General features: G+C 55.0%; 41 protein-coding genes and 3 pseudogenes. 32 read left to right on the forward strand and 12 right to left on the reverse strand.

Annotated elements, in window-relative coordinates:
• From FEAC_RS15975 to FEAC_RS10085, 3 genes and pseudogenes are all read right to left on the reverse strand, one after another.
• Window positions 1-196, reverse strand: a pseudogene (locus FEAC_RS15975) (hypothetical protein); the annotation flags it as partial.
• Window positions 197-545: 349 nt separating this feature from the next.
• The gene (locus FEAC_RS14805) at window positions 546-707 is read right to left on the reverse strand and encodes a transposase (RefSeq protein ID WP_081901127.1); all 162 of its coding nucleotides are present in this window, start codon (window positions 705-707) and stop codon (window positions 546-548) included.
• A 313-nt stretch (window positions 708-1,020) separates the two neighbouring features.
• Window positions 1,021-2,193 (reverse strand): MFS transporter, encoded by a 1,173-nt coding sequence (locus FEAC_RS10085; protein ID WP_035390145.1) that lies wholly within the window; start codon window positions 2,191-2,193, stop codon window positions 1,021-1,023.
• A gap of 760 nt (window positions 2,194-2,953) precedes the next feature.
• Here FEAC_RS10085 and FEAC_RS10090 point away from each other — a divergent pair.
• From FEAC_RS10090 to FEAC_RS15270, 14 genes are all read left to right on the forward strand, one after another.
• Window positions 2,954-3,850, forward strand: a complete 897-nt coding sequence (locus tag FEAC_RS10090) for a hypothetical protein (protein ID WP_160290378.1) — start codon at window positions 2,954-2,956, stop codon at window positions 3,848-3,850.
• A 190-nt stretch (window positions 3,851-4,040) separates the two neighbouring features.
• The gene (locus FEAC_RS10095) at window positions 4,041-4,661 is read left to right on the forward strand and encodes a TetR/AcrR family transcriptional regulator (RefSeq protein WP_052566202.1); all 621 of its coding nucleotides are present in this window, start codon (window positions 4,041-4,043) and stop codon (window positions 4,659-4,661) included.
• The gene (locus tag FEAC_RS10100; protein ID WP_081901142.1) at window positions 4,658-6,460 is read left to right on the forward strand and encodes an MFS transporter; all 1,803 of its coding nucleotides are present in this window, start codon (window positions 4,658-4,660) and stop codon (window positions 6,458-6,460) included. The genes FEAC_RS10095 and FEAC_RS10100 overlap by 4 nt, the downstream gene beginning before the upstream one ends.
• 486 nt (window positions 6,461-6,946) lie before the next feature.
• On the forward strand, window positions 6,947-7,645 hold the full coding sequence (locus tag FEAC_RS10105) for an ArsR/SmtB family transcription factor (protein WP_035390194.1): 699 nt from the start codon (window positions 6,947-6,949) through the stop codon (window positions 7,643-7,645).
• A 76-nt stretch (window positions 7,646-7,721) separates the two neighbouring features.
• Window positions 7,722-8,042, forward strand: a complete 321-nt coding sequence (locus FEAC_RS10110) for a hypothetical protein (RefSeq protein WP_035390149.1) — start codon at window positions 7,722-7,724, stop codon at window positions 8,040-8,042.
• Window positions 8,039-9,382: an MFS transporter gene (locus FEAC_RS10115; RefSeq protein WP_052566204.1), complete on the forward strand. Its 1,344-nt coding sequence runs from the start codon at window positions 8,039-8,041 to the stop codon at window positions 9,380-9,382. Before FEAC_RS10110 ends, FEAC_RS10115 begins: the two co-directional genes overlap by 4 nt.
• A 1,125-nt stretch (window positions 9,383-10,507) precedes the next feature.
• On the forward strand, window positions 10,508-10,663 hold the full coding sequence (locus FEAC_RS15610; RefSeq protein WP_156099286.1) for a hypothetical protein: 156 nt from the start codon (window positions 10,508-10,510) through the stop codon (window positions 10,661-10,663).
• Window positions 10,664-11,794: 1,131 nt separating this feature from the next.
• Window positions 11,795-12,295 (forward strand): hypothetical protein, encoded by a 501-nt coding sequence (locus tag FEAC_RS10120; protein WP_035390151.1) that lies wholly within the window; start codon window positions 11,795-11,797, stop codon window positions 12,293-12,295.
• Window positions 12,296-12,297: 2 nt separating this feature from the next.
• Entirely contained in the window at window positions 12,298-13,116 is an 819-nt protein-coding gene (locus FEAC_RS10125; RefSeq protein WP_035390153.1) for a hypothetical protein, read from the forward strand.
• Window positions 13,117-13,852: 736 nt separating this feature from the next.
• A complete protein-coding gene (locus FEAC_RS10130; RefSeq protein ID WP_052566205.1) occupies window positions 13,853-15,409 on the forward strand; it encodes an APC family permease in 1,557 nt (518 codons plus the stop codon).
• A gap of 117 nt (window positions 15,410-15,526) precedes the next feature.
• Window positions 15,527-16,405 (forward strand): Stp1/IreP family PP2C-type Ser/Thr phosphatase, encoded by an 879-nt coding sequence (locus FEAC_RS10135; RefSeq protein ID WP_052566206.1) that lies wholly within the window; start codon window positions 15,527-15,529, stop codon window positions 16,403-16,405.
• Window positions 16,402-17,385: a serine/threonine-protein kinase gene (locus FEAC_RS10140; RefSeq protein WP_035390154.1), complete on the forward strand. Its 984-nt coding sequence runs from the start codon at window positions 16,402-16,404 to the stop codon at window positions 17,383-17,385. The genes FEAC_RS10135 and FEAC_RS10140 overlap by 4 nt, the downstream gene beginning before the upstream one ends.
• Before the next feature lie 17 nt (window positions 17,386-17,402).
• Complete coding sequence (locus tag FEAC_RS10145; RefSeq protein ID WP_052566207.1) at window positions 17,403-18,644, forward strand: glutamine synthetase family protein; 1,242 nt, start codon at window positions 17,403-17,405, stop codon at window positions 18,642-18,644.
• 84 nt (window positions 18,645-18,728) lie between these two features.
• The gene (locus FEAC_RS15270) at window positions 18,729-18,962 is read left to right on the forward strand and encodes a hypothetical protein (protein WP_152623189.1); all 234 of its coding nucleotides are present in this window, start codon (window positions 18,729-18,731) and stop codon (window positions 18,960-18,962) included.
• A 324-nt stretch (window positions 18,963-19,286) separates the two neighbouring features.
• On the opposite strand, the gene FEAC_RS10150 is transcribed toward FEAC_RS15270, so the two are convergent.
• From FEAC_RS10150 to FEAC_RS10160, 3 genes are all read right to left on the reverse strand, one after another.
• Window positions 19,287-19,745, reverse strand: a complete 459-nt coding sequence (locus FEAC_RS10150; protein ID WP_052566208.1) for a DUF6314 family protein — start codon at window positions 19,743-19,745, stop codon at window positions 19,287-19,289.
• A gap of 207 nt (window positions 19,746-19,952) precedes the next feature.
• On the reverse strand, window positions 19,953-20,657 hold the full coding sequence (locus tag FEAC_RS10155; RefSeq protein ID WP_052566209.1) for a response regulator transcription factor: 705 nt from the start codon (window positions 20,655-20,657) through the stop codon (window positions 19,953-19,955).
• Complete coding sequence (locus FEAC_RS10160; RefSeq protein WP_152623190.1) at window positions 20,635-22,251, reverse strand: sensor histidine kinase; 1,617 nt, start codon at window positions 22,249-22,251, stop codon at window positions 20,635-20,637. The genes FEAC_RS10155 and FEAC_RS10160 overlap by 23 nt, the downstream gene beginning before the upstream one ends.
• 550 nt (window positions 22,252-22,801) lie before the next feature.
• On the opposite strand from FEAC_RS10160, the gene FEAC_RS10165 reads away from it, so the two are divergent.
• The 5 genes from FEAC_RS10165 to FEAC_RS10185 all read left to right on the forward strand — a co-directional run bounded on the left by FEAC_RS10165 (window position 22,802) and on the right by FEAC_RS10185 (window position 27,561).
• Entirely contained in the window at window positions 22,802-23,677 is an 876-nt protein-coding gene (locus FEAC_RS10165) for a branched-chain amino acid ABC transporter permease (protein WP_035390156.1), read from the forward strand.
• A gap of 8 nt (window positions 23,678-23,685) precedes the next feature.
• Window positions 23,686-24,702 (forward strand): branched-chain amino acid ABC transporter permease, encoded by a 1,017-nt coding sequence (locus FEAC_RS10170; protein WP_035390158.1) that lies wholly within the window; start codon window positions 23,686-23,688, stop codon window positions 24,700-24,702.
• A 2-nt stretch (window positions 24,703-24,704) separates the two neighbouring features.
• Complete coding sequence (locus FEAC_RS10175) at window positions 24,705-25,502, forward strand: ABC transporter ATP-binding protein (RefSeq protein WP_035390160.1); 798 nt, start codon at window positions 24,705-24,707, stop codon at window positions 25,500-25,502.
• Window positions 25,483-26,202, forward strand: coding sequence for an ABC transporter ATP-binding protein (locus FEAC_RS10180; protein WP_035390162.1), 720 nt, complete (start codon window positions 25,483-25,485; stop codon window positions 26,200-26,202). The genes FEAC_RS10175 and FEAC_RS10180 overlap by 20 nt, the downstream gene beginning before the upstream one ends.
• Window positions 26,203-26,283: 81 nt before the next feature.
• Complete coding sequence (locus FEAC_RS10185) at window positions 26,284-27,561, forward strand: ABC transporter substrate-binding protein (RefSeq protein ID WP_035390164.1); 1,278 nt, start codon at window positions 26,284-26,286, stop codon at window positions 27,559-27,561.
• 320 nt (window positions 27,562-27,881) lie between these two features.
• On the opposite strand, the gene FEAC_RS10190 is transcribed toward FEAC_RS10185, so the two are convergent.
• Entirely contained in the window at window positions 27,882-28,409 is a 528-nt protein-coding gene (locus FEAC_RS10190) for a hypothetical protein (protein ID WP_035390165.1), read from the reverse strand.
• A 519-nt stretch (window positions 28,410-28,928) separates the two neighbouring features.
• On the opposite strand from FEAC_RS10190, the gene FEAC_RS10195 reads away from it, so the two are divergent.
• Both FEAC_RS10195 and FEAC_RS10200 read left to right on the forward strand, forming a co-directional pair.
• Window positions 28,929-30,242 carry an anaerobic sulfatase maturase gene (locus FEAC_RS10195; protein ID WP_052566212.1) on the forward strand — a complete coding sequence of 438 codons (1,314 nt, stop codon included), beginning with the start codon at window positions 28,929-28,931 and terminating at the stop codon, window positions 30,240-30,242.
• Window positions 30,243-30,588: 346 nt separating this feature from the next.
• On the forward strand, window positions 30,589-30,930 hold the full coding sequence (locus tag FEAC_RS10200) for a DsrE family protein (protein ID WP_035390166.1): 342 nt from the start codon (window positions 30,589-30,591) through the stop codon (window positions 30,928-30,930).
• 457 nt (window positions 30,931-31,387) lie between these two features.
• On the opposite strand, the gene FEAC_RS10205 is transcribed toward FEAC_RS10200, so the two are convergent.
• Together FEAC_RS10205 and FEAC_RS10210 are read right to left on the reverse strand one after the other, a co-directional pair.
• Complete coding sequence (locus FEAC_RS10205) at window positions 31,388-32,194, reverse strand: alpha/beta fold hydrolase (protein ID WP_052566213.1); 807 nt, start codon at window positions 32,192-32,194, stop codon at window positions 31,388-31,390.
• A gap of 5 nt (window positions 32,195-32,199) precedes the next feature.
• Window positions 32,200-32,610 (reverse strand): helix-turn-helix domain-containing protein, encoded by a 411-nt coding sequence (locus FEAC_RS10210; protein WP_035390168.1) that lies wholly within the window; start codon window positions 32,608-32,610, stop codon window positions 32,200-32,202.
• Between the two features lie 55 nt (window positions 32,611-32,665).
• Here FEAC_RS10210 and FEAC_RS10215 point away from each other — a divergent pair, with 55 nt between their 5' ends.
• Both FEAC_RS10215 and FEAC_RS10220 read left to right on the forward strand, forming a co-directional pair.
• On the forward strand, window positions 32,666-33,595 hold the full coding sequence (locus tag FEAC_RS10215) for a TIGR03621 family F420-dependent LLM class oxidoreductase (RefSeq protein WP_052566214.1): 930 nt from the start codon (window positions 32,666-32,668) through the stop codon (window positions 33,593-33,595).
• On the forward strand, window positions 33,592-34,344 hold the full coding sequence (locus FEAC_RS10220; protein WP_035390170.1) for an MBL fold metallo-hydrolase: 753 nt from the start codon (window positions 33,592-33,594) through the stop codon (window positions 34,342-34,344). The genes FEAC_RS10215 and FEAC_RS10220 overlap by 4 nt, the downstream gene beginning before the upstream one ends.
• 1,226 nt (window positions 34,345-35,570) lie before the next feature.
• Here the strand turns inward: FEAC_RS10220 and FEAC_RS10230 are convergent.
• Window positions 35,571-36,771, reverse strand: a pseudogene (locus tag FEAC_RS10230) (IS4 family transposase).
• A 718-nt stretch (window positions 36,772-37,489) separates the two neighbouring features.
• Window positions 37,490-37,897 (reverse strand): VOC family protein, encoded by a 408-nt coding sequence (locus FEAC_RS10235; RefSeq protein ID WP_035390172.1) that lies wholly within the window; start codon window positions 37,895-37,897, stop codon window positions 37,490-37,492.
• Between the two features lie 900 nt (window positions 37,898-38,797).
• On the opposite strand from FEAC_RS10235, the gene FEAC_RS10240 reads away from it, so the two are divergent.
• The 8 genes from FEAC_RS10240 to FEAC_RS10280 all read left to right on the forward strand — a co-directional run bounded on the left by FEAC_RS10240 (window position 38,798) and on the right by FEAC_RS10280 (window position 47,432).
• Window positions 38,798-39,193: an ArsR/SmtB family transcription factor gene (locus FEAC_RS10240; RefSeq protein ID WP_035390173.1), complete on the forward strand. Its 396-nt coding sequence runs from the start codon at window positions 38,798-38,800 to the stop codon at window positions 39,191-39,193.
• Window positions 39,194-39,196: 3 nt separating this feature from the next.
• The gene (locus FEAC_RS10245; RefSeq protein ID WP_035390175.1) at window positions 39,197-39,679 is read left to right on the forward strand and encodes an NADH-quinone oxidoreductase subunit B family protein; all 483 of its coding nucleotides are present in this window, start codon (window positions 39,197-39,199) and stop codon (window positions 39,677-39,679) included.
• Window positions 39,676-41,622 carry a proton-conducting transporter transmembrane domain-containing protein gene (locus FEAC_RS10250; protein ID WP_052566216.1) on the forward strand — a complete coding sequence of 649 codons (1,947 nt, stop codon included), beginning with the start codon at window positions 39,676-39,678 and terminating at the stop codon, window positions 41,620-41,622. Before FEAC_RS10245 ends, FEAC_RS10250 begins: the two co-directional genes overlap by 4 nt.
• Window positions 41,619-42,557 carry a respiratory chain complex I subunit 1 family protein gene (locus FEAC_RS10255; RefSeq protein ID WP_035390177.1) on the forward strand — a complete coding sequence of 313 codons (939 nt, stop codon included), beginning with the start codon at window positions 41,619-41,621 and terminating at the stop codon, window positions 42,555-42,557. Before FEAC_RS10250 ends, FEAC_RS10255 begins: the two co-directional genes overlap by 4 nt.
• 1 nt (window position 42,558) lies before the next feature.
• Window positions 42,559-43,206, forward strand: coding sequence for a hypothetical protein (locus FEAC_RS10260; RefSeq protein ID WP_035390179.1), 648 nt, complete (start codon window positions 42,559-42,561; stop codon window positions 43,204-43,206).
• The gene (locus FEAC_RS10265) at window positions 43,206-44,669 is read left to right on the forward strand and encodes a proton-conducting transporter transmembrane domain-containing protein (RefSeq protein WP_035390181.1); all 1,464 of its coding nucleotides are present in this window, start codon (window positions 43,206-43,208) and stop codon (window positions 44,667-44,669) included. Before FEAC_RS10260 ends, FEAC_RS10265 begins: the two co-directional genes overlap by 1 nt.
• A gap of 2 nt (window positions 44,670-44,671) precedes the next feature.
• The gene (locus FEAC_RS10270; protein WP_035390183.1) at window positions 44,672-46,210 is read left to right on the forward strand and encodes a hydrogenase large subunit; all 1,539 of its coding nucleotides are present in this window, start codon (window positions 44,672-44,674) and stop codon (window positions 46,208-46,210) included.
• Between the two features lie 538 nt (window positions 46,211-46,748).
• Complete coding sequence (locus tag FEAC_RS10280; RefSeq protein ID WP_035390185.1) at window positions 46,749-47,432, forward strand: lysophospholipid acyltransferase family protein; 684 nt, start codon at window positions 46,749-46,751, stop codon at window positions 47,430-47,432.
• A gap of 244 nt (window positions 47,433-47,676) precedes the next feature.
• Here FEAC_RS10280 and trhA read toward each other — a convergent pair whose 3' ends face one another.
• On the reverse strand, window positions 47,677-48,366 hold the full coding sequence (gene trhA / locus FEAC_RS10285; RefSeq protein ID WP_160290379.1) for a PAQR family membrane homeostasis protein TrhA: 690 nt from the start codon (window positions 48,364-48,366) through the stop codon (window positions 47,677-47,679).
• Window positions 48,367-48,708: 342 nt separating this feature from the next.
• Between trhA and FEAC_RS10295 the strand changes: the two are divergent.
• Window positions 48,709-49,695, forward strand: a pseudogene (locus FEAC_RS10295) (hypothetical protein); the annotation flags it as partial.

Here is a 49,695-nt window from a genome sequence, read left to right on the forward strand (position 1 = left end):
CTGAAGCGATTCCCCATCTTCTCCATGATGGCCGGAGAGGCAATTGGCATCTTTCGATGATCGCGCAGGAAGTAGACGACTGACCTGGCATTTGAAGCTTGGGCACATAGACGTTCAAGTAGATCCGGTCGAGACACTCAAGATCGAGAATCACATGGCTATCGAGGAGATCGTTCACGTTTGCAACGTCGCCCACACCCCACCCCAAACGGTCGGTCAGGTTTTGTCCTGATACCGGTCATGATAGAGAACCTGCATCATTATCCACTCACTCGGCGGTCCGAGGTTTGCCTCATTAGTAACCAGAGCGTGAGACCTTGCACACTTCACAGAGCACAGATACTGCAGAATTCGGCCGCAGTCGTATCGATGAACTGATAGATCAGCTCTCGCCGCATCTTCTTGACCCTGGAAGGTGCGAAAATCGTTTTAAGATTTCGCATCCCATACTGAGCTGTTCGTTCTCCTTGGGAAAGCCTACGGTTCTATGCAGCAAGATCTGGAGTTACCCCCACATCCCGTCTCTCCTTGCGGGCCTTGTCAACTCAGTTCGACAGCGTCGCCTTCGAGATGCCAAGATCTTTGGCTACCTGCCTTAGCGACGAGTTCCCACTCTCGAAAAGTCTGACTGCGTCTTTTTTGAATTCGTTGTCAAATTGTCGACGAGTCCTCTCTTTCCTAGTTTTCTGTCCTTCCGCTTCTCCCATACCTATATTCTCCTTGCCTTAAGGGAGAACCGTGTCCCGTATCGTGAGTAGTTTCATGGTTGACTCATCACCTGGAGAGAGCATGTAAGACCGGTAGCAATACTGGCCGTGCTCGGCGCGGCAAGAACAACTCTCGAAGGCGTGAGCAAGAAGTCCGAGACGAGAACCTTTTAAAGAGTGCATCATGATGAGTGGGCTCACTATTGATCACTCAGATGCAACGGCATAGCGACTTAGCCTAGACCTTTCTGATATCTTGTAATCGTGCCCCGTTTCTTGCGTGCCAGCTGGGGTCATGTTTTGTAGGCTGAGATTATGCTCCAAGGTCGCGACCGGCTAGCTCGGCCCGGAGGGCTCTTCTGCCGATCCACATTGCAATTGCGCCAATGACTGCAAAGACCGCATTGACCTGCCAAGCGACAGCGAAGCTGTAGTGGTCAACTAGGACTCCGAATAGCGAGGGGCCCAGGAGCGAGCCGCAATATAGACCGGCCTGGGTAATGCCGGTTGCATGTGCAATAGAGCCTGGGTGTGTCTTTGTGATGGCAAAATTGAAGACCCCATTCCATCCCCATCCAGCTGCATAGGCTAAGACTCCGGCAAAAACGACGAGTTCGGGATTGCCAAGCGATAGGAGAAGGTAGCCGACTGCGCCGATCATTAGCATCGCCGCAACGACGGTGAGGTGATTTCCACGTCTCCGGTCTGCAAAGAAACCGGACATAATGCGAGTTATAAATGAGCTTGCGCTTCCAATAGCCGCCAGATAACCTGCCGTGCCCGGAGAGAACCCACTGTGAACGTTCGAACTAACGAGGAATGCTCCCATGGCATTCGCGGCTCCGGCTCCGAATGCCATCCCCATAGCGAGGATGATGAGCGGTCCCAGCACAACCTTGGTTGCGGTTCGGTCTCCTTGCTCAGTGGAACCCTTGTTTGTGGTTGGAATCGCGACAAACGTAACTATACCGAAAATTGCGGCACCAAGATAACCGTACCGCCAGCCGATGGTGAGCGCCACGAGAGGTACGGCTAGTCCAGCCAACAGCGTCGCTAGTGGCACCGCTGCCTGCTTGATGCCGAACGCGAGCCCCTGTCCTTTGAGTTTGATGCGCCCAACCAGAAATTGATTTACTGTTGGTTGCATCACACCATTCGCAGCTCCAGCGAGGATGAGTGACACGAGAATACTAAGAAACGTGCTATCTAGGAGTGCAATGGTGAGCAGGCTGAGCACGGTGGAGGCTACTGCTATGCGCATTAGCCTCTCCACACCCAGCAGCTTGACCCGGGGTCCTATGAGCAAAGAAAAGGGGATTGCGGCAGCGAAAAACGTGGAGACGAGGAGCCCCAACTGGGTGGTGGTGAGATCGAGATGGTGCCGAATCACCACTGCAAGCGCGCCTGTGAGGAATGCTGGGAGCGTGGTGGTTGTAGCAGAGGCGATTGAAACTACGAGTGTGACAGTGCGCGATTCTCGATTCATAGGATGTGACCAGTCTAAACACCAAAAGTACAGGAGCTTTGCCCATGTCGTTCTTCTAATGCATCGAGCAGCAAAGTCGGCTGTTGCGCACATGGCGCGGTCCAATAGCTCGGGCGGCAGAGGCGATGTTTCATCGAGTCGCGTTAGTGAGCTTCTCACAAGTCGACCATAAGTCGCATGTGTTCGGTACTAGCCGAGCAGGATACTGGTTTTAGATGACAAGTTGCCCTAGCCATCGGGTGGCAACTATTCTGCCAGCGCAGTCATCACTCGTTCTCCAACTGCCGACCCTGGGAACTACTGGACGACACCTTGAGACCTGTAAATTCCCGAATTTCATGCATGCAATCTGCACTGCGGTGTTGAACACTGTTCTTCGTTCCTACGGGGCCAAGTAGTGCCAAGCTTGGAGTACCGCACGCAGTAATCGTGTGCTGGGATCAACTCTGTTGTAGTTGATTAGGCGTGGTCTCTGGGTATGCAAGCTTTGCGATCTATAGGTTGTGGGAGCTCAGCGTCGAGGCGATGGCATGTGTGATGGTTCGAGGCCGCTGATCGTAATTTGTTGGATAATGGTTTGCTGACAACGGGTGAATCGAGACGAGCCGGTTACTGTTTGCGGTTCGGATAACTTGGATCGATGAGGCATCATCGGATTAGACCGGGTGCACGGATTCACAAGAACAGTCTCGGGGTGTTGGCCACTGTGCTGCTCTTAGTTTGGCCCCGAACCGTAACCGGTGCTCCCGTAGCGGATGTAGTGAATACGTATCCGTGGGCAGCTTTCGCAAACCATGGCTTTATGCGCCCATCGTCACGACTCGGCTCCTACGAGCAGCTTTGGTATGCGCCGATTACTCTCAGTCCCATGGCCGCTGGAGCCCAGTCGGTACCATGGGTTCCAAAGGGTGACGAAGGCATCGGAGGGGCCGCACTCTTTACGACTACGATAGTGCCTCAAGCCGGAGCCCAACCAGTGGCGGTCGCGTGGATGAATCAGCAACAGGCAAGCACGCAGATCTACGCAGGCACCACCCAGCCTGGTGGCTCATGGCCATACCAAGCGCCGATACCCTCCTCGCGGTTCCCGACTCTGTTGGCCGCATTCGAAGGGGGTTTTCAGTTCAGCGCTACTTCAGGAGGTTTCTATCAGGCTGGACGCTATGGCTCTCCTCTCCATAACGGAGACGCCTCATTGGTTGAGTATGACAATGGGACGGTCAACATCGGTGCGTGGGGTAGTGAGGTGTCTATGACGTCATCGGTGCAGTCGGTCCGACAGAATCTCACACTCCTGGTCGATCATGGGGAGGTGACGCCGCAGGCGAGTATTGCTCCCCTTGTCACATGGGGTTACTCGCTTGGAAACTTGGTTAGCACTTGGCGTAGTGGCGTTGGAGTAACTGCAAATCACAACCTTGTCTGGGTAGGTGGACCTGGACTCTCCCCTGCAGAACTCGGAGCAGTTCTAGTCCACGCTGGAGCGATTGAAGGTATGCAGCTTGATATAAACCCAGATTGGGTTAATTTCGCAACCTACACCGATACCACCCCTAGTGGCATCGTTGGCACCAACCTCCTCTCCTCGATGATCTTTCCGCCGGTACATTACCTTGGCCCTTTCTGGCGTGACTTCGTGGCTGTCTTTTTGCGATAGGACCGGACGCTCGAGCGCGGTACTTCATAGCAGCACGCCAACGCTATAGGTCAATTGTCTTCACCAGACAGCGCGTCGGAGCGAGAACGCGTCAATATGTGGCTGTCTTGGCATATCGGTAGCTTCATTTTGGAGCAGGAATCCACTGATTATTGCGGCACAATGTGCAAAAGTGCATAGAGTGTAAGGAATGGATAAGATTACGATGAGACCATCGCTTCGAGAACGTAAGAAGCAAGCCACCCGCAAGACGTTTCGGAGGTCGGCTGTCTCACTGGTTACTCAGCATGGGTTGGGCGCAGTAACGGTCGAAGCTATTGCGGCAAATGCCGATCTGTCGCCGCGTACCTTCTTCAACTATTTTTCGTCTAAAGAGGATGCTCTCTGCGGTCTGGATCCGAACTTGGTGAGAGATATGCTCGCGGCGCTTGTTGCTCGGCCTTTAACAGAGACGCCAGCAGAGGCACTTCGCGCGATGTTGATAGATGTGTTGGCCGGGCTTGATGAAGATCATGCGGAACTGCTCGATCGTCTACGGATTATTCGCTCGAATCCTACACTTCTCGTTCGCCACGTCGCTAGCTGGGCAGAGGTAGAGCGCCAACTCGTCGTTCCATTGTCCGAGCGTGGTGGAGGTTCGATGTCGGGGTGGTACGCGCCGCTCGTGGTGGCTACCACGCTGGTCGCTGCCCGGTTGGCAATGATGTCGTGGAGTGAGCACGAGGGGAGTATCTCTCTTGTTGAGGAGCTTGCATCGCATCTGGATGTGCTGGCGGCTGGGTTGAAACAACCAGGCGAGGAGTGGAGATGAGTGGTGCAACGGCTCTGCTAACACACGGGAGTGGTGAATCGCCAAAGGACAACATAGATCCATACAAAGGTAAATGGTCTACGTTGTCGAATACCACTCTTGGCATGTTGATGGCCTCTATAGATGCGTCGATCGTGCTGATCGCCTTGCCGGACATATTCCGTGGGATTCATTTAAATCCATTGACGCCAGGCAATACTAGCTACTTTCTTTGGCTCTTGATGGGCTATATGCTTGTGACTGCAGTCCTAGTCGTTAGCTTTGGACGTCTTGGTGATATTTTCGGGCGAGTCCGTATGTACAACACCGGCTTTGCTATCTTTACCGTATTCTCGATCATGCTCTCGGTTACGTGGATGCATGGCCCTGATGCTGCCTTATACATGATCGTTATGCGGGTATTCCAAGGTGTGGGTGGAGCCTTCATCATGGCAAATTCGATGGCGATCTTGACGGATGCGTTCCCACCAAAGCAACGAGGTCTGGCGCTTGGTACCAACATGGTTGCCTTTACCGGTGGAACCTTCATTGGACTCATCCTCGGAGGAGTGCTGGGCCCTATCGATTGGAGACTTGTCTTCCTTGTCTCGGTTCCGGTTGGGATCATAGGGACGATTTGGGGTGTCATTAACCTCAAAGACAAGGGAGTGAGAGTTCGCTCCAAGATCGACTGGCTGGGCAACGCGACTTTTGCGATTGGGCTGGTGGCGTTGCTAGTCGGCATCGTTTACGGTATCGAACCTTATGGGAGTCATGCCATGGGTTGGTCGAACCCACGAGTGCTGACAGCGCTCATCGGTGGCGTCTTGGTACTTGCTCTTTTCGTCTGGATAGAGACCAAGGTGAAGTCGCCGATGTTTCGCATACCGCTGTTTCGTATTCGTTCCTTTGCTGCTGCTAACGTTGCTGGCTTTCTTGCCTCATTAGGACGAGGTGGCTTGATGTTTATTCTGATCATCTGGTTGCAGGGCATCTGGCTGCCCGAACATGGCTACAGCTTTGTTCAAACTCCGTTGTGGGCAGGTATCTTTATGCTGCCGCTTACGGCTGGTTTCCTGCTTGCTGGGCCAATATCAGGTTTCCTGTCAGATCGATATGGTCCTCGCCCGTTTGCTGTCGCAGGGATGCTAGTAGCGGCTCTTAGCTTTGCTCTGTTGGAGGTCTTGCCTATCGACTTCTCGTATGTATGGTTCGGTCTGTTGCTCCTCGCCGTAGGGCTATCAATGGGGCTGTTCACCTCTCCTAACAGAGCAGCGGTAATGAACTCGCTTCCACCAAACCAGCGAGGGCAGGGTGCAGGAATGGCCACCACTTCGATGAATGCCGCCATGGTGCTTTCCATCGGTATTTTCTTTACTCTGATCATCGTTGGCCTAGCGAGTCATCTACCGGCATCTCTCTATCACGGCCTGATTGCCCATGGAGTTCCCTCTGCTTCAGCTCACAAGGTGGCCAATCTACCGCCGACCTCCTCTGTGTTCGCAGCGTTTTTGGGATATAATCCGATCCAGAGTCTGTTGGGTCCGAGTGGCGTACTGGCGAAGTTGCCACACGCACAGTCGGTTTATCTAACGGGACGCTCCTTCTTTCCGAGTCTTATCGCGGCCCCCTTCAGTCACGGACTCCACGTAGCGTTAGATTTCGCGGTGGCGGCTTGTTTGGTGGCGGCGGGTGCATCTGCGCTAATGGGGCGCCAATACTTCGATCAGGCTCCTATTGATACCGCAGTTCTGGACGACTTGACCACGGCTTCTTCGGATGAAACCAAAGCTAGCGATCCTATCCGACTGGAGACTTGACTGCGGATGATGGTCGTCACTGCGACAGCTAGTCAATGGATATGCTTCTGCGGGAGATTGCAGGTGGTAACACAGCCTGCCGAACCGTGTGTCGATTGAGATCCGCAATCTGTGTGCATAGATGCACCCTTGGTAGGAGCTTCGCTGGATATTGCGAGGCGTCGATTTACCTCGACTGTGTCTGACATCGTTTCTTCGACATGGCGCCCTAGCCGGATGACCTGGAGGTAACTACTAGATCGACCTCTATCGTTATTGACCGATATTCTAGAAAAAGTCATGTACCTATCTCGTGGATAGGCGTCTCTGTCGGCTCTATAGATGATTTTGTCACAGAGACTTCGGCGCTAACTTCGTGCATGAATAGCTGGGATTTCTTGCCTGCTGGCACACCTGTGCTGCAACCACCGTAACGCGAAGTGCTTGGGGTATACTCCAGGAGGTATGCGATATGCTGAGGTTGGACCAGGCGAGCGGAGCTCGCGAGTGGCAAAAACCAAACTTTTTGATGCCTTGGGTGAGATCGCTAAGGCGTTGTCGACCGGACGGCGAGTAGAAATTATTGATCTATTGGCCCAAGGAGAGCGCTCAGTGTATGAGGTCGCAGCGGAAATCGACCAGAGTCTTGCCAATACATCCCACCACCTCCGATCGTTAGCCAACGCCGGACTTGTTCGCTCGCGCAGAGATGGTACCCACATTTACTATCGTTTGGCGGGTATTGAGGTGGAGGTGTTGTGGTCGGCTTTGCGTTCCACAGCCGAGTCGGAGCGCGCTGATTTTCCCCAGCTCGTCACCGCCTACGTGGGACCTGCCGGGCAGTATCCGATCGTCGATCACTCGGAGCTGCTTGGTCGACTCAAAGATGGATCAGTTACCCTCTTGGATGTTCGACCAGAGGCTGAATATCGGGCTGGACATATTTCTGGAGCGCGTTCGCTTCCGTATCGTGAGGTGGAGGCCAGACTAGCTAGCCTTCCAACCAAAGGCGAGATCATAGCCTATTGTCGAGGGCCGTATTGTGTTTTCGCACCCCAAGTGGTTCGCTTTCTTCGAAGCAAGGGAATAGCCGCGAGTCGGCTAAAGGGAGGATTTCCTGAGTGGCGTTTGGCGGGACTCCCTGTCACAGTCGGCTCAGACGTTGGCCTGATTCCAGCCGAGGATAGTTCTATCCGCGACCGCTGACTCGTAGCGTTGGTTTGTGTGGTTAAGTCGTAGCCCAGCTCTATACTCAAATATACAATTGAATATTGGAGGATCTATGACGATTGCGTCCTACTCGCCCAGCAATGCAGTCAAGGGTGCTAGCGTACCAATCTCTTGGCCAACGCAAGACCCGGATTGGCAGATGTTGGTTTTCGGCGTTCGTGTTGGTGCTAGTGATTATCTCGATAGATCATCCTCTACTACGACTCCAGCCCGATCTGCACCCGCGATCGAACTTGGGCCAACGGAACGAGCGATAGCGGCTCGATCTCCGCTGTTCAACACAGAGCTGCTCCAGCACTATGGTTGCTTTGAGGCCAAGGTTGTCTTTGATTGCTTGCGTGCCAAGCCTGGTCGGCTGCTGGTATCACCGTGAGTCAGGAGAACCCAGTATCGGGAAGTGGAGCTAATGACCCTCCTGTAGAGCGACAACATTTATCTTCCAGACTTGGGCTTCGCCAAAACTGGTGGCAGTTCACCCTCTTTACGTTTATCACGTTGTTGATCGGAATGACGATAGGAGTTGAACGGGTAGCGTTGCCTCCATTGGCCCGACACGCCTTTGGGGTAACTTCGGTGCTCTATACAGTCAGTTTCATAACCGCATTTGGTCTGGTAAAGTCAATTATGAACCTAGTAGCTGGACGGCTCTCTGATCGGAGGGGACGGAAGGCAATACTGCTCGCTGGTTGGGCATTCGCGGTCCCCTATGCGCTCATCATCATCTTTGCTACCGCTTGGTGGCAGGTGATCGTGGCGAATCTTTTCCTCGGCGTGAACCAAGCTCTCACCTGGACGATGTCCGTGACCGCCAAAATCGACCTTGTGGGACCGGTGAATCGTGGGCTTGCTGTAGGGGTTGATGAGTCTGCTGGTTACGTGGGTGTAGGAGTTGGTGGCTTCTTGGCCGGTCTCTTGGTTGCCAGCTATGGTTTGCGCCCCACTCCTTATCTTCTGGCACTTGGTGTCGTGGTTATTGGCGTCATCGTGACACTCGGGCCGGCGAAGGAGACGCTCCCGTTTGCACAATCTGAGGTTGTGAGTCGCCCAACAGGCAAGGAGAGGTTGGCGGCACCAAAGCTGACACGTCTCGGGGCTTATATGAGCTGGCATGATCGTTCGATGCTGGCGGTGTGTCAAGCTGGCTTTGTAAACAAGTTTGCTGATAGTCTGGTGGCTGCCTTTTTCCCGCTCTACCTGCTGGGAAAGGGGGTGCCGCTTGCTGAAGTCGGACTTTTGGTGGGATTATATGCCTGGGCGTGGGGGCTCGGGCAGGTCGCCTCTGGGGCGCTGGCCGATCGGGTGGGTCGTAAGCTCCCTATAACCCTCGGGACGTTTCTGATCGCCGTCGGTCTGGCGATTTTCGTAAGTTCTAACAACCATGGCGTCTGGATCGTCGCCGTGATTCTCATGGGTCTCGGAATGGCGCTCAGCTACCCCAATCTCATAACTACGGTTGGGGATACTGCAGATCCCAGGTGGCGTGGTGGAGCACTTGGCGTCTATCGTCTCTGGCGGGACGGTGGATACGCGATCGGTCCGCTACTCCTTGGCGTGGTTGCTGTGTTGGCAGGAGTTGCCACCGCCATCTGGGTTGGGGCGGGGCTTGTGGGGTTATCCGGACTGATCCTGTTGGCGATGTTCAAAGAGACCGAGCCAAAACGGCGCAAGACTGAACTTGCATGGAAGACGCATCCTGAATGGGTGGCACCATGAAGCCATCTCCGCGGTGAGCGCACCAAAGTGTTTTGCGAGTATCCCTAACATATAGGCTGCCCCATCCAAGTCTGGCTAGTTCACTACGCCGATTGGTCTAGATTCAACCGATTCCCAAGGGTGATGGCTTCCCGGTGTGTGCTGAATCTCGAGAGCGTTGTAGCTGCCTGTGGTAGCTGCGAGGCATTCAGCATGATCCACGTCTCGAGGCCTAACTCGTGGCAATTGATCTTCGCATGGACCGCCGTTCAAGATGGGCCTGCGAAGACATCGCTACTCTAGCGCGCTCTAGCTCTACTGGATGTTCCGTCCGTGTGTGACATCGTGTAAGCGCGAACTGAGGCTCCAGTCTTTAGTGAGAGCTGGAACTTGCCCCGATTGAGCAGGTCAGCAATTGGTCACGAAGAGAGCGAGCAGGCATCGTATTTCGGGAATACCCAGGTGCTCGGGTGTCGCTATCATCGATGATTACTGGAGTCGAGTTCGGAGGTTCAGTGACGCTGACGCCTTCCTGGAACCCGCATACGATTGCCAAAAGACAGATGTCGTATGGCTAGTTGTTGGCCACCTCTGGCTCGCTTGTTCATCGCATCTCATCACTGAGGTCAGAAGAGTCAATCTTTCTTGCGCACCTGCGCGATCGAGACTACGTATTGTTAACAACTGGCGTGGCTTCTGGCGCACTGAGATGATGCCTTATCCCATCGGGCCCTTCCTGACTAGCGGCCGCGTGCCGTCGGAGGAGTTAACCGTGTCGTTCTCGGTCGATGAGTCTTGGTTGGTTGCGTTCGCACCAAGCTAATTATCCAGAGCATATCCGGGAGCTTCTCCTGGGAAGACTGGTGGCGGCTGTCATCTAGATTTGGGAGCCACCAAAGCCTCTCGAACTTCTGAGCGTATAGAGCCTGCGAGAGGAGAACGAGATCTGCTGTTGCTTGCTAGCGCTGGCGCGTCTTAAACTTGTAACTCGCATCCCGATGTCGAGGCGATAAAACTTACAGTCAGCCCTAGCTGATATCTGCACAATCCTTGCTAGCTAGCCTGGAATAAATACTCCTTGAGGTTGCTATACTAAATGACGAAGTAGTAATAGGAAAGTCTCCTAAAGAATTGGAGGAATGAACAATGAAGTTCACTGAGTTTAATCTAGGGATTCGTGCGACTCGCCGAGGGTCGAGACAGCTCGAGGGTGTTGGACAGACTGCCCGGGGTCAGGGTCATCTATACCCGGAAGGATTGTCTAGCTATCTGATGTCCGAGCGCAACGCAAAGGGCTGCTGAACAGGAAGAATACCAGTGCCGAAGTGGAGTTTTCTGCATTGGCATGGATTGATGAGAAGCCGAATGGCGCCGTTAGTGCCGTTCGGCTTTCGTCTGTGGTGGGAACGGGTCGGCCAGTCCCGGACTGGAATCCGGGAGCCTCAGGAAATTCTTTTTTTACTCCATCTGTTTAGTAGATATGTGTGTTCAGAATTAGCGATGCAATACCTCATTCTTATCCGTGATGTGTGCTATCTGATATTGTGATGGGACGGTTATTGTTGTTGCCATCCAACACCATGGGTAGCTTGTAATGCCTATAGCTGTCAGGATGGACGGTCGCTATCGGCGTCGCTCCGGTAGTTCTGGATTGTTGTGTTAGTCTCAGCACCAGTGCGTGCGGGAACGTGTTGAAGAGATTTCCTACAACACCTAGACACACGAACCAGCTGAGCTTGGTTAGAAGTGGGACGGTTCGCTTCCACGACAAGCCCGGCATGACCCGGAATTCTTGATCGCGACGGCCTCGTGGTAAGATGCGGTCTCTGGCCATGTTGTACACGCAGGGCTCCAATCGCTTTGAATTGTCCGACATCGGCGAGGACGTAGCCATGACCCGTCGGCCGCGTGAGGAGTTCGCACAACTTTACTTCATCTCGGGAAGCTTTCTACTGACCAAACGGGAGCGCAAGCCGCGTCCGTAAGGACGTGGGGGATAACACGAACCTTCTCCTGCCACTCCCACCGCGAGGGCGCCGTGTGAGCAATTGTCTTTTTCGATAGCAGAGTGGATCTCGTATGGACATCCGATCAGCGAGCATCCCATTCTTGGTTAAGATCACAGCCAGAGGCCTGATTTAGAGAGCTCCTTCTACGTCTAGACCAATGGGTGGACGACCGCTTGAGCCCGCATGACAGGTGACAGGGTAGTTGAGTGATGCTAGGCCCAGTGAGCTAACCTGGACCATCGGGGCTTGCCTAGAGGGTAACCGGGCTAGCTCCTTGTCAACCAAAAAGAGGACACGTCCCGAAGAATCTTTGCGATAATAACCTGTTCTCTGTCGAGATAACTTACTATTGGGGTTGCGTACGGAAAGATCGGACGGAGGGGGGAATCATGGGACTGGGAACTGCCTTTCAGACGGAGTTGCTATGACGGCTTGTGGGCTGATGACCGCGCTCGGATCAACTGCCGCATTGTCGGCTAGTCAAAGTCCACTGATTGTGCGCAATCCGGGATTTAGCTGTTCGGTAACGGTTGCCAAGCCACATATATCGGCGTACTACCCAACGCTAGATCGTCACTTCGTGGATACCCATACCTACGTCGGGTGTAGTGAACCAGCAAGTACGCTTCAGGCAATTGCGACATTGTACGTGCTCACCGAAGTTCCCACTGCGGATGGAGGTGTCTCTGGAGAATTGGTGGCCCAAGCTCCAGGGGTGTCAAAGGTTGAGGAGAATGTGAGCAGCATTATGGCCCCTCAGTCTAACTTTGACTGCGAGAATGCTCCTCTCAATACGCTCCCTTACTACGATGCCAGTGGATATGCCTATGTCAACGGTGCTTACCAGGGGTCGTCGAATTCTTACCGTGGCACCTACGCGGCCTGCACGGGCACGACTCCGGCTGTTCATTTGGGAGGTGATTAGCGATGTCGACACCTTCTGAGCTTGAGCTGGTACGAGAACGGATGTTTCATGCATGGGACGGAGTCGACTCATTGGAGATCCATCTACTCACGAAGCACCGACGTGTGTGGCGTGTGAGAGTCGAGGAGCCATCGGCCGACTTTACGCAGACTGAACCCGATATTCCGGTATATCACTCGAGTGCGTGGTGGAGTGCTCCAGAGTCATGGCGCCTCGACGAGGAGTTACCCGAACACGGTGGGGAGCGATTTTATACAGCACCTCGCCACCCTCATTCTTTTGTGGTAAACGGTGACAGGTATGCGTTTCGAACCGATGGCGTAGTGGTCAACACAGGAACGCGTGCTGAGGCGTTGGCACGACAGGGCGAGTGGTTCGTCCGTGGGGTCGGGGCTGGACGCCCCTACCTTTCGGCACGAGAGAATGCACAGCTATGGTATTGGAGTGCCCCCCAGCTCTGGGTTTGCAACTTCAACCTGGTACTCAACAGCCATGGTCAATACGTCGATGGCATCCTTGGCGACCGCCGCTGGTTTGCACATGTGTTGGCCTCACAAGGGAACTGGATCCATGAAGTTCCTGACCAAGCTCGGCCGATGCTAGAACCCAGATGCCAACAGTGGTACACAGGAGCAGACTGGAATGGTGACCAGGAGGTGACCGATGACGCCACGTTTTTTCAACTATGGGTTGATATGGAGACTGGATTTATACGGAGGATCGCAAAGGAAGAGTTGGATGGGAGGACGTGGGATCTAGCGGTTACCTCGCTTCGTATCAATGCGGAGATTTCGGCAGACACTTTCGACCTTGGCATCTAACTACGGGTGTCATGAAAGCCAGGTTGGGCGGAACAGTGCTCTTCGTAATTCTGGCGGGCGGGCTCGGTGCTTGTAGCCGTGACCGGGTTCAACATCCAAGCCCAACTCTTTACTATCTCACCGGTATTCCAGAGGCAAAACCGGATCTCATAGTCAATGATCGTAGGGTTATTCCTGCACAGTCGTGGCGATGGCAGAGTTCAACTGGGCTTGAGGTGATGCCTTCGAGAACAACAGCTAGCAATCCTGACGGCGCTCCGCTTATACCTCACTGAGTGCGAAGCTCTCAATTGCTCTTTGAGGAGGTCTGGTAGTCACTTGATCGACACGTAACCGGATTCGCGCAAAACCTGATGTATCTCGCTACAAGGGTCAAGTCTGCTATCGTTGTCAATGGAGCGTTACACCTCCAATGCGGGTGAGAATGCGTCAAGAGTACACTTGCCGCAGGATTAGCGATCCCAGAACACAGAGGGACATCACGCGCCAAGAGCTACAGTGAGTCGGTGTAGCGTCAACCAGCCGAGGCAGCATGAGCAGCAAATGAAGCCCCGTTTTCACACGCGGGGTGGACGTCACTGTCTTTGTATCTGCATCCGGGGCAAGGGAACTAGTGCTAGTGTGCGGGACGGCAGTTTATGTCGCAAGCCTTCATAGAGCTGAAACAACGGTGTAACAACGATTGGATAGGCTCCCTACAAACCTCGATACCGCGTCGAGGAGAAAGGGAGGAATTATGGCTTCAGAACTAGGTCCACCAGGCTCACCGCCAGAGTTCAAGCGGTCACTTTCGTTGACCGGTGTTACTGTCAATGGGATGGCGCTTATTGCGCCCGGAGCATTTCTTTGGACTACATTTCAAGAACAGGCTGCCCAAACGAGCAATGGTGCTGCTACCGGATCGCAGATGTGGACAGGGCTCCTTTTCGCCTTCGTCTTGGCGATGTTTACCGCGTGGAGCTATTCTCAGTTGGCCAGAATTTATCCGAATGCCGGCACCGGCTCGACCTACTACTTCGCTGAAGCCGCATTCCTCGATAAGCGATCAGAGGGCCATCGGAGACTCGCACGCCCGGCCAAGCTTGCTTTCGGCTGGATTAGCCACCTCTATTATTGGATATACCCCGGCATCATGATCGCATTCATCGCCACCATCGTGGGCTACATCTGGGCTGAGTTCAACCACGGGAGCCAACTTGGATGGCCAATCCTGTCGATTATCGCGATTGCGGCAGCAGCCCTGGTGGGATATGTAGCCTATCGCGGGATTACTGGCTCCACTATGTTGGCTCTGGGGATTAACGTCGTGCAAATTGTCACCCTGGTCGCGATCAGCGTGATCTTCATCGTCTATCGAATCAACTATCCACATGCTGGTTATATTCAGCCAAACGCGGGTGGGGTGCTGATCCCTCATAATTTTTTGAACCTGCTCTATCAGTCGACGATCGCCATTTTGTTGCTCGTTGGTTTTGAGTCGATCACGTCGCTAGGGTCAGAGGCGTTGAAGCCCGAACGTGACATTCAGCGTGGAGTTCTGCTTGCCCTGGCGATCCAAGGCGGCTTCTGTTACCTACTTGAGTACTTTTCGAGCAACCTTGTGCTTGGTAAGGCGACGATGGCTGGTGTGCACGGTGCACCATTCGCCGCAGCAGGGAGTGACCCAGCACCGATAGGCACATTGGTGATTAACGTCGTCGACCGCCTATTTGGAGGAGGAGGGGTGGCGGTGGCTCTGGTCGTGGCATTCACGGTTCTCCTTGCCCTCCTTGGAACGACGTTGGCGTGCATGAACACTGCAGTCAGGCTCTCGTATTCGATGGCGAGAGATAAGGAGCTTCCTTCGTTGCTTGGTGTCCTGCATGGAAGGTTCGCTACACCAGCTGCGGGTGTGTGGATTCTGGCAGGCATCTCGGCGCTCATTGGTATCTATGGTGTTCATACGGTTGACAATCTCACCCAGATAACTCTGGCCTCGAATATTGGTACCTTCCTCGTCTACGGTTTTACCTGCGCGATTACTATGGTGGCCTTTGCTTCGCGTCATGATAAGCATCTGCTCAAGTCGAAGATCATTCCCGGCCTCGGGTTGTTGATGAACATTGTCGAACTGGTCGGTGTTGTCTACCTGGCGATTGCAGGTGGCGGTAGTGGAGCTACAGACGCGATCAAGGCGATTATCATCGTCGCGGTGTGGGTAATAGCAGGTCTTGTATGGGTACTCTTGAACCCTATGCGTACCCATGCTGAGAGTATCCACGAGGAGCGCTTGCGGTCAGCAATCGCAGAATAAAAGAGGTTCTTACTCCACGGCGCAGGTCGGCCAAATCATCCCCCTGGAAGTTTGGCCGACCCGCGATAGGCTCGGCGGTGAAGATATAAATTGGCTAGCGGTGAGTTGAGGAGTGGCATGGCCCAGGCATCAGATTGGTCCCAGGAACCTCGCTTGCGAGGTAATGGCCTGATGCTAGATTCGGGTGCGAATGCTGGTCTGACCTGGAGTTTTCGTTCAGATCGTGGCCTGGTGCGCGAATCTAATGAAGATTATGCGCTTGTGATCGAGGCGGATGAGGGTCGGAACGAATCACTGTTTCTGGTGGCCGACGGGCTCGGAGGTCATGCAGCAGGCGAGGTCGCGAGCCGATTGGCGGTAGAGACGGCGGCTGTTGCCTGGCGGTCATCCCTCGACAAGCCGACGAAGGCAAGGCTCCGTAACGCCTTCCGAATGGCGAATCAGGCGATCTTTGATGAGGCACTTAGCGCTCATCAAAATGGCATGGCGACCACGCTAACGGCATTGGCGATCTCGTCTGATATGGCGTTGGTGGCCCATGTAGGCGACTCCAGGTGTTACCACATTCGTGGGCGTAAAGTTGAACAACTCACAACCGATCATTCCCAGGTCGGTGAGATGATGCGTCGTGGCCTCATCTCACCGGCAGAGGCCGCTAGTCATCCTGCACGTTCGGTACTAACCCGTTGCTTAGGTCGAGAGTTCGCCATAACACCGGATATTACCCAGCGACCACTCCTCAAGGATGATGTTCTTCTACTTTGTTCCGATGGACTCTGGGACCTTGTCTCACCGCAGGAGATGGCGCTGGCGCTGCAAAATGAGGACGGTGACCCGGCGAATCAGGTGGCCAATGTGGTGGAGGAATTGAACAAGTTGGCCATCTATCGTGGCGCACCCGATAACGTAACGATCATGATTGTGCGAGTCGAGAGAGAGGTGGGTTCGATACAGTTGACCCCCTCCTCAAGCCGTTGGTTTAAGAGGTCGTCGTGAACCGTCATCAGACTGGCGATTCAGTAGACGGCTTCGTGCTTAAGGAGCTGCTCGGGGAGGGTGCTTATGCCACGGTTTGGCTAGCGCTTGATTTCCGTAGCGAGGGTGAAGTGGTGATCAAATTCCCGAACCCTGAGCTCCTCGCCGATCCGCAGCTCTATGCACGCTTCAACCGCGAGCGCACGCTTGCCTTGACACTCGATCATCCAAATGTTCAGAGGGCCTTGCCAGCACCAAGGCAGCCGAGTGAGCCCTACTTCGTCTATGAGTATGCGTCAGGTCGTAGCCTTCGTGCACTGATGTATGAGCGAGGGCAATTGAGTCTTGATGAAGCGCTCGCAGTTGGTGTGCAGATTGCCTCTGGGCTCGCCTACCTTCATGCACACGACATTGTGCATCGTGACCTCAAGCCCGAAAATCTCATCGTCTCTGCGGAAGAGGTCGTAAAGATCAGTGATTTTGGGAGTGCCGTGAGTCTTGGTGCCCGTCGCTTGACCTGGAAGCACTTCACGCCAGCCCAGGGGACTCCAGACTATATGAGTCCTGAGCAGATACGCGGCCTTCGTGGCGATGCCCGTAGCGATCTCTACAGCTGGGGAGTGATCATGTATGAGTTGCTAACTGGCGTAGTGCCTTTTGAAGGGGACAGTTGGCTGGCAGTGATGGCTGGCCATCTGCAAGAGACTCCCAGACCGATTCGCGAACTTAATGCTGCAATTCCAGCCGAGATCGAGGCTATCGTCATGCATAGCTTTCGCCGTTACTCGGAACATCGTTATCAGAGTGCCGAGGAGCTGCTTGGTGATCTTGCTAATCCTAACAAGGTGAGTCCAGAGATATTTGACCTTTCCGCAGAGGCGCCGATGGGGGAGGGTCAGCCCACTACCACCCGGAGCTATCTGCGCCAGGCTGGCCTCGTTGCTGCTGGCTTTGTCGCCGCCATCATAGTGGTGGTCGCGATCGCCTTGATTGTCAAGTAGGAAGGAAGGATGTCCGAGTGATTCAGGAGCTTGGAAACGGTGGCCATTTTGCGTGGGTGAAGTTGGTGTTTGCCGATCTCAGCGGCACCGCACGTGCCGTGCAGATCCCCGAGGCAGCCTTCGAAAGAGCGATGAGCGAAGGAGTGCGGGTCGATGGGTCTGCACTTGAGGGTCGTAATCGGATGATCGAGACCGATCTCGTACTCAGGCCGGATCCAACTACGCTGCTGCCAAGCGGTGATCATGCAGGGAGAGTCATCTGCGATCTATTTGATGATGAAGGGAGGCCATGGCCCCTCGATCCTCGTCACGCGCTCCGTCAGATGGTGGCCAGCACTGCGGTCGTCTCTGCCGACTGGATGGGAGCTGCTGAGCTCGAGTGGTATCTCCTGCGTCCAGACCTGAGTCCAGTAGATGGTGATGGATATTTCTCCTATACACGAGGCGAAGGTGAGCGATTGCTCGAGCGCACTGCACTTAAGCTTGGCGCGCTCGGGCTGTCGGTGACTGCGGCACACCACGAGGCGGGGCCAGGCCAATACGAGGTCAACCTGAAGGCAGCAACACCCATGCTGTTGGCGGACAGTTTAATGACTGCGCGGACCGTCGTCGCCGATATGGCACACGAGGAGGGTCTAATCGCTACTTTCATGGCCCGACCGCTTAACGACCTGCCTGGTTCCGGGATGCATGTTCATCAGATCCTGGCCGGCTCGAATCCCTCTGAGGTAGAGCATGTGGAGCGGGTTGTCGCTGGTGTCCTCGATCATGCCGGCGCTCTCTGTGCCTTTAGCGCGCCAACCATTAACTCCTATCGACGCCTTCACCGAGGAGCCGAGGCACCGAGCCATGCGACTTGGGCACATTCAAGTCGGTCTGCCTTGGTAAGGCTGAGCTTGACGGATGGAGATCACATCTCGGTTGAGTATCGAGGATCCGACTCATCGGCGAATCCATACCTCGTTCTGGCGGCGTTGTTGGCCGCCGGCGAGACTGGCGTTATCGGCGAGGCAAAGCTTCCAGCTCCCCTTGAGGAGAGCGTTGAGGGAGTGGGGCTCGCACAAGTTGAGACGGCACCCACACAGCTCCCGAGAAGTCTAGAGCAGGCGACTATTCAACTTCTTGGTGACGATCGACTGATCGATTGCTTTGACGATCGTCTTATTGCTCGTTACAGCGAGGACCTGATGGCCGAGGTGGAGGCATCGCAGGGGTACGTTAGTGACTGGGAACAGCGGCGTTATCTCGGCAATTTTTAGCTAGATGTTTCCAGAGTGTGAAAGCTCGGTAAACCAATAGTGTCCTTGACTCTGATCTTTGGCCAGACCAGTTAGCTTACCTGTATGACACCGTCGCACGCAAGACCAGATCTAGGTGGGCAATCTTATAGTGTTGGACGCCGTAACACCTCTCCGGCGTTTTTGATGGGACTCTCATTGATCTGGATACTAGCCGCGGCAGTGTGTGGGCTATATCTCCACACAAGCTGGCGGCTTATTCCGATAGTCGTAGCTTTTGGCATTGGTGCCCTCTATTTGCGGAGCGCGACTGGTGCCTATCTTCGCCGAACGAGGTAGCGCGATAACTCTGGCGTGAGCCTGATCGGAGGGTCCCTCCGATGAGTTCAACCCTTATGTTGGCTTGGATGCTGCTGTCGGGGAACCGATGACCGGCTGATGTGAACAGCCAAACCCGTCACCTCTATAGTTGAGTCTCTGTTCAGGCTCGAGATGTGGTCACTTAGCCAACTCTCCTTTTTCTGATGAGTGCAGGGGAGTTATGATGGTAACGTTAGGGTTGCAACTCATTGGTTGAGTGCAGACTATCGCTGCTCGCGGCGGCTTACCTTCACTTAGCTGGCCGAATATGGTTCGCCACAGCGCATGAGAGAACGCTTCTTGTCAGTCACATTTGTTCTGGCGCCAAAGCGTGGTAACGGCGACAAAGTTTTTCCTGGGGCCCATAGCCTGCCAGTGCTCATAGATTTCGTTGTCGGAGGTGACTGTAGTTGTGATCTGGTAGTAGTCCTCGCTGCACTGATGGATTGCGCGCCACGAACCGGTCCGCAGATCGAGGTCGGTGAAGAATCGTCCGTCTAGAAAGAATAGCTTTACGCTCCAATTGTTCTGCACACTGTAGTTAAGTCTTCTTCGAGTTGGGACGACCTGATCTCCTAAACGAAGCTCACCGTTTTCGTTGTAGTCGCCATGCCGGAGAGTGCCATCTGATAGTTCCGACTTGGTCTCGGTCAAACTGGCAATACCCACACAACTGCTCTGGTTGCCGGTGAGGTGATCGGTGATCGACCTTTCGAAAACCCACGTACCTATCAGGAAATTGAATGAGTCGATGACCTCCATGGAGTATCGATTCTATCGACTCAGCTTGAGACAGAAGACTACCACTAGAGGTGGGACCCAAGACACATGACGTCAAAGTCGAGATTGAGTCATTGCCAAGGGTTTGTCCAGACTACCCTGACCAATAAGGCCGATCGCCTTTTGTGTTGGGCCCAACCTGCCGTGCGCGATCTTCAATCAAGTGTCTCCAGCTGGCTCGCCGTGTGGTCATGAGGGCCATTCATAGAGGTGTTCAGGGCGCCCAGACCCATAGCGAAACTCGAGGCGAATCCGCCCGATGCGTGCAAGATGCGACAGATAGCGGTGAGCGGTAGGACGGCTGACACCTGCTCGGGACGCGACCTCTTCGGCTGTGAGTGCCTCGCCTGCGCTTCGCAGAGTCTCGACGATGAGCCCAAGTGTTTGTGGGGAATGCCCCTTCGGGAGCTGCCTACTTCCTCCTGTGCGTAGGATTGAGTAGATGGTGTCGACCTCTTCTTGGTCGGCTTCGGCCAGCGCCTCGATCCTCTGTTTCATTGACGCATACATAGTGAGTCGTTCCATCAGCACGTGTGAGCTAAATGGCTTAACGAGATAGTAGAGCGCTCCTCGACGCACCGCCTCCTGCACGCTGGCAGCATCCCTCGCAGCGGTTATTACGATGACATCGACGGTATCATCGGCTGATCCGGTTAGACGTCGCAGAACCTCAAGGCCCGGTATATCCGGAAGGTATAGGTCGAGGAGAACCAGGTCTGGTTCAACATCGTGGACTAGCTGCAAGGCTTCGGCTCCAGAGTGCGCTTCAGCGACGACCTCAAAACCGCTGACGTGCTCCACGACGGCGCGATGAAGGGCTGCCACTCGAAAGTCGTCATCGACGACAACGACTCTGAACACGGGCGCAGTGCTAGCGCTCTGAGTTCTGGGCATGTGCGGCCATCTCCTCCATTTCAGGTTCTTCCATTTCAGGTTCAAAGATGCCCGGTAAGGTGACGCGAAAGCAGGCCCCAACCTCCTGAGTGACTTCGACGTCACCATGGTAGCGTTCCACGAGTTGCCGTACCATGGCAAGGCCGAGGCCGCGCCTTAGCCCACCCCCAACCTTTTTGGTGGTGAAGCCGTCTACGAAGATGGCTTCTCGCTCCTCGATAAGCACTCCGGGGCCGGAGTCTGAGACCTCAACCACTAGCTCCGTCTGGTGGCGTTGTAGCCGCAGCGTTACCCAAGCGTTGGGAACTCCTTGGGTTGCCTCGATGGCGTTATCGAGAAGATTGCCTACCACTGTTACGAGATCGTTCGCATGCGGTAGCTCGGTGGGGAGAAGAACTGCACCGCCCAATCTGAACTCGACATTGCGTTCGGCGGCCACTGCACTTTTGGCGAGTAGAAGGGCCACTATGATCGGGTTTGCAATATCGCTGGTCAGACGATCCATTAGCTGTGTATCGCGCAAGGTGAGATCGGTGGCGAATTCGATGGCCTCGCGAGTCGCCCCCATCTCGATGAGTCCAACGACTGTATGCATTCGGTTCGAAAAGTCATGGGCCTGAGCTCGCAGCGCCTCTGTCAGTCCGAGCATGCCATCGATCTCTCGTAAAAGTGCCTCTGATTCGGTACGGTCGTTGATGGTGACGACATAACCAAGAGGCTTGCCGTGTGCCTCTACGTAACGCCTATTTACAACGAGAATTCTGTCTTTGTGCACGACTACCGTGTCTCGACCTTTTATCTCTCCAAGGATGGCAGCCTGCAGGCGACCATCGGGTATCAGTACTCGCACAGGACGCCGAAGATGACGCTGGGGAAGATCGAGCAGGTGAACCGCCCCTGAGTTGGCGAACTGGAAGCGACCATCATCATCAAGCCCAATGACGCCCTCGCGGATGCCGTGAAACATCGCCTCCTGCTCTTGAATCAGCTCCTTGAGCTCGTCAAGTTCGAGTCCAAATGTTTGGTTGCGGATCCATCGCCCGACTCCCCAGCTGAGGAAGAGCCCAACCGCCATCGCAACTACCAGTGCTTCAAGTAAGTGTACTACTAGCATAATTGTCTCGCTCCGTGGAATTCGGTAGACCAACTTGAGCGCGATGCGGTCGTGCGATACTGTGTCAACGAGGGGAGCAGTCGCCGATACGATCACCTCACTGCCAACGGTCTGGCTAAGGACACTTGCCTTGGTCGATGATGGGACGGATATAAGTTCTCCGGTCTTGAAATCTCCAGCGCCGTCCAAGGCGACGCCGTTGTTATTTACGATAGCGGCACCGGCGGCGTTAGTAGCGGCCAGTATGGTGGTCATGAGCGATGGCAATTGCTTGTGATTGTGAGTGAGTTTCACCAGCGATGAGTCGGTTGCGAGTGCCCTTACGGCGAGCTCAGCTGCCATTGTGTACCGGGATGTGTTTGGTTTTATCGATCCGCGGAACCAGACCACTCCTGTCAGGATGACCACCAGCAGGATCGCAGTTTGGATAAGAGCTAGACGCCTTTTCATGGTCATACGGCTCTGTCGGTATCTATCCACACCGCACTCCTCTACTTGCGAATGCCCCCAGATGGCCCGCCCACAACCCCCCGGTGGAATGATGAACTACGGGGTAACCAGTCTAATCACTCTACCGTACCTGGGTAGAGTGTGGCTAAAGTATCGACCATTTTCGTAGCCAGGCGCGGTGAGCGTGAGAGCCAAAAGTCGCTGGCTCTGACCCCTATACCTAGACACCCGGGACATGCATACTGCTATCTAGACACCCGGGACATGCATACTGCTATCTAGACACCCGGGACATCCATGCTGCCCGATGGGGTACAACCTCTTCCACTGCTTAACGTCTGTCGGGGTTTTGGAACAGACTCTTGACGGCACAAGGTGGTATCATCAGTCGCATCTAGGGGTATCAAGTGTAGGCGATGAATTTGGTTCTTTAGCATGTCTGCGTCGCACTGTTGCTGTTTGACGCAGTGAACACAATGAGCAGAACGACAATCAATGAACTCTAGGAGTACTTTGTGTACACAATGTGAAAACTTGTTTTCGTAGGAATAAAACATAGCTATCAAACAGAGGGGGGAAGGTGCATCTGTTCTTATTGACCTTTGGCTTCGGCATAGTGACTGCCGCTGTTCTGGCGCTCGCTTCGGTGGGATTGAGCCTTCAGTTTGGGGTTACTAACTATGTCAACTTTGCCTACGGTGCGTACCTGGCGGTTGGCATGTATGTGACCTACACCTGCACAGTCAGCTTTCACTTGCCCTTCCTTTTAGGGGCGCTCATAGGGGTGCTGATGTCGGGTGTTGTTGCAGTAGTCGTTGACGTGCTGGTTCTGGAGCGCTTTGTCAAGCGAGGTACGACAGGCTTCTTCCTGTTGATCGTCACCTTCGGACTTCAACTAATACTGCTCAATCTCGCACAGGCTATTTGGGGGGTCGGCTTCGATCGCTATTCGATAGCGCAAGGCAAGCCATTGACGATTGGACCCTTCAGCGTTACAGCGGCGCAGCTTGAGGTGATTGGCGTCGCCATCGTTGCCCTGGGTCTTGTTCACCTACTGCTGACCAGATCGCGGCTCGGGAAGGCCATGAGGGCAATGTCTGATAATAAGATGCTCGCGCAGACGAGCGGCATCGATATCAATGCTACGACTTTGTGGACATGGTTTTTGACCGGTTGTTTGGCTGGTCTTGGAGGCATTGCCCTCGCGCTCAACACCGTGGAGTTTCAGGTGTTTACGGGCAACACCTTTTTGTTCGTCATCTTTGCGGCTGTCATCTTAGGAGGCATCGGAAAGATATATGGTGCGATGCTCGGTGCACTCATCATTGGGGTTGTGGTGAGTCTCTCTAGCCTAGTGATCTCGTCGGCGTACAACGTGGATGTTGCCTTCGCTGTCCTCGTTATCGTGTTGCTGATTCGTCCGCAAGGTATCTTTGCAATAGCTGGAAAGGCGTAGGTAGAGGCGTGACAATACTTATCGGTTATCTTGCCACTCTTGGGGTCTATTTCTGTATCTACAATATTTTCAGCATCGGGCTGAACATTCAATTTGGGTACGCCGGGATCCTTGATTTTACGGTCATCACCTTCATGGCTGTAGGTGCTTATATGGCCGGTGTGGGGTCGTTGGCGCCAGCTCAACCAGGAACGCAAATTTACTATATTCTCGGCCTCTCACTTCCATGGCCATTAGCCTTCATAATGGGTGCAGCCAGTGCTGGAATTCTTGGCTACCTAGTGGGGTTGATTGCACTTCGCAGGCTGCGTTCTGACTATCTAGCGATTGTTACCCTAGCTGCCGGGTCGATCATCTATGGGCTGGTTGGAAACAACACCAAACTCTTCGATGGTTATGAGGGCCTTGTCGGAGTACCCCAGCCCTTCAATGGGGTTCTGAACCTCACTCCGAACACCTACGACCTGGTGTTCATGATCTTCGCCGCGATCATCATGGGCTTGTTGTGGTTCCTTGCTAATCGACTCTACAAGTCGCCGCTCGGCAGGGCTATGCGAGCAACGCGTGAAGATCTCGATGTTGCCGAGGCGTTTGGCAAGAATACCTATCGGATCAGGATGATGGCGATGGTTATTGGAGCGGTGTTTGTTGGAATTGGTGGCGTGCTTACCATTTGGTTCATCACCGCGTTGGCCCCTGCTGGTTGGGGACCAAGCGAGACCTTCGTGATTTGGGCTGCTCTGATCGTTGGCGGCATGGGCAACAACAAGGGAGCTGTTGTCGGTTCGTTCCTAGTGGCGGTGCTGTTCAACGAGGCTACGCGCTTCCTGCCTAGTATCAGCGGCTTTCCTAGCTTGATACCTGAGATCCGAAATATCTGTATAGGCGCCTTGGTGATCTTGACGTTGCGTTTCCGCCCTCAGGGAGTGCTTCCTGAACGGAAGGCCAAGTTCTTCGAGCTGCCGCTGAGTAACTCCAGAGCCTCGCTCGAAAGGGAGACTGTTGTTGCCGGAGGGGAGGAGTAATGATGGATCAGGTCGCACCGATCCTTTCGGTTGTCGCATTAGAGAAGAGCTTCGGCGGAGTACAGGCGGTGCGTGGGGCTGAGTTCGACGTACAAGAGGGTTCTATTACCGCACTTATCGGACCTAATGGGGCCGGTAAATCGACAGTGGTGAATCTCATCGCCGGGGCGCTGCATCCGGACGCGGGCCATGTCCATTTTCAGGGTGCCGAGATTACAGGGCGTAAGCCGTTCCAGGTCGCTCGACACGGTCTCATTCGCACCTTCCAGATCTCGCGTGAGTATCCTGCATTGACCGTGCTCGAGAATCTTATGGTCTCTCCTCTGAATCAAACGGGGGAGCACCTCTTTACCGCTCTCTTTCGACGTGGTCGCTACAAGCAGGAGGAGCGCGACCTGGTTGAGAAGGCAGTGCAGATTCTTGATGACTTTGGTCTCTATGCGATGCGTGATGAGTATGCGCGCAATTTGAGTGGAGGACAGAAGCGACTGCTGGAGCTGGCACGAGCGGTGATGGCTGATCCGAAGATGCTCATTCTTGATGAACCAATGGCGGGTATAAATCCTGCATTGATATCGCGTATTGGCGAGCACATGCTTCGTTTGAAGGAGGAGAGCGGCTACACGTTCCTCATGGTCGAGCACAACCTCGACGTCGTCGAGCGTATTTGCGATCATGTTGTCGTACTCGCTGTGGGCCGCACGCTTGCTCGAGGAACCATGGCTGAGCTGCGGATGGATACTGAAGTCGTGTCTGCTTACCTGACAGGAGGTACCGTTGGTGCAAGTACTAAAGGTTGATCAGCTCACCGCCGGGTACGGGAAAATCCCGATCGTCCAAGAGGTTTGCCTGGAGGTTGGCGTAGGGCAAGTTGTTACCATAGTTGGCCCCAACGGGGCAGGAAAGTCGACCTTTCTCAAAGCGGTGTTTGGCTTGTTACCAAGGATGGCTGGGACGATTCAACTCGATGGGGACGATATTACGAACGTGCCCACGCATCGGCTCGCGCGCGCTGGCGTTGCTTATGTTCCTCAAAATGAAAACGTGTTTCCCTCTATGTCTGTCGAGGAGAATCTTGAGCTCGGCAGCTTCGTGAGCTCGAAGAGCTTCCGCGCTCGGGTAAATGATGTTTGGGATATCTTTCCTGAGCTAAAGCCGGCAAAGGGGAAGAAGGCGGGGCTTTTGAGCGGTGGACAGCGAAACATGCTTGGCATGGCACGCGCACTTATGGCGGAACCAAAGGTTATCTTGCTCGACGAACCAACGGCTGGCTTATCGCCGGCCAACGTCGAGGTTGTTTGGTCTCAGATCGCGACCATAAGTGAGCTAGGAACCAGCGTTGTTGTAGTGGAACAGAACGTGGATCGTGCGCTTGACAGTTCGGACCATGTCTACATCATTGTCGCTGGTCGTAATCATGATCATGCGGCACCAGAGGTTCTTAGGAAGCTGGATCTGGCTGGCATATTCTTGGGCGCTTCTGCAGAGCAGAGAGCCTGACATAAGTCTCAACCTAGAACGGGTGAGAGTGGAAAGCAAAGGGGGATAAAGTACATGTGGCATAAGAAGTTGGTGCGGGGAATGAGGGTTCGAAGAGGCAAGTTCATTGGCACGAGCCTGCTCGCTCTCGGAGCTATGACGATGGCGGCGTGCGGTAGCACCAGCAGTAGTTCGAGCACTACAAGTAGTAAGAGTAAGGGCATTAGCGGAACTATCCAGGCCGGCATTCTTCTTCCGATGAGCGGTAAGGAGGCTTTCGTCGGTCAGTGGTTCGATCATGGTGTAGAGGCTGGCCTCTATGCGGTCAACCATGGTGGGGGTGTTCTCGGGGCGAAGATTAACGGGACATTGGCAGATACGGCAGGTGACCCGGTTGACGCGGTGACCGCATTCCACACTTTGCTGCTGCACAACCCGGCAGTCATTTTTGGACCGTCATCACTTGAGATAGAAGGCGTGATCCGCCAATTTGGCCCGGACCATGTGGTCGATCTCATGGAGGGAGGCACTACCCAGCTTGACTACATGAAGTATCCGTATGTATACCGTGTCTTCCCATCCGACTCTGAACTCCTCTCGGGTGAGGCATACTATGCCTACAAGGGCAAGGGTTGTCACTTTGCTGCAGAGGTCTATGATTCTGGGCCAAATGCACAGGCAGAGGTGGGACCGGTTACCAGGGCTTATCAGAAGCTAGGCGGCAAGATAGTGTCTAACACAACCATTGTTGCTGGCCAGAGTTCGTATCTGTCTTCGGTCGCGAAGATCTTCTCTGGGGCGCAGAAGCCACAGTGTGTCTTCTTCCACATGGATCCACAGACGGCAAGTACGTTCTTTGCCAACGTTAGTCAGTTGGGGCATCTAAATATTCCGTTCATAACCGGCGATACCGGAGCCTCTACGCAGATGGCAAAGGCGATGGGACTCAGTAATGCTTCGAAGTGGTTGTCCGGAATGGCAGCGCCACCAGCGTATGCACAGTCGAACGCGGCGTTCTTGAGTGCTTATCAGGCGGTTTGGCATACCAATAAGCCATTGCCTGCATCACCAGCAATGTATGACTCGGTTATCATCGCGGCTCTCGCCATGGATGCTGCACATTCGTCGAATCCAACCGTATGGCGCCCCTTCATCACGAAGGTGTCTAACCCGCCTGGAACGAAGTGCTATACCTATACGAGCTGTGCTGCGTTATTGAAAAAGGGAACAAAGATCAACTATCAAGGAGCTAGCGGAAACGAAAACTTCAACAAGTATCACAATGTGTTCTCGTCCTTCGAGGTAGTGAAGTTCACCTCCTCCGGTGGCTTGAAGACGGTATTCACTGAGCCAGCGAGTACTCTAGCCAAGCTGTATTAACCCTTCGAAATGATTGAGAGGCTCCGCCCAATGTCCGCGTGAGCGGATCGGGTTCGAGCCTCTTGGTCGTTGTCGGCGCTACCTCGGTTGATAGATCGTTGACTGGAGAACGCTTTGGGTGTGAAGGCTGTTTCCGGATGGGATTCCCACTTCACTCTTGACTAGCGGATGATACTTCTGGGTAAGAATGCAAGAGACCGGACCTTTCTGGTCCGGTCGGCTCATTGGGGAAAATATAGCTTGCCCAACTGGTAGACAGTTCGATGTAGATCACGAAGACCCATACACCGACTGTCTACCCGTTGGACCGCATGGGTGGGTTAAGGTCGATTCTTCAGCGCGATGCTCGCTGAAGAGTTATTAGAAGCGACTATGGGGTTATGCACCTTTACTGCATGGTGAGCGGTTGCGTTCGCGTGACCATTAGGTATCGCGGTCATCGAGACGCCGGCTTGGGCTGCGCAGAATGTAGTTACCGTCTCACTCTTCGCGGTAGCGAGGTCGGCCAGCTCTACGAATGCCTTCGAATGTGCCAGCTGAGTCATGACGCCGGCGCTCGCTCCACCACTTGCCATCATGTGTGCTTTGTAGGCAACACAGAGGCCGTGGATGCTTGCACCGCTGGCCAAGCCTTGATTGATGGTAGCGCTCGTAGTACCACTGGTGCTCTGATTGGTGGTCGATTGGTTCTGGGTGGAGCTCGCGGATTGTGAAGTATTCGCGGTTACATCGGTAGCCTCGATACGCGCATGTGCATTTGCATGTACAATTGCAACCGTGCCAAGACCTCCAGTGAGGAATAATGATGCGGCGACGAGGCTCTTTCCGGAGATAAAGCTTATTAACATAACGTTCTCCTTTCTGTCCTTGCGGACTTTGTCTGTGCCATTCGTCCCGCGCGGGAGTCTGTAGAGGGAAGCGTGCAAACGGGCCGATCCGTTACAGATAGTGGGAAGCTTTCTGATTTTACTTGCATCGGTAGTGGTCGGTGACATCCACAGTGCAACCGGAGGTCAGATTGCGGTGGGCGAGCGGTCTCGGGAATGTGTGAGCCATTGAGGTCGTGATCGGGCTCCATAGGAGGGTCAGCATCGCTTCGCTGTCTATTGAACTGCGCACTGATGTGTCATCCTGGGTTTCTTGTCCTGACAAGACCGGATGAGGCGATAGTCGGTGCAATAGGGAGTGTGGATGCTGGTGAATGACCAGAGCATTCGGTGGTCTTGCTGTAGCTCGGGCGGATGGGCACCACGCCCGAGCGCGGGTGAACTTATGTGCTAGATACTGACGGATATCGTTGCCCGACTCACCCCAACTCCTTCTGGTCTTGAATGGTTATCAGGAGTTGAAGCCGATATTGTTGCTACATGAGTCTCGATACCGAAGCTGTTGTCACTAGCGCCGCTAATGAGCCATTCGCTGTTATGGCCAAGCCCACCGGGCCAATTTGTAACCTCGGCTGCGACTACTGCTATTACCTCGAGAAGACTGAGTTGTTCGGCTCGCAAGAGCGCTTTCGAGCCTCTGAGTCGGTGATAGAGACCTATATTCGCACCAATATCGAAAGTAGTGTCGGTCCGTATGTTCAGTTTTCTTGGCATGGAGGTGAACCGACGTTAGCTGGAATCGATTTCTATAGGCGGATAGTAGCGCTCCAGCAGCGCTACCTGCCAGCAGGCTGGAGCGCACTCAACAATATTCAAACCAATGGAACTCTGCTCAATGACCGCTGGGCTGAGTTCTTGGCGGCTAACCAATTTACGGTGGGGATAAGTATTGACGGACCAGCTTATTTACACGATTCTCTTCGAAGGGATAAGTCTGGATGTGGTAGTCATGTGCGGGTGATGCGTGGCCTGCACGTCCTAAGGGCTCATGGCATAGAGCCGGATGTGTTATGTACGGTCAACTCGGCTACAGTACAGCATCCACTCGCGATCTACCGTTTCTTTCGTGAGCAAAATGTCAGCTGGTTACAGTTTTTGCCGGTCGTTCGACGGGCCGCCGATGGTGGAGCAGATGCGTTGTCTGTCGACCCGGAGGCTTTGGGGGATTTTCTCTGTACGATTTTCGACGAGTGGATACGACACGATGTTGGGCGAGTTGGGGTGCAGAATTTCCTGGAGAGCCTTCTTGTCTGGTCAGGACAGGAGGCGCATCTATGCGTGATGGCTGAGACCTGTGGCAGAGTGTTGGCGATGGAGCATGATGGCAGCGTGTACTCGTGCGATCATTTCGTCGACGAGCAGCACCGTCTGGGACGAGTCGATGACGGACTGGCGGCGCTGCTTGAATCGCCATCCCAGCGCGCATTTGGTACCTTCAAACGGGATGGACTCCCCTCGATCTGCAGGGAGTGTCCAGTTAGGTTCGTCTGCAATGGTGGATGTCCAAAGGATCGATTTGCAGTCGCACCCAATGGCGAGGACGGTCTCAACTATCTCTGCGGTGGATATCGTCGGTTCTATGAACACATCGATTCCTACATGAGACGGATGGTAGCCTTAGCCGCCCGGAGGCTCCCTATTACGCAAATCATGGCCCAAGTTGCAGCACTTGACAACGGAGAACCGGTCATTTGGCCGGATGTCGGCCGAAACGATCCATGTGGATGTGGGAGTGGGAGGAAATACAAGCATTGTTGTCTGCGTGGAGCATCTTCTGCTCCAGGGTCGTCTTAACAATAAGAGAATGGGCGACGCATACTTGGTCAACCATTAGAGCGCCATCGTGCAAGTACTTATGCGGGTTGTATCGTCGAGTTGCGGCTATCAACTGGGATTGAGAGACAAGGAGTGCCGATTCTACTTGTGGGGATTGCGCGGCATGTGTTCCACGTGGAGATGGCGGCATTGACTGGCTATCGATTTAGGAACTCCTTGCTCTGAAGTTTTGATTGCAGTACAGCTGTGTCATGATGTCAATCTTGATTGAGTTGGCAGGGGGCGTTCTGCATTTCATTAACGCATCCTTGGCTCTAACAGGGAGTAGGGCGATTTCTTATACCCTATGGGGTAGACTGGGGAGATGACAAAAATTGCATTTTGGATAACAGCTGGCCCTGATCAAGCAGACAAGGCCCTGTCGGGTCTTCGACTTGCACAACGCCTACGGGCGAATCGCGCCCAGGATACTCGGGTTTACCTTTTCGGACCAGGCGTTGCACTAGGTGAGTCCTCCATTCCTGCGGTAGTAGCAGTACTCGAAGATCTCCGCAAGTCGGAGGTCCCAGTTCAAGCGTGCCCCGCCAACGTGGAGCAGATGGGTCTCGATGAGAAAGTTATCACCGGCCGTGGCATTGAGCTTGAGCCCGCGGGCAATGTTATGATCGAATTGGTCGAAAGCGGTTACCAGATCGTCGGCGTATAGCAGTATCCTGTTGCCGGCGTTGTGCCGCCTTAGATGGACGTGAGCGCATTTGATAATGCGAAACGTTCGGTCTGCGAGGGATTCGCTGATGCGGTGACGGCCTCCACAACCGCAGGATTCTCGGTGTGGAAACTACCGGCTACTGCGGGTTGGCCCAGATGGCCGGAGCCTTTGGTTCATCCCCCGACATTGCATATTTGTCGTCGTGTTTCACGCTTGAGAGAGCGTTCTTGTGCCTCGGCTATCTGAGGCGGACCAACTTGAACTTGCCTCCGGGAACAGCGCCGTTGGGCTTGGCTATTACTGTCCGCCAGGAGCCCGGACAACAGGATCTACGCCTCGGTCTTTGACATCTCCCCACATGGGGGTCGAAGACCCCGCGCGGCTGGCCTTGAAGCGTTTTTCGTTGCAACTCCTCGCTGAGAGGTTCTCGAGTATCAAGCGAGGGCGATACCGATCATTCGTTGAAGGGGCCAAGAAATGCCTTGCACTCTTCGAGCCAGCCCCTGGTGATTGCTGCAAAGACGGTAGGTTGTTCCAAGGGGAGGTAATGACCAGCACTGCTGATGCATGTGTAGCTGGCATAGTTGTAGTTTCCCAGAGCATCGGAGAGACTGGCGTACCCGACGACGCGGTCTCGTTGGCCGGCTACGAAGCAGACCGGGGCGTTGCACACAGTAGCTGCGTCCTCATCCGAGAGAGCGAAGCCATCTGCTCGTAGGGATGCGAGATAGGCATCGTCGCTCGGCGCGTTACCGTCTAGTGCCGCGACAACCCTATCGGCAACCTCGCCAGTCTGGAGGCCAACGGCGTGGCTGAAATGTTCGCGAAGATGAGAAGGCACATAATCCAACCACCCCGGGTGGGGGTTCGATGCGAGTACACCGGAGAGATCGCGGTCCCAAGGTCGGATCTTAAAACCAGTGCAAACCAGCATTAGGCCACCTACCTGGTCAGGGAGTCGACGTGTAACACCCGCTGCAAGATAGCCTCCGTAGGACCAGCCGAGTATAGCGAAGGGTCTGTAGTGGAGCTCAGCTTGGATAGTAGCGACGACCGCGTCGAGTACTGCGTCGGATCGGGGTGGGTAGTGCGCCGGCGAGTCACCGGTTCCCGGCAGATCGACATAGAGGCGGCGCCAACCGGATACTTCGGTGAAAGCAGGCTCGATCGCAGCAGCCATGGAGGTGTGATCAAAACCGAAAGAGGGCAAGACGACGAGCGGATCGCCCCCATCTCCATGTACCTGGAGGTGAAGCGTCATCGCCCCTAGACACCTTCAGCGCTGTGTCCGACGATATGCGAGGATGACCCGGCGAAACCCGGCGGTCTGCGCTCTGGAGCGTCATGGCCGTCGAGCCAGTCGAGAACTGCGCGACGTGAGAAGCGCCACTCGCTACCGAACCGTCGGCCGGGCAGCTCTCCGGAGTGAACACGTACCAAGACGGCATTGTCGTCAAGCTTTAACAGTTCAGCGAGCTCGACGAGGGTGAGCACCTCATCAGGGATATCCTTTGGTCCGTCCTCAACTGCTGAAACCTCGCCAGCTGCCAGCGCCGACTCGAGTAGATCGTTAACGAGGTCCTGCTTGGTACGCCCAAGGGCGTGCGCTCGGGAGTCGAGTTGGCGAGCCCGGGATACCGGGATGCGGACAAACAGCGCGGTGCGATTTTCGGGCATAGCACTAAAGTCTAGCTGGTTGCTATCTGGATATCAACCTGATAGCATACCTAGGATGACCGCGTTTCGCTTTGGCTATCAGACGAGAACCGATGCCCCCGTTATACTTCGCCAACAGGTACAGGCGGCAGAGGCGGCCGGCTTCGATGTGTTCTGCACCTTCGACCACCTTGGACGACACCTATCAGTCCTCGAAGCGCTCGCGTTCGCTGCGGCTTGGAGCGAACGAATCCGACTCTGCCCACTGGTGCTGAATAACGACCTCCATCACCCAGGGATCTTGGCCCAACGTCTCGCGACCTTGGATCGGCTCTCAGCCGGACGTCTTGAGGTCGGGATAGGTGCTGGGCACGCCTTTCCCGAGTACCACGCGACGTCTATCAGCTTCGATCCACCCCAACAACGCAAGCGTCGCCTCGCCGAGTCTGTCGACATCCTTCGTCGCCTCCTCGACGGTGAGCAGGTGGACCATCATGGCGAATACTACGACTTGAGTGGTTTTACCTCTATCGAGCCGCTTCAAAATCACGTCCCGATTCTTGTTGGAGTAAACGGACGAGCCGGTCTCGCTCATGCCGCACGCACGGCCGACATCATTGGGCTCACCATGCTCGGGGTTACCCTCCCCGACGGCAACGCCCACGCCGTACGTTGGGATCCGGAGCGTCTCGATGCCACCGTCACCTGGATCGCCGAGCAGGCCGGTGAGCGAGCCGGGCACCTCGAATTGAATGCGCTAGTCCAGGCTGTGGTCGTTACCGACGATCGCCGCAAGGCAGCCGAAGAGTTGGCCGCCGAGGTTCCCGGTCTCGAGGTCGATCACGCACTCTCGACTCCATTCCTAGCACTCGGCACTCACGACGAGATCGCAGCGCACCTCTTCGCCTGTAGAGAACGCTGGGGGATCTCTTACTATGTGGTGCGCGACATCGAGGGCTTCGCTCCGGTGATCGAGTTGCTCCACGCTGAGGACCAATCGTCATGACCAAACTCGCTCGTATCGACGACGTCCGCCGCCTCGACTTTGGCTTCTTTGTACGTCCGGCTACCGAGACCGGCAGCGGTCAGCCCCGGGTGGAACCGGTATATGGCTACCTTATCAAGCACCCCGAGATGACTGTGGTGTTCGACACCGGCATCGGTGCGGCGGACCCCGAGACCGAGGCGTATTACCAACCACAGCGCAGGTCCCTCGATCTCGCCTGTCGAGAGGCAGAATGCAGCATCGATGATATCGATGTCATCGTGAATAGCCACTTGCACTTCGACCATTGCGGTGCAAACCCTCGCATGGCTGGCCGGCGAATCATCGTCCAGTCGGCGGAGCTTGAAGACGCAAGGGGAGTTAACTACACCTTTCCAGAGCTCATTGACTTCGACCGCGCACACTATGACCCCATCACTGGGGAGGCTGAGATCGCAGATGGTATCGTCGTGCTCCCCACCCCCGGTCACAGTCGAGGCCATCAGTCTGTTGCCGTGTGCGCCGATGACGGCGCTCTTCTCGTGGCGGGGCAGGCGATGGACTTCTCAATGACGACCTCTGTACCGCTGGCCGGAGACGCATCTGCATATGCGAGCGCGCACCTAGCCCACCAGGTGTATCCTGAGCTCGACCGGCGTTTAGCACCCTGGCCCGAGTGGCTCGAACGTATCGAGCAGTTCGATCCCGTGCGGGTGGTCTTTGCCCACGACGGTGCAACCTTTGGGCCCAAAATTGCAGCTGAGCGCTGACGAGACTTGACAAAGTACGGTAACTGTTCTCTTGCATGGGTGTTTTGTCCGTTGGTTGCTATGCAGTCCCACTATCCCACCAGAGTCCCGATCAACCGATCCGACCAGGGCGTACGCTCTTAATGATGAAGCACTTCACCTCACCCCGCAACCCCCATCGGCAATCGGATACAATGATCGAATCCTATGTCGTAGGACACTCGGCGAGGGGAGTATCTACCGCTACGGTGACCAATGGCGTGCCCTCCTGAAGTGGACTGGACCAGATGGTCGAGCGGTTACTCGATCCAAGAGGTGTAGCACCAAGCCACAGGCCGAAGTAGCACCCGCTAAGTTTCGCTGCCACCCGTAACGCAGGTGTCATCGGGAATTCAGCAACGACCATAGACACGGTGCTCACCCGATGGCTCAAAACTCGCAAGCCGACATTGCGGATTTACATTGGCAGGGTATGAACGGGCTACGAGGGACATCAGGGAAGGGTTGGGTTCTCTTCGGTTAGAACGACTCACGCCTGCCATAGTTGGTTCCTTTGTAGGTCAACTCGCAGAGTCCGGTCTGTCAACTCGTTCACGTCGTCTCATTCGAGTCGTACTCTCCCAGGCGTGCAAAGCAGCAGTGGGATGGCGCTTGATCCCGGCGAGCCCTTGTGACTATGCCAGGCCGATCAGGCTCGAACGGGCAGAACCCCAAGCTCTCAGTGTTGAGAAGCCAGACAACCCCGCCATGCCGCCAAGGAAGACTGGCTCGGCGTCCTTTGCCTCCTCTCCCTGGCTCTTGGACGTGGTGAAGCACCGATACAGCCAGCGATTTCGACGCACGAAGATCCGGCCACACGTTACCCAGTCCAGTGTCTCCACAGTGCGAACAAGCCGTTCAGTTGCGGGATCATAGCCCCTTGGAGTTCCACGACCTATTTGAAGTGCCAAGCTTGGCCCTTTGTTATCTTGGGAAGGTGCCTCTAAGCCCAATACCACTTAATTGAGGTCCAAGCCCACCAACGTCGGTAGATTGACGTTTCTGTGGTGAGGTACAGAGAGGGACCGGCGATGACGATGGTGTCGCGTGGATGAGCTTGTGGGTGAGCCGGACTGCGCTGATGGGCACGTTTCGGTGGCCACTTCGACATCTTCCGCTTTATCACCCTTGGATTTGCCCGCAGTCTGCGCTTGTTTAACCACCTAAGCATCTCAGTGATCGTCTCCGAGATGGCCCTCGTCAAACGGTCAGGGGGGAAAGGCCGCCTGGTCAGTGACCTGGCGGCGAATGACCCGCAGAGAGGCCAGAAACGAGACCCGGTCCGGGTCGAGTTCTTGAGGTTCAACAGCAGCATTGATCAGGGCTCGGATAGCGTAGTACACAAGCAGGTGGGCGTAGATCTCTTGGGTGACCATGTCCGGTGATTTGGACCGTAGCACCCGGCCAGCACCTCGCTGGTGGGTCTTTAGTTCGTCGAACGCACTCTCCTCTTCCCATCGCTCACCGTAGAGTGCGGCTAGCTCGAGTGCGGGTGCCTGGGCCGGGTCAAGCAGGGTGGTGATGAGACGGATCGGAGCCTCGCCTTTGGTGCGAGAAGGGTGCGCCAGGGTGTACTCGATGACCCGGACGGTGATTAGTTTGCCGGGATTGCCCTTCGGCGGGCGAAGTGCCGACAGGTAGGATCCATCTTCTAGGAATGTCGTCACCGGAAGGACCATGTTGGACTTAGTTCGCCAGCACAGCACCAGTAGCTGCCGCTCCTTGCCACAGGTCATAACCGCTAAAACCCCGATCGACGAGGAGGAGCATCTCATTGTTGAGCTTCTTGAACAGCGAACGAGCCAAGGTGGTCTCTCCCGTAGAGCATGCGCCGATCTTGGCACCGATAATCGCGTGCGTTCCACATTCGACGAGTGCTACCACCCGAGCCTGTGGGAAGGCCCCTTGCATCTCACCCCGACTACTCCCCGGTCGACCAAAGTGAGCCGAGTTCGCCTCGGTGTCTGGTAGGTCAAACACGGTCCCATCGATCGCTACGAGCCGTAAGCCCCGCCACCACGAGCCGGGCGAGGACTCGGTACCCGTTGGTGAGGCAATCCGCTCAAACAACATCTTCATCACCCCACCACCGAGCCGGGCACGCGCCTGTGTCAGTGCCCCAGAGCTCGGCACTTGCCAGTCTCCTCGCCAGCGAGCCATATGCTGTAGGCCACCGACGAGTAGCCGGGCAACCTCCTCATAACCCTCATCGGCCCATAGGCACATCGCAAGGGTGAAATACACCACCACCCGCGCTGGGAGCAACCGGTGACGTTGCTCTACCCTCCCAGCCCCCTGGATTACCTCGTCGATGAGCGCTGGTGGAAACATCGAGGTCAATACCCCGATGGCTATCCGATCCGTGAGACGCTCGCCATCGGAAACCTTGACCTGACCGACTCTTGGCATGAACCGAGTTCATGCACAAGATGACCTTAACTAAGTGGTATTGGGCTAAGAGGCGTGTTTCTTGCCCTTCATGTGATTTCCTTCCATATCTATTTTGGTCGGTCTTCTCGGTTTCTGGGTGGATCAGATAGGGTTCACAACTCCAGGAACACCGGTGCAATTTCCATGGTGATAGGTGGTAGTGAGATTCCGGACATCAAGACGATTGCGGCACATATGTAGCGACCTACACGTTGAGCCACAATCTATCGACCTTGGAGCAATTCGGAGAGATCCCAGAAGTTGGGCTAGTCCATGAGGACATGGTCTCGAACATTCCGCGCTCAAAGTCAGCGCGACGCTCGGTTTTGGCCTCGACAGGCCTGAGACACGCTGGTGAAGCCGTACTGTGCCATTAGGGTTAGCGGTGATGAAGCATGAGACTGACCGCGCTGAAGTCGTGAGTGCCAATGAGGGTGACCCCGCCTGCTGGGCTCACCTCATCTGTTCGGAGTGTGGGGCTATCGAAATCGAGGGACATCGTCCGGCTTGCCGCTACGAGCAAGCTGAAGCCTCGGGCACCGACCGAGCCAGCGAGAGTTGACCTTGAGGACGCCAGGCCCGAGCGTCTAGGCCTGAGTGGAGATGACCTCGACTAGCTCGGTAGTGAGCCGTGTTGTCATCGTGCCACCCGTGGTAGTATGAGCGCTCGCAGTCGAGAGGAGATGCCATCGGCTGTTTACTGGCGCGGCTTGGACCACCACAGCTCGAGCTGGATGTGGTCGGGGTCACGAAAGACGAGCGCCGAGCCGGTGTCGGTGTCGGCCACCGGCGAATGCTCGACGCTGAGCGCTTCCAGTCGCTCCTGCCACTTGTCGAGGTCCTCGCGCTTTTCAACGGCGAAGCCGACGTGATCGAGCCCGGCACGGCGCTCATCGAAGCGCTCGCCTCCGAAGTCCTGGTGCTGGTTGAGACCGATCACCAGACCGGAGAGCTCGTGGACCAGCACGATCATCGTGCGCTTCGGGAAGTCGACCCGTCGCAGGCGACGTAGTCCGAGAACCTGCATGTACCAGGCCGCGCTCGCTTCGGCGTCGGATACCGACAGGTCGAGGTGGCTGATCCCAGAGAACTCACTCGTCCCCATGTCACTCCTCTCAGGTTAATCCGTCGCGCTCAGCCTACTCTGCGTCATAGTGATCCAGGTGGTCTCGGATTTCCGTCCCGTTCAGAATGTCCCGATTGAACTGCCTTTCTGGCTCGGAAAACCATCGTTGCGATGGTTTTCCAAATTCGACGGCCGCTTCAAGCTGTCTCATAAGTGTCGTCAGTGGCCCTCGTCAGAGACATGTGTATGACAACCGCGACGCAAAGACTACGATCGCGCCAGGATCCCAGCTTTACTGGGGCCGTCCAGCAGGCGGCTTGATCCACTCGGACCGTTGTGGTTATTAGCCTACCGGATGATATATCTTTCATATCAGGCTGCCTGGTTAGCGCTGCGCCAACGATTTGCCTTGAACGTAAGCATGCATTCTGGCCGAGGCTTCCTCTTTTCGATCGGCAACCGCCGTATTGCAACGTCAATGGTTTGTAGTCTCAGTGATGTCAAGGTCCCAAGCCGCCGGCTCCTCCTCGGCTAAGCATTTGGTGATCAGCGACCAAGCCTTCCGCTAACTTGGCTAAGAGGCGTGCTTCTTGCCCTTCATGTGATTTCCTCCCAGATCTAGTTTGGTCAGTCATCTCGGTTTTCGGGGGATCAGATAGGGTTCACACCGTACACCCAAAGCCGCCTAAGTGACTAGTGGAGTCTCGTCTGCGGAGGAACGGATCTCAGTTGAGCTCTGGGTCCCACCCGGAAGCTCTGGGCATTGTCTGTTTCGGTGTCACGACGATAGTCCTGAGTAGTGGGCAATTCTGAGCTCAGCTTGGCTGTGGACAGGTGCTGGCCAGTTGAGTGTAGTCATTTGCATGTTTTTGCAATTTCGCATTTAATGATTCAGTGCACAGAGAGTCGTGTTAGAATTTCCCCGTCAGGAAGGGATCTATGTCGACTTCAGCCACGAGCCACGCGACGCCGCTCTATGAGCTCAAGGCAGATTTCTTTAAATCGATGGGGCACCCCATCCGCATCCGCATTCTTGAGTTGCTATCCAACGGTCCGCTAAACGTGGGCGAACTGAAGGCTCAAATCGAGGTCAACGCCCCCCACCTTTCTCAACAGTTGAATGTTCTGAAGCGAGAGGGGCTCGTCACCTCAGCGCGCAGTGAAAAGAATGTGGTATATGCGCTTGCGTTCGAAGAACTCATCGAACTCCTTGCCGTCGCCCGGCGTATCTTGATCGATGTGCTCGCCAAGCAGAGCGATCTCCTCGTCGATCTCCAAACGTCCTTGCCGTCACCCGACAGCATGCCTGGTCCTGTCAGAGAGACTCTTGACTGACCAATGCTCAAAGAACTCATTCGGCGTATCATTCATACTGGCAGAGTCAGCGAGGCGGTGACTCCTCAAGTCAAAGTCCAAACGTCTCCGGCCTTTAGCTCCGGTTCCGTTCACCTCCGACATCTAGATGTTGGCTCTTGCAATGGTTGTGAGATCGAAGTCGGGGCCTGCTTCTCGCCGGTTTACGATCTCGAGCGATTCGGCATTGCTATGACTGCCTCGCCTCGCCATGCCGATGGTGTCCTTATTACTGGGGTGGTAACCAAGAACATGTTGCGCCCGTTCCACCAGACCATAGCGGCCACCCCAGCGCCCAAACAGCTAATCGCCATCGGCGACTGCGCCATCAACGGGGGTCCATTCCTTCCAAGCTATGCCATAGAAGGAGCACCTAGCGAACTCCTCCCAATCGACCTCATGGTTCCGGGTTGTCCGCCAGATCCTACAGCCATCATTGAGGCTCTGCGGCGGCTCAGCGGCAAATGACAAATGATACTGAGACGTCACTATATCGCACATGGCTGGTGAGCTGTTCAATACTCACAATGATGATTGCGCTCGCCGGAGGAGCGCTCGCGGTGCTTGCCCTCATGGGACACGTTCCATCGATTAACTCCGCATGGTTGCTACCCATTGCGGGTCTTCATCTCAAGATCGACAGCATCTCAGCTCTGTTCGATCTGTTGACTGCCGCTATCGGGCTCCCTGTCGCTGCCTATATGGGTACCTATTTCTCGCACCACCAAGTCCCAAAGCTCACCCTTGGCCTTATGCCAACCTTCCTGACCGCCATGCTCCTCGTTCCGATGGCGGCGACGTACTTTAACCTCTGGTTTTTCTGGGAGATTATGGCGCTTGCTTCAGCTGCCCTTGTCCTTACCAACTATCGCAGCCCTCAAGTTCGCAAAGCAGGTCTGCACTATATTGTCTACACGCAAGTTGGTTTCGCACTCATTCTGGCGTCGACCGCTGTTCTAAATGCAAAATCCTCGGTCGGTTTCCTGAATGAGCCGAGCTCACATGTCGCACCGCTCTCGAGTCTGGTTTTCGTACTCAGCCTCTTGGGTTTCACATCCAAAGCTGGCCTTCTACCACTAAACTCGTGGCTTCCACTTGCGCACCCGGAGGCGCCAACGCCAGTTTCAGCCTTGATGAGTGCCAGCATGGTCAACCTTGGCATCTATGGGATTGTCAGGATTGACCTCGTTAATCCTGGTCACACCTGGTGGGGTATTCTCATGATCATCATTGGGCTGTCAACCGCGACCTACGGTGCGCTACACGCCTTGATCTCTGCAGACATCAAGCGACTCCTTGCCTATTCAACCAGCGAGAATCTCGGTATCGTTATCACCGCACTGGGAACTTACGAGCTATTTCGTAGCACACACTTTGTGATCCTCGCAGAGCTCGCTTTGGCTGCGGCGATTCTCCATCTGATTGGACACGTGCTCTTCAAATCACTCGCTTTCATCACCTCCGGTCGCCTCATCGATGAGGCTGGGACGCGCGATATCGACCATATGGGCGACATGATCCACCGAACACCGCTCGCCAGCGCAGGATATGGCATAGCTAGCCTTGGCGCAACCGGACTCCCCCTCGGTGCTGGCTTCATAGGAGAATGGCTGCTTTTGCAGGCCCTCATCCACACGCCACCAAGTGCGCCAACCCTCCTTCGGGTGATCATGCCTATCGCAGTGGCGATTCTTGCGCTCACGGTGGGCCTAAAGGTAGCGGCGATGACCAAGTCGTTTGGCATCGGAGTTCTATCCCGGCCGAGGGATCCCTGCACGACCGCAATCAATAGTGGGAGGCTTGTAATTTGGATAGACACTGTCATCATCTCAGTCCTCGCACTAGCTAATCTCGCCTTTAGTGCTCTTCCAAGCCTTGCCAGTCCGCTCGTTCGACTCTTCGCCGAAGCCCTATTGCCTCAAGGAGTGCCGACTCACATCGGCCTCTATATCACGCTATCACCGTTGAGAGGTGGCATCTCGCCTCTTGTGATCGTCATCGTGGTTGCTTGCGCCACTATTGCGGTCGGCATTCTGGTGGAGCTGCGTATACGATCCAATGGCCGAGTTAAGAGCGGCGATCTGTGGAACTGTGGAGGCGGTGAGCCACGCATCCGCATGCAATACAACAGCACGTCCTTTGCGCAACCTCTAGAGACGATCTTTGCCAACGCACTGCGTCTTGACGAACAAACCGCAGCTTCACACGCAGATGAAGACCGTCTGATCGTCGCCGCGATCGTCTATGAACGTTCCAGAACTGACATCGTTGCCACCATGCTTCATCGATTCGTCGGCGACTCCCTGGACCAATGCTCACGATTGGTTCGGCGCGCCCACGCAGGCAATGTGCGACTGTACACGCTCTACGGTGCGATCGGACTCCTCATCATTTTGCTGGTTGCCAGATGACGATACTCCTCCAACTGTTATTCTTCCTCCTCATCGGTCCGGTCTCGATCGGCCTGATCCGCAAGGTTCATGCGCGCCTTGAGGGACGAAGTGGCGCACCCGTCATACAACCCTTTCGACGCTTTGGCCAGCTATGGAAGAAGGAGACCATAGAGCCCACTGGGGCAAGTGCGATCTTCCGTTTTGCTCCTTATGTTCTCCTCGGCACCAGTCTCACTATCGCAGCCGTCGGACCGTTCATCGCTACTTCAGATGGACTTGGTTCCTCGTCCGATCTCTTTGTCGTAGTAGGACTACTATTTCTCGGGAACATTACCATGGCCTTAGCCGGCCTGGACCTAGGGACATCCTTTGGCGGCATGGGCGCCTCGCGGGAACTCACCGTATCGTCGCTTGTCGAACCCACATTGCTCATCGCGATTTTTGCGCTGTCCATCCCTGCTGGCACTAGCTCGCTTGATGCCATCTGTAGGACGGCGCTGTCGGATCCGGGGCGCCTCTTGACTCCAGCCGATCTCTTGGCTCTCGGTGCCTTCGTCGTGGTAGTCATAGCAGAAGCAAAACGTCTCCCGATCGACAACCCGACGACCCACCTGGAGCTGACCATGATCCACGAAGCGATGCTTCTAGAGTACTCTGGCCCACGGCTTGCTGTCATCGAGTGGGCATCTGATATCCGACTCGCATTACTGCTCGGTCTCATAGCCAACCTTTTTTTCCCGCTCGGGATCGCCAACCACCAAGCCAACGTAGCGATGTTTGTGATCTCGATCACAGTGCTCGTCGTCAAAGTCCTACTGCTTGCTACACTTATCGCACTCGCCGAAACTGCGATCACCAAAATCAGGTTAACGAGGGTCCCAGAACTACTTTCTGGATCGTTCATTTTCGCATTCCTTTCGATCATGATCTCGTTCTTCGTGAGCAGGCGATGAGATGAGCATTCTGATTCAACTGTGTCCGGCATTGCTCCTTCTCACTGGCATTCTGATTGCTGCATTTAGAGATCTCCGCGCCCAGACGGTCATCCTACGAATCCAGGGGATAGGACTTGGCATGTTACCACTGCTGCTGGCTATCGAGCAGCACTCGGTGGCGCTGGCCGTTGCGGGTGTCATTGAGCTTGCTATACGGGGTTTTCTCCTCCCCGGGCTCCTGATGCGAACCGTGAAGCGTCTTCCACCGGAGCAAGATCCATCCACGGTGCGCAACACCGCCAGTTCCTTCTTGCTATCGGGCATTCTCACCGTAATCGCCAACCTGGTCTTCTTACCCCTCACGCGAGCGACCTCTACAACCTTAGGACAGTCAAGCTTTATCGGCCTTGTGTTAGTATTCCTCGGAATTCAGGTGCTGCTCATGAGGCGTCGGGCAATCGGGCAGATCATCGGTTTCCTGATGATCGACAACGGGATTGACGCTTTCGGGTTCCTCGCCACCCTTGGCGTGCCATTCATACTCGAGCTCGGTGGCGGTCTTGATCTAGTGTTTGTCGTCCTAATTCTGGCGGTGTTGACAAACCGAATGGTGATCAAATTCGAAGGTACAGACATCGACGATCTCTCGGAGTTGAGGGAACGGTGATGGCGCTTATCCTGTTCGGCGTCGTAGTGGGTCTCCCTCTGTTGGCAATTGCTTCGGCCACTCTACACGCACCACACCGACTCACTTGGATAGGTACCCTCGTTGTGGATGCCTCTATCCTTGTCGCTGGGGCTCTTGTCCTGCTGGTGCACCCAGGTACTGTTCTGATGGCGAACAACTTCCGGCTCGACCCACTTGCAGGGATCCTATTGCTGGTGATCGGGTCGGTTGCAATCCTCTCCGGGGCGTCGAGCAGGACCTATCTCAGTCATCAGCTTCTCGACGACCCAGTCGCTGATCATAAGTGGCGACTCTACTGGGGTCTTTTTAATCTCTTCACCCTCACCATGGTCCTAGCCGTCGTCTCGAACAACCTCGGCATCACCTGGATCGCTATCGAGGCAACGACGGTGTCAACGACCTTCCTCGTCGGGTTCAAGCGGACGCCAAAATCCCTCGAAGCCGCCTGGAAGTACGCCATCATCTGCTCCTTCGGACTCTCAGTTGCTCTACTTGGCGTCGTCGTGATCTACTTCGGCGCCACCAAAGCAGGGATCCCAGGATCGCAGGCTCTGCTGATCAACGTACTCCTGCAGCACGCTAAGGAGTTGAACCCGAGCATTCTTCGCATTGGTATCGGTCTCTGTATCGTTGGCTTTGGAGCCAAAGCGGGCTTGGTGCCTTTTCACACCTGGTTGCCGGATGCCCATTCTCAAGCCCCGGCACCGATCTCGGCCATGATGTCTGGCGTCCTTCTTTCAGTAGCCGCCTCCGTCGTACTTCGTGTCACCGAGCTCTCATCGGCGATACTCGGTCCTTCCTATGCGCGACTGCTCCTTTTGATCATTGGTATTCTCACCATGGGGGTTGCGGCTCTCTTAATCTTCGGCCAACAAGAGCTTAAGCGAATGCTGGCCCAGTCATCAATGGAACAGATGGGTTTGATCGCCATCGCCATCGCCATCAATACTGAGCTAGCCATAGCAGCCCTTCTATTACACATCTTTGTCCATGGCATCGCGAAGAGTTCAGCTTTTATCGCTGCGGGCCAAATGGAAGAGGTAACAAGCAAACATCGGATCGCAGACATCGCGGGCATGTTGCGGACTCACCCTCATCTCGCCCGCGGCTTCCTCCTTGCACTCATCGCATTGCTTGCTGTGCCACCATTTGGGCTCTTCTGGAGTGAGGCGGGAATCATCACCGCAACAGTGCGGGCCGGATACCTTCTCCCTGCGATACTTGTGGTGTTACTTCTGCTGATCGCCTCGATTGGCCTAGTGCGTGCTGGCCTCGCACTCACGTTGTCGGACCCACTGCCGACCAAACTCAGAACGCTCCAGACTCGATCCTTGCATCCAGTTGTCATCGCGACCTCAATCGCAGCTGTGGTAGGACTCGTTGGCACCCCCACCACCCATATCATCGTCCAGGCCGCCTCGTCAATCCTTCAGAAGGTGTGAGTATGTCCTCAATCGTTCCAGCCACAAGCTGTTCACCTCGAGATATTGCCCCTGTGTTGGCCCACGCTCTTGCGAACGGTGCTCGAGTGGCCATGGTGGGAGGGGAGGATCGACCATCAGAGGGTGTCATTGAGATTAACTATCTGCTAGTCAACGGCGTCGAGCCCCTATTTTCCGAGTTCACCCTTCAACTCGATCGCTCCAAGCCCAGGCTCGCCTCCATGGCGAATCTCGACTTCTCGATCGGTCGTTTCGAACGTGAGCTTGCTGACCAATTCGGTGTCATCCTTGTTGGGCATCCGCGCCCGGCTCGTCTCGTAAAACATGCCCACTGGCCAGAAGATTATCACCCGCTACTCCATGATGCACCTCCTAACCTGGGTACCTTGCCCGATCGGAGTGATTACCCCTTCCTTGAGGTCCAGGGCGATGCAGTCTACGAGATCGGGGTTGGCCCCATCCATGCCGGAATCATCGAGCCGGGCCACTTTCGATTCTCGGCGGTTGGCGAGTCTATCATCGCAATGAAGGCCCGCCTGTGGTTTGTTCATCGTGGTATTGAGAAGCTTTTCGAGGGCGTCGGCCTTCCAGAGGCGATTACTCTCGCTGAAAAGATCTCAGGTGACTCATCTGTCGGTCACTCACTCGCGATGACCGAGGCTATCGAAGACGCGCTTGGCATCGAGATCGACCCACTCACGAGGCTAGCGCGCCAGCACCTGCTCAACATGGAGCAGATGCATAACCTCATCAGCGACATAGGCGCAATCGCCAATGACGTCGCCTTCTCCATCGTCAACTCGTTCTCCAGCACGCAGAGAGAGTACGCACTGCGTGAGAATCGGCGACTGACGGGTCACCGGCTGCTCCGTGGAGCGATCAGGCTCGGTGGAGTAGCGTTCCGTGAACCACCGGATCCACTCTTCTTCGAACGGCTCGCCAAGGAGATGGATGAGATTGTGGAGATCTTTCTCTCGAACGTCATGGCGATGGACAGGCTAAAGGGCACCGGTATCCTGAGTACTATCGATGCAAGGGCTATCGGGTGTGTTGGCTATGTAGCGTTAGCCTCTGGGATTCCTAACGCTGAAGTAGTGGCTCCAACAATCGACACCTCTCGCGCCGACAACATCGTCGCCAACACCGGCTACGACCCCAGCCAGCAAACTCCAGGTGCAGCTTCTATAGGCTCCGGAGACGTCGCGGCACGTCTAGAGGTACGGATCTTCCAGCTTCGTAGCGTGCTAGCTGAACTCGCGCAATCAGCATTGCTCCTAGAGAGTTTCGTTACAGCCTCGGTGCCAATCTCGATAAGTAGCTCGACGGAACGAGCCACAGGCGTAGCCTGTCTAGAGAGTTGGAGAGGGAGACTTACGCATCGGATCGTCGTAGATCACGGCAGAATCATACGAGCAAAGGTGGTCGATCCGTCGTTTTTCAACTGGCCAGCCGTCTCAATCTCACTTCGCGGCGCGATGGTGGCAGATTTTCCGTTGATTAACAAGAGCTTTAACCTCTCGTACGCGGGCAATGACCTCTGAGTCCGCTCCAAAGCACCTGCGCGTTCATAGGCACTTACCTTCTTCTCGCTCTCCAGCCGCTTCAGTTCCTTCCGTCCTACCGATGGAGACGAAGCTGAAACGAGTCGGTGGGTGCCCACCTCTCATGTCTAACCTGTGTTGTAGTGGCTTGCTTGGAGTTTTAGCCATTGAGCGAGAGCCGAAGAATCTACTAGGACGTTCTGGTTTTCCATTTGCGCGTAGGAATCTGTCATCAAGGATCTTCTTGACTCACCCGCAGGGAGTGAATCGGCTGATCTCGCGATCTTCGCTCCTTGACTTGGGCGTTTCTGGTGGTCACTTAGCCGCTTCCTGGGCAAGCATTGTTACGGTGGATCGGTATTGGCCATGCTTGATCATCTCAGCAGTCTTAAATACTCCGCCCATCGATGGGTCGCCCTGGCGAGCTAAACTGCGAAGGCGGCGTTCAATCGTTTCTACGATTCGCATAGTTCTTGGACGAATGACTTGAAACTACTTTTTCGATGATAATGTTTTGCCTACAGAAAAGGCGCTTTGTATGTTGCTGAGAGATATACGCGCCCACAAGGTAGCCCTCGCAATATGTGCTGCTCTGACAACCATCGCACTCTCGGTCATAGCAAAGGTGCATATCGATGATGTGGATCTCGAGTCGGTCAAGGATCGGGGCGTGATCATAGCGAGCAACCATCGTAGTCTTTTGGACTTCTTTGTAGGCACCGTCGCATTCCGGCGATGGGGTGTGTATCCGTATCCCTTCGTCAGGGGCGACTTCTTCGCCAGGCCGGTTCTAGGCCGAGCGCTGAGACTGGTGGGGGCGATTCCTGCGGGTCATGGTCGAAGTGCATTGTTCGCCGTCAAGAGAGCCCATGAGATTTTGCACAACGGTGGTGTCATCACCATCGCTCCAGAAGGGCGGATTGTTCCCTTGTCGCAGCGCTCTACTGGATTAGGGGATTTGAAGCGCGGAGTGGGAATCATGAGTTCTAGATATGCAACTCCTATCCTCTTGGCGGCCGTAAAGAATACCGATGAAGCATGGCCTGCCGGACGTCGAGCCCCGATGTTGCACTTACCGTGGAATCGTCCGACGATCACTGTTGTCACCACATTACTGATCGTTCAAGTTGGAATGAGTTCTTCGGAGATTACTCTGCTGGTGACACAGGGATTGAACTCCCTCCTCGGTGCTAGTGTTGACACCGAAGAGGATCCAAGATGATGGCGCATTGGCACGCTTGGAAACGCTTGACGGCACCGGATAATCACTTAGCTCGTCTATCTCCTGTCTATTGAGTCAGATGTTCAGCCTGATCACAAAGATCTAATAGCCAGTCGATATGCTTAGCTCGCAGAGCGGAGTTGTCGGCGCTGCCTTCTTGGCGGTCCTGTATCCACCTATGGTCCCAGGTAGTTGCACTACGTGGGCTGAGCTAGCGGTTGTTAGTGACCAGAAAGCTGTTCACCTATACATGATGAGGAGCGGCTAGCGACCAGACGACCACGAAGTAGCATGCGCTCGCAAGGACGACCATGGCGTGCCAAACTTCGTGGTAGCCGAAAACTTTAGGGGCGGGATCGGGCCATCGAAACCCAAGCACACCAGCTCCTAAGCTGTAGATGACTCCCATTCCAATAAATAGGATGATCTCGGTGGCGCTCAGGTTATGAATCGCCTGTGGCAGAGTGATCACCGCGAGCCAGCCTAGCGCGATATATGCCAGCCCGCTGATAACGCCCTTCGGCATGACGCCGATCCACGTGAGCAGAGCACAACTGGTACCACCAATCCAAACTCCAACTAGTGCAAGGTCGAAGAGCCATCCAGTCCCAGCGAGAAGAAAGAACGGCGTAGCAGAGGCAGCAATGAATAGGTATATCATTGCACGATCAGCCCGACGGAGCCGTTCGCGTGTTATAGACGAAACTGGCAGCAGGTGGTAGCCAGCACTGATTGCATAGAGGGCAATCAAACCTAGTAAGTAGACAATGACACCAATGCTCGCCCCATCCTTGGTTAGCAGTGCGACACTGGCCGGTAGTGCGACCCCAAGAGCGCAAAGGTGCAGAACACCGCGCCAGCGAGGAGCAAGTTCGGTGCCTGATGGACGCGAACGCTGATCTCGAAAGTTGAATGAGATTGAAGAAGGTGTCACCAAGTGACTCCCGCGGGCGTTGTCGGCCCGAAATCGAACCACACTTCAAGAGGTGTAATGCCGAGGGTGCTCGATGGATGGTCGTACAATTGTTGCGTTTGGATCCTCAGTATTGGAGGCAATCCAGACTTCTTCCTGCGCATCTGGCTCCTCTTCATGGATCAGCTACTTTTGCCACAGTTTACAGCCCCTCTGCTAGGCGTCTTCAAATTTACCTGTTCGTGCCAACACCTGTGGTCTAATGAGGCAAACCTCGGACCGCCGAGTGAGTGGATAATGATGCAGGTTCTCTATCATGACCGGTATCAGGACAAAACCTGACCGACCGTTTGGGGGTGGGGTGTGGGCGACGTTGCAAACGTGAACGATCTCCTCGATAGCCATGTGATTCTCGATCTTGAGTGTCTCGACCGGATCTACTTGAACGTCTATGTGCCCAAGCTTCAAATGCCAGGTCAAGTCGTCTACTTCCTGCGCGATCATCGAAAGATGCCGATTGCCTCTCCGGCCATCATGGAGAAGATGGGGAATCGCTTCAGAGAGGCCGTTCGGAGCTTTGCAACGACAAACAACATCCCTATTGTGCGTTTTAAGAAGGGTGAGCGCCACATCCAGGTCATGGAGCCCTACCTCAAGGCTGCAACTGAACCTGGAATAGTAGCAATCGGAGTAGCCCAGGAGTTTCAATCAGTCTTTAGCGCAACCAAGAGGAAGGACTCGTCTGGGGGTGCTCCGTCATTCACCTTCGCAAAGGCTGATCGACGAGTCACCGCTTACTACTTCTATCTCATGGATGCCGACTTCGGAGCCGGGTTCATCAAGATCTGCTCGTACTTCCCCTATCCGGGAAAGGTCTGGGTCAACGGACACGAATGGGCGAAACGTCAAGCGCTCAAAGCAGGTATCGGATTCACGGAGTTAGCCAATGGGTTCGCCTCCTGTGAGGACTCTGTAGCTCTTCAAGCTCTCTGTAACCGTCTTGGTCCAAACCAGATCGAGGAGTTCTTCCACCGTTGGATGCAGGTCATCCCAATCCCACTCGACGATAGAGACCGTTTGGCCGGTTTCTGGTGGGAGTTGTCAATGCGTCAGATCGAGGTCTCTCGCACTATCGTCTTTGATGCACCTCGTCGAGCCCGGGCCTTCTTCGAGTCAACCGTGGCCGACAACATCGACATCGGCCGCCCAGATGAAGTCAAGCTAATCTTTGCTCGCCAGATCCGTAAGAACACCAACGCTGAGTTCGCAACCAGGATCGTAACACGGGGAACCGATGTCACCATCAACGCGTTCTACAAACACTCTCGTATCAAGGAATACCTCAAGGAG

Source organism: Ferrimicrobium acidiphilum DSM 19497 (assembly GCF_000949255.1).
Lineage (GTDB): Bacteria > Actinomycetota > Acidimicrobiia > Acidimicrobiales > Acidimicrobiaceae > Ferrimicrobium > Ferrimicrobium acidiphilum.

Bases quoted from the DNA above. Each gene is read 5' to 3' on its own strand.
- FEAC_RS14805 (WP_081901127.1), bottom strand. From the start codon at position 707: ATGGGAGAAGCGGAAGGACAGAAAACTAGGAAAGAGAGGACTCGTCGA.
- FEAC_RS10085 (WP_035390145.1), bottom strand. From the start codon at position 2,193: ATGAATCGAGAATCGCGCACTGTCACACTCGTAGTTTCAATCGCCTCT.
- FEAC_RS10095 (WP_052566202.1), top strand. From the start codon at position 4,041: ATGGATAAGATTACGATGAGACCATCGCTTCGAGAACGTAAGAAGCAA.
- FEAC_RS10100 (WP_081901142.1), top strand. From the start codon at position 4,658: ATGAGTGGTGCAACGGCTCTGCTAACACACGGGAGTGGTGAATCGCCA.
- FEAC_RS10110 (WP_035390149.1), top strand. From the start codon at position 7,722: ATGACGATTGCGTCCTACTCGCCCAGCAATGCAGTCAAGGGTGCTAGC.
- FEAC_RS15610 (WP_156099286.1), top strand. From the start codon at position 10,508: ATGAAGTTCACTGAGTTTAATCTAGGGATTCGTGCGACTCGCCGAGGG.
- FEAC_RS10120 (WP_035390151.1), top strand. From the start codon at position 11,795: ATGACGGCTTGTGGGCTGATGACCGCGCTCGGATCAACTGCCGCATTG.
- FEAC_RS10125 (WP_035390153.1), top strand. From the start codon at position 12,298: ATGTCGACACCTTCTGAGCTTGAGCTGGTACGAGAACGGATGTTTCAT.
- FEAC_RS10130 (WP_052566205.1), top strand. From the start codon at position 13,853: ATGGCTTCAGAACTAGGTCCACCAGGCTCACCGCCAGAGTTCAAGCGG.
- FEAC_RS10135 (WP_052566206.1), top strand. From the start codon at position 15,527: ATGGCCCAGGCATCAGATTGGTCCCAGGAACCTCGCTTGCGAGGTAAT.
- FEAC_RS15270 (WP_152623189.1), top strand. From the start codon at position 18,729: ATGACACCGTCGCACGCAAGACCAGATCTAGGTGGGCAATCTTATAGT.
- FEAC_RS10150 (WP_052566208.1), bottom strand. From the start codon at position 19,745: ATGGAGGTCATCGACTCATTCAATTTCCTGATAGGTACGTGGGTTTTC.
- FEAC_RS10155 (WP_052566209.1), bottom strand. From the start codon at position 20,657: ATGCCCAGAACTCAGAGCGCTAGCACTGCGCCCGTGTTCAGAGTCGTT.
- FEAC_RS10175 (WP_035390160.1), top strand. From the start codon at position 24,705: ATGGATCAGGTCGCACCGATCCTTTCGGTTGTCGCATTAGAGAAGAGC.
- FEAC_RS10185 (WP_035390164.1), top strand. From the start codon at position 26,284: ATGAGGGTTCGAAGAGGCAAGTTCATTGGCACGAGCCTGCTCGCTCTC.
- FEAC_RS10190 (WP_035390165.1), bottom strand. From the start codon at position 28,409: ATGTTAATAAGCTTTATCTCCGGAAAGAGCCTCGTCGCCGCATCATTA.
- FEAC_RS10195 (WP_052566212.1), top strand. From the start codon at position 28,929: ATGAGTCTCGATACCGAAGCTGTTGTCACTAGCGCCGCTAATGAGCCA.
- FEAC_RS10200 (WP_035390166.1), top strand. From the start codon at position 30,589: ATGACAAAAATTGCATTTTGGATAACAGCTGGCCCTGATCAAGCAGAC.
- FEAC_RS10205 (WP_052566213.1), bottom strand. From the start codon at position 32,194: ATGACGCTTCACCTCCAGGTACATGGAGATGGGGGCGATCCGCTCGTC.
- FEAC_RS10210 (WP_035390168.1), bottom strand. From the start codon at position 32,610: ATGCCCGAAAATCGCACCGCGCTGTTTGTCCGCATCCCGGTATCCCGG.
- FEAC_RS10215 (WP_052566214.1), top strand. From the start codon at position 32,666: ATGACCGCGTTTCGCTTTGGCTATCAGACGAGAACCGATGCCCCCGTT.
- FEAC_RS10220 (WP_035390170.1), top strand. From the start codon at position 33,592: ATGACCAAACTCGCTCGTATCGACGACGTCCGCCGCCTCGACTTTGGC.
- FEAC_RS10235 (WP_035390172.1), bottom strand. From the start codon at position 37,897: ATGGGGACGAGTGAGTTCTCTGGGATCAGCCACCTCGACCTGTCGGTA.
- FEAC_RS10240 (WP_035390173.1), top strand. From the start codon at position 38,798: ATGTCGACTTCAGCCACGAGCCACGCGACGCCGCTCTATGAGCTCAAG.
- FEAC_RS10245 (WP_035390175.1), top strand. From the start codon at position 39,197: ATGCTCAAAGAACTCATTCGGCGTATCATTCATACTGGCAGAGTCAGC.
- FEAC_RS10250 (WP_052566216.1), top strand. From the start codon at position 39,676: ATGACAAATGATACTGAGACGTCACTATATCGCACATGGCTGGTGAGC.
- FEAC_RS10255 (WP_035390177.1), top strand. From the start codon at position 41,619: ATGACGATACTCCTCCAACTGTTATTCTTCCTCCTCATCGGTCCGGTC.
- FEAC_RS10260 (WP_035390179.1), top strand. From the start codon at position 42,559: ATGAGCATTCTGATTCAACTGTGTCCGGCATTGCTCCTTCTCACTGGC.
- FEAC_RS10265 (WP_035390181.1), top strand. From the start codon at position 43,206: ATGGCGCTTATCCTGTTCGGCGTCGTAGTGGGTCTCCCTCTGTTGGCA.
- FEAC_RS10270 (WP_035390183.1), top strand. From the start codon at position 44,672: ATGTCCTCAATCGTTCCAGCCACAAGCTGTTCACCTCGAGATATTGCC.
- FEAC_RS10280 (WP_035390185.1), top strand. From the start codon at position 46,749: ATGTTGCTGAGAGATATACGCGCCCACAAGGTAGCCCTCGCAATATGT.